At 61.4% G+C, this 55,674-nt stretch carries 46 protein-coding genes and 1 riboswitch (1 of these 47 running past the window's edge); of the genes, 23 read left to right on the top strand and 23 right to left on the bottom strand.

Features of this window, described 5'->3' with window-relative positions; genetic code table 11:
* Nucleotides 1–832: 832 nt before the first annotated feature.
* Nucleotides 833–2,827, top strand: a complete 1,995-nt coding sequence (rpoD, locus tag ACTJLB_RS15965; RefSeq protein WP_440783815.1) for an RNA polymerase sigma factor RpoD — start codon at nt 833–835, stop codon at nt 2,825–2,827.
* Nucleotides 2,828–2,918: 91 nt separating this feature from the next.
* Here rpoD and ACTJLB_RS15960 read toward each other — a convergent pair whose 3' ends face one another.
* The 8 genes from ACTJLB_RS15960 to ACTJLB_RS15925 all read right to left on the bottom strand — a co-directional run bounded on the left by ACTJLB_RS15960 (nt 2,919) and on the right by ACTJLB_RS15925 (nt 15,883).
* The gene (locus ACTJLB_RS15960; protein WP_087754785.1) at nt 2,919–3,311 is read right to left on the bottom strand and encodes a hypothetical protein; all 393 of its coding nucleotides are present in this window, start codon (nt 3,309–3,311) and stop codon (nt 2,919–2,921) included.
* A 281-nt stretch (nt 3,312–3,592) separates the two neighbouring features.
* Complete coding sequence (locus tag ACTJLB_RS15955) at nt 3,593–4,393, bottom strand: YfaP family protein (RefSeq protein ID WP_440783814.1); 801 nt, start codon at nt 4,391–4,393, stop codon at nt 3,593–3,595.
* A 22-nt stretch (nt 4,394–4,415) separates the two neighbouring features.
* Nucleotides 4,416–5,300 carry a DUF2135 domain-containing protein gene (locus ACTJLB_RS15950; protein ID WP_204523155.1) on the bottom strand — a complete coding sequence of 295 codons (885 nt, stop codon included), beginning with the start codon at nt 5,298–5,300 and terminating at the stop codon, nt 4,416–4,418.
* A complete protein-coding gene (locus ACTJLB_RS15945; RefSeq protein WP_440783813.1) occupies nt 5,297–7,081 on the bottom strand; it encodes a DUF2300 domain-containing protein in 1,785 nt (594 codons plus the stop codon). Before ACTJLB_RS15945 ends, ACTJLB_RS15950 begins: the two co-directional genes overlap by 4 nt.
* 12 nt (nt 7,082–7,093) lie before the next feature.
* Complete coding sequence (locus ACTJLB_RS15940) at nt 7,094–11,902, bottom strand: alpha-2-macroglobulin family protein (protein WP_440783812.1); 4,809 nt, start codon at nt 11,900–11,902, stop codon at nt 7,094–7,096.
* Complete coding sequence (locus ACTJLB_RS15935; protein WP_310360314.1) at nt 11,899–12,711, bottom strand: DUF1175 domain-containing protein; 813 nt, start codon at nt 12,709–12,711, stop codon at nt 11,899–11,901. Before ACTJLB_RS15935 ends, ACTJLB_RS15940 begins: the two co-directional genes overlap by 4 nt.
* Entirely contained in the window at nt 12,711–14,513 is a 1,803-nt protein-coding gene (locus ACTJLB_RS15930; protein ID WP_410802568.1) for a DUF2138 domain-containing protein, read from the bottom strand. The genes ACTJLB_RS15935 and ACTJLB_RS15930 overlap by 1 nt, the downstream gene beginning before the upstream one ends.
* 527 nt (nt 14,514–15,040) lie before the next feature.
* Nucleotides 15,041–15,883, bottom strand: coding sequence for an FAS1-like dehydratase domain-containing protein (locus ACTJLB_RS15925; protein ID WP_440783811.1), 843 nt, complete (start codon nt 15,881–15,883; stop codon nt 15,041–15,043).
* A gap of 245 nt (nt 15,884–16,128) precedes the next feature.
* On the opposite strand from ACTJLB_RS15925, the gene ACTJLB_RS15920 reads away from it, so the two are divergent.
* Complete coding sequence (locus tag ACTJLB_RS15920) at nt 16,129–16,956, top strand: 2OG-Fe(II) oxygenase (protein WP_440783810.1); 828 nt, start codon at nt 16,129–16,131, stop codon at nt 16,954–16,956.
* 151 nt (nt 16,957–17,107) lie between these two features.
* Here ACTJLB_RS15920 and ACTJLB_RS15915 read toward each other — a convergent pair whose 3' ends face one another.
* A complete protein-coding gene (locus ACTJLB_RS15915) occupies nt 17,108–17,902 on the bottom strand; it encodes a CbtA family protein (protein WP_440783809.1) in 795 nt (264 codons plus the stop codon).
* An 11-nt stretch (nt 17,903–17,913) separates the two neighbouring features.
* Nucleotides 17,914–18,135, bottom strand: a complete 222-nt coding sequence (locus ACTJLB_RS15910) for a CbtB domain-containing protein (RefSeq protein ID WP_020068943.1) — start codon at nt 18,133–18,135, stop codon at nt 17,914–17,916.
* 51 nt (nt 18,136–18,186) lie between these two features.
* A riboswitch (adenosylcobalamin (AdoCbl) riboswitch) is annotated at nt 18,187–18,273 on the bottom strand.
* A gap of 78 nt (nt 18,274–18,351) precedes the next feature.
* Here ACTJLB_RS15910 and ACTJLB_RS15905 point away from each other — a divergent pair.
* The 8 genes from ACTJLB_RS15905 to ACTJLB_RS15870 all read left to right on the top strand — a co-directional run bounded on the left by ACTJLB_RS15905 (nt 18,352) and on the right by ACTJLB_RS15870 (nt 27,848).
* Nucleotides 18,352–18,942 (top strand): histidine phosphatase family protein, encoded by a 591-nt coding sequence (locus ACTJLB_RS15905; RefSeq protein WP_087753130.1) that lies wholly within the window; start codon nt 18,352–18,354, stop codon nt 18,940–18,942.
* 194 nt (nt 18,943–19,136) lie between these two features.
* Entirely contained in the window at nt 19,137–20,654 is a 1,518-nt protein-coding gene (locus tag ACTJLB_RS15900; protein WP_087753129.1) for an ATPase domain-containing protein, read from the top strand.
* Between the two features lie 4 nt (nt 20,655–20,658).
* On the top strand, nt 20,659–22,317 hold the full coding sequence (locus ACTJLB_RS15895; RefSeq protein ID WP_020068940.1) for an ATP-binding protein: 1,659 nt from the start codon (nt 20,659–20,661) through the stop codon (nt 22,315–22,317).
* A gap of 80 nt (nt 22,318–22,397) precedes the next feature.
* Nucleotides 22,398–22,943: a MarR family winged helix-turn-helix transcriptional regulator gene (locus ACTJLB_RS15890; RefSeq protein WP_440783808.1), complete on the top strand. Its 546-nt coding sequence runs from the start codon at nt 22,398–22,400 to the stop codon at nt 22,941–22,943.
* 6 nt (nt 22,944–22,949) lie between these two features.
* Nucleotides 22,950–25,052, top strand: a complete 2,103-nt coding sequence (locus tag ACTJLB_RS15885) for an FUSC family protein (RefSeq protein WP_087753127.1) — start codon at nt 22,950–22,952, stop codon at nt 25,050–25,052.
* A gap of 33 nt (nt 25,053–25,085) precedes the next feature.
* The gene (locus tag ACTJLB_RS15880) at nt 25,086–25,295 is read left to right on the top strand and encodes a DUF1656 domain-containing protein (RefSeq protein WP_020068937.1); all 210 of its coding nucleotides are present in this window, start codon (nt 25,086–25,088) and stop codon (nt 25,293–25,295) included.
* Between the two features lie 7 nt (nt 25,296–25,302).
* Entirely contained in the window at nt 25,303–26,259 is a 957-nt protein-coding gene (locus tag ACTJLB_RS15875) for an HlyD family secretion protein (protein ID WP_310070605.1), read from the top strand.
* Nucleotides 26,256–27,848, top strand: a complete 1,593-nt coding sequence (locus ACTJLB_RS15870) for an efflux transporter outer membrane subunit (protein ID WP_256972098.1) — start codon at nt 26,256–26,258, stop codon at nt 27,846–27,848. The genes ACTJLB_RS15875 and ACTJLB_RS15870 overlap by 4 nt, the downstream gene beginning before the upstream one ends.
* A 222-nt stretch (nt 27,849–28,070) precedes the next feature.
* Here the strand turns inward: ACTJLB_RS15870 and ACTJLB_RS15865 are convergent, their stop codons facing one another.
* From ACTJLB_RS15865 to xylA, 6 genes are all read right to left on the bottom strand, one after another.
* The gene (locus ACTJLB_RS15865; protein ID WP_020068933.1) at nt 28,071–28,529 is read right to left on the bottom strand and encodes a (2Fe-2S)-binding protein; all 459 of its coding nucleotides are present in this window, start codon (nt 28,527–28,529) and stop codon (nt 28,071–28,073) included.
* 14 nt (nt 28,530–28,543) lie between these two features.
* A complete protein-coding gene (locus ACTJLB_RS15860) occupies nt 28,544–30,811 on the bottom strand; it encodes a molybdopterin cofactor-binding domain-containing protein (protein WP_440783807.1) in 2,268 nt (755 codons plus the stop codon).
* Nucleotides 30,812–31,055: 244 nt separating this feature from the next.
* Nucleotides 31,056–32,255: a sugar ABC transporter permease gene (locus ACTJLB_RS15855; protein WP_027778052.1), complete on the bottom strand. Its 1,200-nt coding sequence runs from the start codon at nt 32,253–32,255 to the stop codon at nt 31,056–31,058.
* Nucleotides 32,252–33,811, bottom strand: a complete 1,560-nt coding sequence (xylG, locus tag ACTJLB_RS15850) for a D-xylose ABC transporter ATP-binding protein (protein ID WP_408130317.1) — start codon at nt 33,809–33,811, stop codon at nt 32,252–32,254. The genes ACTJLB_RS15855 and xylG overlap by 4 nt, the downstream gene beginning before the upstream one ends.
* 80 nt (nt 33,812–33,891) lie before the next feature.
* Entirely contained in the window at nt 33,892–34,920 is a 1,029-nt protein-coding gene (xylF, locus tag ACTJLB_RS15845) for a D-xylose ABC transporter substrate-binding protein (RefSeq protein WP_020068929.1), read from the bottom strand.
* A gap of 142 nt (nt 34,921–35,062) precedes the next feature.
* Nucleotides 35,063–36,385 (bottom strand): xylose isomerase, encoded by a 1,323-nt coding sequence (gene xylA / locus ACTJLB_RS15840; RefSeq protein ID WP_020068928.1) that lies wholly within the window; start codon nt 36,383–36,385, stop codon nt 35,063–35,065.
* A 290-nt stretch (nt 36,386–36,675) separates the two neighbouring features.
* Between xylA and ACTJLB_RS15835 the strand changes: the two genes are divergently transcribed.
* From ACTJLB_RS15835 to ACTJLB_RS15820, 4 genes are all read left to right on the top strand, one after another.
* Entirely contained in the window at nt 36,676–37,899 is a 1,224-nt protein-coding gene (locus ACTJLB_RS15835) for a XylR family transcriptional regulator (protein ID WP_110404644.1), read from the top strand.
* Between the two features lie 34 nt (nt 37,900–37,933).
* The gene (locus tag ACTJLB_RS15830; protein WP_440783806.1) at nt 37,934–39,016 is read left to right on the top strand and encodes an aldose epimerase family protein; all 1,083 of its coding nucleotides are present in this window, start codon (nt 37,934–37,936) and stop codon (nt 39,014–39,016) included.
* A 173-nt stretch (nt 39,017–39,189) separates the two neighbouring features.
* Nucleotides 39,190–39,483 (top strand): DUF4148 domain-containing protein, encoded by a 294-nt coding sequence (locus ACTJLB_RS15825; protein WP_020068925.1) that lies wholly within the window; start codon nt 39,190–39,192, stop codon nt 39,481–39,483.
* A 127-nt stretch (nt 39,484–39,610) separates the two neighbouring features.
* On the top strand, nt 39,611–39,991 hold the full coding sequence (locus tag ACTJLB_RS15820) for a hypothetical protein (protein ID WP_440783805.1): 381 nt from the start codon (nt 39,611–39,613) through the stop codon (nt 39,989–39,991).
* A gap of 44 nt (nt 39,992–40,035) precedes the next feature.
* Here the strand turns inward: ACTJLB_RS15820 and ACTJLB_RS15815 are convergent, their stop codons facing one another.
* From ACTJLB_RS15815 to ACTJLB_RS15805, 3 genes are all read right to left on the bottom strand, one after another.
* Nucleotides 40,036–41,757 (bottom strand): pyrrolo-quinoline quinone, encoded by a 1,722-nt coding sequence (locus ACTJLB_RS15815; protein WP_440783804.1) that lies wholly within the window; start codon nt 41,755–41,757, stop codon nt 40,036–40,038.
* Nucleotides 41,758–42,153: 396 nt separating this feature from the next.
* The gene (locus ACTJLB_RS15810; RefSeq protein WP_440783803.1) at nt 42,154–42,387 is read right to left on the bottom strand and encodes a hypothetical protein; all 234 of its coding nucleotides are present in this window, start codon (nt 42,385–42,387) and stop codon (nt 42,154–42,156) included.
* Between the two features lie 379 nt (nt 42,388–42,766).
* Entirely contained in the window at nt 42,767–42,925 is a 159-nt protein-coding gene (locus ACTJLB_RS15805; RefSeq protein ID WP_440783802.1) for a hypothetical protein, read from the bottom strand.
* 436 nt (nt 42,926–43,361) lie between these two features.
* Here ACTJLB_RS15805 and ACTJLB_RS15800 point away from each other — a divergent pair, with 436 nt between their 5' ends.
* A complete protein-coding gene (locus ACTJLB_RS15800) occupies nt 43,362–44,006 on the top strand; it encodes a helix-turn-helix domain-containing protein (protein WP_020068920.1) in 645 nt (214 codons plus the stop codon).
* Between the two features lie 2 nt (nt 44,007–44,008).
* On the opposite strand, the gene ACTJLB_RS15795 is transcribed toward ACTJLB_RS15800, so the two are convergent.
* Both ACTJLB_RS15795 and pcaQ read right to left on the bottom strand, forming a co-directional pair.
* Nucleotides 44,009–45,142 (bottom strand): 4-hydroxyphenylpyruvate dioxygenase family protein, encoded by a 1,134-nt coding sequence (locus tag ACTJLB_RS15795; protein ID WP_440783801.1) that lies wholly within the window; start codon nt 45,140–45,142, stop codon nt 44,009–44,011.
* Between the two features lie 234 nt (nt 45,143–45,376).
* Nucleotides 45,377–46,375, bottom strand: a complete 999-nt coding sequence (gene pcaQ / locus ACTJLB_RS15790; RefSeq protein WP_440783800.1) for a pca operon transcription factor PcaQ — start codon at nt 46,373–46,375, stop codon at nt 45,377–45,379.
* A gap of 106 nt (nt 46,376–46,481) precedes the next feature.
* Between pcaQ and pcaH the strand changes: the two genes are divergently transcribed.
* Nucleotides 46,482–47,186, top strand: a complete 705-nt coding sequence (gene pcaH, locus ACTJLB_RS15785) for a protocatechuate 3,4-dioxygenase subunit beta (protein WP_020068917.1) — start codon at nt 46,482–46,484, stop codon at nt 47,184–47,186.
* 3 nt (nt 47,187–47,189) lie between these two features.
* The gene (gene pcaG, locus ACTJLB_RS15780; protein WP_440783799.1) at nt 47,190–47,777 is read left to right on the top strand and encodes a protocatechuate 3,4-dioxygenase subunit alpha; all 588 of its coding nucleotides are present in this window, start codon (nt 47,190–47,192) and stop codon (nt 47,775–47,777) included.
* 145 nt (nt 47,778–47,922) lie between these two features.
* On the opposite strand, the gene ACTJLB_RS15775 is transcribed toward pcaG, so the two are convergent.
* On the bottom strand, nt 47,923–49,116 hold the full coding sequence (locus ACTJLB_RS15775) for a serine hydrolase (protein WP_440783798.1): 1,194 nt from the start codon (nt 49,114–49,116) through the stop codon (nt 47,923–47,925).
* A gap of 337 nt (nt 49,117–49,453) precedes the next feature.
* Between ACTJLB_RS15775 and ACTJLB_RS15770 the strand changes: the two genes are divergently transcribed.
* The 4 genes from ACTJLB_RS15770 (at nt 49,454) to ACTJLB_RS15755 (ending at nt 52,553) form a co-directional block, all read left to right on the top strand.
* Nucleotides 49,454–50,089, top strand: a complete 636-nt coding sequence (locus ACTJLB_RS15770) for a LysE family translocator (protein WP_027804774.1) — start codon at nt 49,454–49,456, stop codon at nt 50,087–50,089.
* A 307-nt stretch (nt 50,090–50,396) separates the two neighbouring features.
* Nucleotides 50,397–50,600, top strand: coding sequence for a cold-shock protein (locus tag ACTJLB_RS15765; RefSeq protein WP_006047703.1), 204 nt, complete (start codon nt 50,397–50,399; stop codon nt 50,598–50,600).
* Nucleotides 50,601–50,887: 287 nt separating this feature from the next.
* Nucleotides 50,888–51,112 carry a hypothetical protein gene (locus ACTJLB_RS15760; RefSeq protein ID WP_020068912.1) on the top strand — a complete coding sequence of 75 codons (225 nt, stop codon included), beginning with the start codon at nt 50,888–50,890 and terminating at the stop codon, nt 51,110–51,112.
* 577 nt (nt 51,113–51,689) lie between these two features.
* The gene (locus ACTJLB_RS15755) at nt 51,690–52,553 is read left to right on the top strand and encodes a hypothetical protein (RefSeq protein WP_027804773.1); all 864 of its coding nucleotides are present in this window, start codon (nt 51,690–51,692) and stop codon (nt 52,551–52,553) included.
* A gap of 220 nt (nt 52,554–52,773) precedes the next feature.
* Here the strand turns inward: ACTJLB_RS15755 and ACTJLB_RS15750 are convergent, their stop codons facing one another.
* Nucleotides 52,774–53,688, bottom strand: coding sequence for a LysR family transcriptional regulator (locus ACTJLB_RS15750; protein ID WP_087753108.1), 915 nt, complete (start codon nt 53,686–53,688; stop codon nt 52,774–52,776).
* 216 nt (nt 53,689–53,904) lie between these two features.
* On the opposite strand from ACTJLB_RS15750, the gene ACTJLB_RS15745 reads away from it, so the two are divergent.
* The gene (locus ACTJLB_RS15745; protein WP_020068909.1) at nt 53,905–55,221 is read left to right on the top strand and encodes an MFS transporter; all 1,317 of its coding nucleotides are present in this window, start codon (nt 53,905–53,907) and stop codon (nt 55,219–55,221) included.
* Between the two features lie 32 nt (nt 55,222–55,253).
* Nucleotides 55,254–55,674 carry the 5' portion of an SDR family NAD(P)-dependent oxidoreductase gene (locus ACTJLB_RS15740; RefSeq protein ID WP_087753107.1) on the top strand. 320 nt of this gene lie beyond the right edge of the window, so only the first 421 of its 741 coding nucleotides appear in the window; the start codon lies at nt 55,254–55,256; its stop codon lies beyond the right edge, outside the window.

Genomic DNA, 55,674 nt, shown 5'->3' with positions numbered 1-55,674 from the left:
GTGTAAGGCATGCCGCCAGCGTTCAATCTGAGCCAGGATCAAACTCTTCAGTTCAAACCTGTTACTGTTTTCGGTTGTTTTACCAACCGGTCGCTCACTCAACGTACTGACGAAGTGTTCAACCATCTCTCGATGACCAAACCTTCCTTTCATTACTGTGTGAGACTTGATACTTTCGCTTTATGTGAATCCGGAGATCCACCCGCGTCGCGCATCAAGCGCCCACACTTATCGGCTGTTAGTTTTTAAAGATCGATCCGCCCACTCCGCGCTGCCTTCCTACCACCACCCGGCACCGCTTCGTTCTGCGTCGCTGCATCTGCAGCAGAGAAACGAGATTATGAAGAGCGAGTGACAGGTCGTCAACCCCCTTCGACGAATTTTCTTTCACAGAAGCGCCAATCGGCGCGCAAAGCGTTCGCCCTACATATAGTAGGTTTTCGATCCTCAGAGGAACGCGGTCGTGTGAACACGGACAAGTTGGTCTATAGTCGGGAGTCTGCCGTCCGTCGCGAGAGAACTGTCCGTTGTTGCAACAAACTTTTTTGCGCGCCGCTCCGCGCCGCCACGGGCGGACAGCGAACGGATCTACGGCAACAGCGTGCGACGAATTGCTGCGCACAATGCGCGCGAAGGCGCAAGCTCGTATATAATGCGAGCCGCGCGAATTTCGCACATTTCTATCGGCCCGCTCAAAGCGGGCTCATCTTTTTGCTCCCCAGAGCACACAGCCATATAACCGCGTTGAGTCACTCAGGTGATGTTGAGCCATGCTCGAAACGCCTGACGGTCGCGTCTTGCGTCTCATAGCGAAGCCTCTCGAGGAGAATACGTGAACCCTTTTGATCGCGAAGATTCGCAACACGAAACCGCAGCCTACACGAAAGCTCCGTCGGGCCGTACGCCCAAGGGCAAGGGCGCGGGCAAAGCGATCCCCGTGGCGGCCGAGCTGCCGCCGCAGCAAGCCGAAGAACGTCAGCGCCAGATGCGCGCGCTGATCCAGCTGGGCAAGGAGCAAGGCTACCTGACCCACGCGCAGATCAATGACCACCTGCCCGATAACTTCGCGCAAACCGCGGCAATCGACAGCATCGTCAGCGCGTTCAACGACATGGGCGTGCAGGTCTACGAACAGGCTCCCGACGCCGAAACGCTGCTGCTGAATTCGAACGCTCCCGCAGTCGTTTCCGACGATCAGGCGGATGAAGAAACCGAAGTCGCGTTGTCGACGGTGGATTCCGAGTTCGGCCGCACGACCGACCCCGTGCGCATGTACATGCGCGAAATGGGCGCGACCGAGTTGCTGACGCGCGCGGGCGAAATCGCGATTGCAAAGCGTATCGAAGACGGTCTGCACGAAATGGTGCAGGCCATTGCCGCATGCCCGCTCGCAATTTCCGCGATCCTGGCAAGCGCCCAGCAGGTTGCGGACGGCGAGCTGCGAATCGACGAACTGGTCGACGGCCTCAACGAAGACAACATCGCGGCGGAAGAAGAGACCGTGAGCGCCGAAGCGACAGCCGACGTGGACTCGGACACGGAAGAAGACGACGACAGCGATAGCGACGACGACGTCGGCCCGGCCGATTCGTCTGCAGCAGACGAAGCGCGTCTGAAGCAGCTCACGAGCGACTGCCTCGAAATCTTCGCGCAAGTCGGCATTCTGTACGACCAGATGAACGCGTCGCACACTCGCGGCGACGTCAGCTCCAAGGCATATCAGCGCGCGCGCGAGGAAATTCAGCAACATCTTGCGAAAATCCGCTTCACGGCGCGCACCATCGACCGTCTTTGCGGCGACGTGCAGCATCAGGTCGCGCAGGTTCGCGCGATCGAACGCAACATTCTGCAGATCGTCGTGACGAAGAGCGGCATGCCGCGCGAGAAGTTCATCGAATCGTTCGCGGGTCATGAAGCCGACCTCGGCTGGACCGAACGCGCAGCACGCGGCACGACCTCGTATGGCGCCGCGCTCGAGCGTCACATGCCGGCAATTCAGTCGGAACAGCAAAAGCTGATCGACATCGAAGCCACCGTCTCGCTGCCGCTCAAGCATCTGAAAGAGATCAACCGCCAGATGGTCGCGGCTGAATCGAAGATGCGCAAAGCCAAGAGCGAAATGATCGAGGCGAACTTGCGTCTCGTCATTTCCATCGCGAAGAAGTACGTGAATCGCGGCATGCTGTTCCTCGACCTGATTCAGGAAGGCAACATCGGCCTGATGAAAGCAGTGGACAAGTTCGAATACCGCCGCGGCTGGAAGTTTTCCACGTACGCAACGTGGTGGGTCCGCCAGGCCGTGACGCGCTCGCTCGCCGATCAGGCGCGCACGATCCGCGTGCCGGTGCACATGATCGAAACGATCAACAAGCTGAACCGCATCTCGCGTGAAATCCTGCAGCAGACCGGTCAGGAAGCGCATCCGTCGGTGCTGGCCGAGCGCATGGATCTGTCGGAAGAGAAAGTGCGCGGCATCCTCAAGATCGCCAAGCAGCCGGTGTCGATGGAAACGCCGGTTGGCGACGACGGCGACGCCACGCTCGGCGACATGATCGAAGACTCGGCGGCATCGTCGCCGGCAGACGCCGCGATGCAGGCCGACCTTCGCGCCGCGATCGACGATGCGCTCGACTCGCTGTCGCCGCGCGAAGCCAAGGTGCTGCGTATGCGCTACGGCATCAACACGAAGTCGGACCACACGCTGGAAGAAGTGGGCAAGCAGTTCGACGTCACCCGTGAGCGTATCCGCCAGATCGAAAGCAAGGCCATGCGCAAGCTGATGCATCCGAGCCGTGCCGATCGGCTCAAGTCGTTCCTCGACCGTTGATCCAGCCAGTCTGACTCTGCTTCACCGCGCTTGCCGTGCGCCATGCACGGCAAGCGCAATTCCCGCCTCAAGCTTCAGAATCCCACCGTTCTCAAATAAGCAGCGAGATGATCCCGCCAAGGGTGATGCCCGCCGCCAGCCAACGTCCGGCCGTGTAGAAAGCGTTGCGCTCTTCGTGCGGCTGATCTGGCCGTTCCAGCCCGAGCGTGCCATACGCAAACGACTTCACCGCTGACGAATCCGTCGCCGACGCGCCCTCGCCGTCCGCACCGGCCGCGCTCGTGCCATCGACTACATTTGTATCGCGAGCCGCAGCAGCAGCGCCTTCCGTGGAGATGCGCACAGCCTCGTCCTGCTTCGACGCATTCGAGGTAGCAGAGCGCGCGGTGGCGGCATTGTCGCCAGTGACGGCAGTTGACGACGCACTCCTTGTCGTGCGGTCAGTTGCCTGTCGTGTTGACGGCAACGCACTGTCGATTTGCATTGCAACCTCCGTTCGTTTCTTCAGGGCGTTCGGCGTAGCGCCGGATACAGGCTCTATCGACCGGGACCGGTTGAAACTTGACGCCCTGTAAGGCACGGTAAGCGCAGACGCGAATGCCAACAACGACGCATTCCGCCCCACATTATGTTGTCCACAGAAACTGTTCAGAAGGCTGTGGATATCCTGCGCAAGAGTAGTCCAAGTACCTGAGCGCGCACAGTTTTCATCCTCCGCACGCAGCAAGTCTGAAGTCAAATAAACAAACGGCAACGAGGCCGCACTCAAGGCATCACAAACGTCTTCACGAGCGTCAGTTCGCCGGCCTTGCGCATCGGCACGCGGATCGTCTCGCTCTTTTCGTTCGGCGTGTTTTCATTGGTGATGATCGTCACCTGGGCGACGGTCATGTCGCTTCGGTCGCTACCGCTGCCGTAGTAATTCACGAAGACGAGATAGGTGCCCTTCAGCGGCGCCGCCGATGAATAGATCTCCGGCCCATAACCAGTCGTGACGTCGACGTCGAGCGCGCCGCCGTTCGCCACGACGCGATCGCCGTACCATGCATGCGCGCCGTCCGGCGATACCACGTGCAGGTCGAGATCCGTGCCGTCCGTGTCCCACGCGAGCAATACACGCAGCTTCGGCTGCGTCTTGCCGCCATAGGCGTCATAGAACTGAACGCGCTTGCGGCTGCCGTCCGGCGCGCGCAATTCAACGCCATTGCTGCCCGCAGGAAACGCATAGGGCCGCGAGAACTTGCCGTCCTCCTCTACACGCTGCGGCAACGGCGTGCCGTCGACCACCAGCGTACCCACGGTCTTGCCCTTTCTTTTCGGTGCGTTACGAATCTGCCCTTCGATCAGCGCAAGTTTCGACTGCCCTTCCTGCGTCGTTACGGACACCGCCGGATAGTGCACATCTTGCGTATAGCGTTCGCTGTCGCCGCTCGTATTGCGCCAGCCGTTCAGCGGCGCGGCGAAGTCGATATCGCTTGCATGCGCGGCCGACGCGCCCTGCAAGCAGGCGAGAACCAGCAAGCTGTAGCCAGCAGCGTTCATCCATCCCGTCGTTTTGGGCTTCATCGTGACTGCTCCCGTCCCGCTTTCATAGTCGCTCGCTCTTCACGAGCATGAGGTCGCCGATCTTGCGCAACGGCACAACCATCGTTTCACGCCGCTCGTTCGGCGTATTTTCGTTGAAGACCAGCGTCAACGTCGCCGTGATGACGTCGCGGTCGTGCGCGGACGCGTCGAAGTTGTAGCCGGTCGTATCGAAGTTGCCCCAGTAATTGAGGAAGAACAGCCACGTACCACGCTCTGGCGCCGCCGATGAAAATATCCCCGGCCCCGCGCCGTCCACCGAGTCGACGTCGAAGCCGCTGCCGTCTTCGAGCGTCGGATTGGCGAAGAACGCATGCAACCCGCCCGGCGTGATCACATGCAAATCGACCTGAGCGTGCGGATCGTCCCACGTGACGATTGCGCGCAGCTTCGCCTGCGGCTTGCTGGTGTCCGCTTCATGGAACTGCATGCGCTGATGCTGCCTGCCGTCGGCAGAAATGAGTTCAATGCTGTTCGAGCCCGCACCGAACGCCCACGGCCGCGCGAATGCGCCTTCGTCGTCCGTGTAGAGCGGCGTCGGATTGCCGTTGACCACGAGTGTCGGCGGCTTGCGCGCGTGTTTGTCGATACGCCTCAGGCGTCCCTCGATCAATGTGCGGTAACGCTGCGCGCCACGATCGACCGGCGGTCGCGGATACGCCGCGACGAATTGCTCGCCCTCATTCGTCAGCCCGCTATGACGCCAGCCGCCGAACGAGCGGGTGAGATCGGCGACGCCGCCATCGGCACTAGCGGCGCGCGCCTGTGTCACAACGCCTGTGCCGGACACGCAGCATGCAGCGACAGCCACGAGCATCACGGCGCGCAGGCGAACCCGCCTCAGCACGGAAGACCGGCTCAACGAAAATAAGGAGTTGACGTGGTTCATTGGATCGGATTGTCGGTACGAATCAGCATGCGGGCGGTGCGCTCGACAAAATCTTCGTCGAGTCCACGCGGATGATGCTGAAACGCGAGGTGAACATATTCATGCGCCAACGCAATGCGATCCTCTTCCGTTTGCAAGCGATACACATAGACCCGATTGCGCTGCGCGTCCGCGTACGGACGTCCTTCGCGAACGGCACACACGGCCGGCAAGTCGGGCGTCTCGTATCCGGCCGCGCCATCCATGCGCCGCGCCCAGGAAGGCGCATTGCGCTCCAGCCACTCGCGCGCGCCGGTCACCGCGATGCAATCGCCGGACAAGGGGCTTTGAAATGAAGTCAGCGTGGCTTGCGGCCATGTGCGTGCAAGGATCGCATCGAACGTCAGGCCAGTTTGCGCGGATGCCTTCGCGGCAAGCCAGCTCATTTGCCCTGCCGCGGCCTTGTCGTGGTGATACTGGACAGGCACGCCGGTCAGCACGAGGGCGTCGGTCATATCGGCGGCACGGCGCGCCGCCGCAGTCGGCGCGCGAGGCAGAACGCGCTGCGTATTGCTGCTATCGTCGATACGCAAACAGCCGTGATCGTGTACGCCGTGCTGCACGACGTAAGTGCGCGCCGCCACGGCGAGCGCCTTGGCCGCTTCCGGCTGCGCCGTATCGCCTTCACGCTCGACTACGCGCGCCACATATTCGTTCATGCCAAAGCGGCCGACCACTTGCGGCGCTCCCGCAGCGTTACGATCGAGCCGCAACTCGCCGCGGCTCGTCAGTCGCGTCCAGTTGCCGTTCACAAAGCCAACGCGATACTCGCCGTTCAGCGGCCCGTCAGCCACCGTCGCGGGTCCTTTCTGGCCGAGCACTTCGCGAATCGGATAGCGGCTGAAGAAATCGACGACGACACATGCGCCGTCATCGGGCACGGTGACTCGCGTGAGAAGCGGCGCAATGCGCGGCGCGGCCAACGCGAGCACGCGTGCGCTGCCGCCGGGACCGGCGAGCCAGACCGGCGTGCCATCCGCTAGCCAGCCTGCGGCGCCGCCCACCGATGCGCCTGGCCGGGCCGCATCGGGCATCGTCCACGTTTTGGCGCGCAGCAGGCTGCCGTAGAGCGACACCGTTCCCTCGCCACGCCCGCTCGTCAGCACGGAGACCAGCGTGCTGGCCGCCGCTTCGCGCGGGCGTGCGGGCATCGCCTGCAATGCGGCAAGCAGTTGCACGACGGGCACACGATGCGTCGGCGTCATCGCGTGAAGGTCGCGCAACCAGGCAGGCGCGTGTACCGCTGTCCAATACTTGCGCCAGTCGGCGGAATCGAGTTGCAGACGCCCCGGTTCGAAAAAGAGCCCGCACGATTTCACGAGCGCATGCTCGCGATCGACATGACCGCCCGTCATGCAGCAATACACTTCTTCGGGATCGCCGCCGTTGCACGTGTAGTCTGGCGTTGCGATGTTTCGATCCACCAGATAGCCGTAGACAAACAGCTTCCACACGCTGCCAAGCGGTGTTTCCAGCGTGGCGGGCAACGGCAGCGCGGATTGCGGAGACAGGCCGCTAACGGAGCCGTCGACGTCGGCCTGCCAAAGCTGGCTTTGCCCATCGCGCAACCACGCGAAGCGCAATGTCTGTTTCGACGCCGGCTGCAGTGAAGCCGGCCCGGCCGCATACGCGCGATCGAGTGTGACGCCGCAGATCATGCACACCGCGCCCACGGCGAACGCGATCCGCAGCATCATCGCTGCAAGAAGATCGCGGACAAACCGAAAAAGCGCGCGGAACATGGTCTGTGTCGCTTACTGGATGCGCAACGAAGTCACGCGATCGCTCTTTCCGCCTTCGAACGCCTTCGCGTCCGGTTGATACATGCGGAAATAGCGCGCGGGTGGCAATGCGAATGTGCCCGGCAACGCGAAGCGCACCAGTTGCCGCAACGCCACTGGCCGGTCGAGCAACGGCACCGGCTGGTGATACGAGAGCTCACCCATTTCATACGATGCAGCACGCGCGAACGGTTGCGGGCCGCTCTCGCCTTCCTTCTCGCCAGGCAAGCCCTCGATCGACACGCCCCAGCTCGTCGCTTCGACGCTCGCGCCGGGCGGCAGCGGCACATCGAGCACACCGTAGTGATACGCGTTGCCCGAGCGCGGCGTGAGCGTGACTTCGTCGACGTACAGTGCATTGCTGTCGATCGCGTCGCCCGATTTCACGAGACGCGCTGTGAACGCAGATCGCCCCACATTGCTGTCGCCCGCGCCCTGCTTTTTCGGATCGGCTTTTACCTCGACCGGTTCGAGCTTGTAGAAGCGGCGGGCGACGCCGATGTTCAAGCGGCTGTCTTCGCTCGTATGACTGCGGAACGAGACGATTGCGCTGACGTCCGTGCGTGCGGCGCCTGCGTCGAGTGTGGTCGGCACGCCAGCAGCGGTCCATTTCCAGAGTGGCGTGCCGGTCGGCGTTGCGGCGCGCGTCCAGCCCGCGCCTTGCAGCGACGGCAACGAAGTAGCCGCCACATCGCCACCGAGCGCCTTGCGCAGCCAAAGCAGCGTCAGTGCGCGGTCGAGCGTCGGGTAATCGGCGCTGCTTCTTGCAAGCAATGCGGATGCATCGACGCTCGCGCCTTCGCCGGACATGGCAAGCAGGCTTTGCACGAGCGGCGCCGGATCGTTGCTCAACGAGACACGCGCGGCGCTCGATGCAGCTTCGAAACCGTCCGGCGTCTGCGCGCCCGTCGCTCGCGCCATGTTCGCGATCAGCAACATCGCCATCTGCTTGCCGCGCGGCGAATCGGCCTGTGCAAAGACGATACTGTCCGACGCGCCATACGTAGCATTCGCGGCGTTGCGAGCCGGTGCAGCAGCGGTGGCCGCCGCGTCGCTCATCAAGTCGGCAGCCACGCCCGAGACGGGCGTCGCGACCGGCAAGCCCATCTGCTGTATGAACCACAGCGCCAACGCGCGATGAAGCAGTGGCTCTTTAGCGCCGGCGTCGCGATAAACCTCCATTGCGTGTTGCCAGTTTGCGGCGGGCAGGCTTATGCCGAGGCTGCGGCTCGCGAGCCAGTCCGCGTAGTACGCGTAGGCCGTGATCACCGCGCTGCCGCCGGTCGTATCGCCCCACCAGCCGAACGTGCCGCCGACGCCCGCGAGCATAGCCAGACGTTGCCGTTGATTACGCAACAGCGCTTCGATTCCTTGCGTCGAACTCGCGTTGTCGCCGCGGCCGATCGCGTCGTGTGCAAGTGCGAGCGGAATCAAGCGGCTCGATGTCTGTTCGGCGCAGCCATACGGATAGTTGATCAGATCGTCGGCCACGCGCATGAACTGGCTCGCTGCGCTGCCGACGAAACGCACGCTCACGTCCTGCGCGTCTTGCGGCAGATTGAGCGGCTTGCCTGCGCCGTCAAGCGCGACAGTGTTCTGATGAAGATCGAGCCAACCGCTCGCGTCGAGACGAATCGTGGTCTGCAAGCGGTCCACATCCTTGTCACCCTTGCGCAAGGTCGCGTTGACCACGCCGGCCTTCAGCGCGCCGCTCGGCAGACGAAGATAATTCGCGCCGCGCTTAAGCGTGACCTTCTGATTCAGCGACAGACCGCCCCCCTCCACCAACCACTGCGCGTCCATGTCCGCGTCGGTCTGGTTGAAGGCGATCATGTCGATAGCCGGCTGGTCGTTGATGCGGAAATGCGACGGCCCGCTCCACTTCAGATACAGCGCCTTGTCGGAGCGCACGTATGCGGTGCGCTGGCCGACCATGCCATCGGGCGCGGCCGCGCGCACGGTGACGCGCCAGCGCGCTAGCGAGTCGGGCATTTTGAACGTCATGGTGGCGTGACCATTGGCGTCGGTCTTCAGGCTGCCTTCCCACGCAGCCGTATCCTGATCGTCGCGGCGCGGGCGTTCGAGCACTTTCACGCCGCGCTCGTTGTAATTCGCCCGTTGCGGCCCGCCCGGCGCACCCTTGAGCGGCGAACGCGCGAGGTCGTAAGTGATGAACGACAGACTTGACGATGTCCGCACGTTATTGCGCCGCGGATGATAGAAAAAGTCGACGATGTTCGGCGCAATCTCCGGCTGCAGCACATAGACCATTTCATCGACCACGCTCACCGTCAGATTCGCCGCTTCCGGTTTGCCGTTCAACGCGCTGTCGAAATTCAGGGTGACGGTATCGCCTGGACCGTACACCGGCTTGTCGCTCTTCACGTTCAATTCGATTTGCGGCTGCGCCACGACGATGCCCGCGTTCTGGAACGCGTATTCGCCCGCATGCACGTACAGCACCGAGAAGGTCATGTTGGGCGCGAAGTCTTCGCCGACCTTGATACGCGCCTTCCATTGCGACGGCGTCACGCGCTGCAGTTGCAACCAGTCGCCGCCCGCGCTCAACAGCGCGCGTCGTTCGACGTTGTCGCGTTCGAGCGTCAGCAACGCATCGTCGACGGGCAGCGGGAATGTGATCAGCGCTTCCGCCGTGTCGCCAATCTTGTACCGGTCGCGATCGAACACGATCTCGACGCTGCCTGGGATCGCCTTCAGGCCGTCGCCCGCGACCCAATGGCTGACGGCGGCGAGCAGGTTGCCCGCGTCGTCCTTGACCGACAACATGTACGAACCCGGCTGATCGAATAGCACCGCGAACGACAGCTTGCCGCCAACGCCGTTCGGCGCACTTTTCAACGCACCTTCGGCGTGCGTCTGCGATTCGAGGCGCGTCCATTCCCATTTCGCCGGCGCATGCGCGGCCGGGTCGACCGCGGCCAGCGCCTGCAAGTCGAAGCTCACCGATTCCTTCGGCTGCGAGAACGACTTCGACGTAGTCAGCCGGTACGGCGTCGCGCCGCGCGCGATCAACACTTCGCGCGTCACGCGGACCTTGTATGCTGCGCCGTCCTGCGCGAACAGTGTCAGCGCATACCGGCTCGGTTCGGTCGCTGCGGGCAGCGTCAGGCTGGCGTTGCCGTCGCTATCCGTCTTGAGTTCCTGTTGTTCGAGCTTGACCGGGAAGAGCCCCGCATAGTGCAGTTCGCCGTCGACAATCGTCACTTTCTGCGCGCGCAGCGTGACCGAAATCTTGCTGTCGCGCACCGGCTTGCCGTCCGGATAGCGCAGCTGGATTTTGCCCTTCAACGGCTCGCCGGTCGCATAGTCGGCTTTGTCCATTGAAAGATTGACGTCGAAGTGCGGCTTCACATATTCAGCAACGCGAAACGCGCTGCCATACACATCGCCGTTATAGTCGAACCGCAGCGTGTAGCCGCCAGCGCTTGCGTCTGCGGGCAGCGAAAACGACGTGTCAGCGCCAGTATCCGAAGCGAAATGCGTCTTCGCCGTTGCAACCGGCGAGCCGTTCGGGTCGAGCACTTCGAGCTTGATGTCGGCCTCGGCAGGCGCCGACGATTGAGTCGCGTTCTGAAACGTACGGCCAATAAACTTTACGTGGACCTGATCGCCCGGCCGGTACATCGGCCGATCGGTGACGGCGTAGATTTTCGTGTTGTAGATCTCGCTGTCGTAATAGAAATTCTCCGACACGAACACGCCGCCCTGCGGATCGACACCAAGCACATAGCTGCGCTCGGGGCTCACGTGTTGCAGCACGAGCGCGCCGTCGTTGCCCGTCGTGCCGCTTTGCAACACACCTACGCCGTCGGTCCAGTTCACTTCCGTGTTAGCGACCGGCTTGCCGCTATCGCGCCGCGTAGTCCACACCAGCATTCCGCTCGATGCCGCTTTCACGACCGCCACCGTATCCGACACGAACAACAGCGTATGCGCGCGATAGTTGCCGATCACCGCCTCGACGATATAGAGACCCGGCGGCAGCTTGCCGACAGGGATCATCACGTTGCCGGAACTCGCCTCGATAAAGTTACTGCTGCTGCCCGCGAGGTTCACGCCCTTGGGCGGCTCGATCACTTTCGCGTCCCAGATCGGATAGCGAAAACGCGCGACCATGTCATAGCCTTTCAGCGGGGCGAACGGCGAGTTCGGCTCGAACTGCGTCTGCTTGCCGGTCTGTTCGCCGAGCTTGAATTGCGGCGCGGCCTCGGTTGCCTTGCTGCGGGTGGCGAAAGAAAGCACGCGCTGCCATGCGCGGCGCGCCTCGGTGAACCAGCGGTCCCAGAGATAAGCCAGCGTGTTCGCGAGGCCTTCGCCCTGATAATTCGGCGCGACATTCAGCCGATGCAGATTCTTCTGTGCCTTCAGAAACTCGAGCGGCTTCGGCACCCGATACACGACGATGTCCGCGCCGCCGTATGCCTGCAACGCGTCCTTGAAATCGCGGCCGGGCGCCTCAAGCCGGACCTCCGCGAGTTGATTACTGCCGAAGCTCGCATCCGAGAGGAGGAAGAAGGGTTGACCGTCCACTTTCTGAGAAGCGAAGTTACTCGACGGCGCCGGATTGAGCGTCGGATTCGCGGCGATGCTGGCGTCTGCCGATGCCGCCGACGCTGCCGACGCGTCGTCGCCCGCCTGCGCGGTGCCGCTTACGGTGATCAGCGCAATCCACACAAACAGCGCGGCCATGGCAACGGTCGCGCGATCGCGCATAGGGTTCAACCATTTGCAAGTCGCGATCACAGAGCTCATTCGGGTCATGGTGTCAAAAAGTCCAAACGAAACACGCCGACAAAGTTCGGATTGCCGTCGAGCGGCTGCCAGCGGGAATCTTTCCATTGCATCAGGTCGGAAACGGCGACCGCGCGCAGACCGGTATCGATCGGCGTGACGGTGCCTGTGTGATAAGCGATGTAGCGATCGAGCCAGATCATCAGATGCTGGTCGTCGCCCTGGTCGAAGAACAGCAGGTCGCCGGGCAGCGCCTGGTTGACGTCTTTCGAAACGAAGCGGCTATTGCGTTGAATCAGTGCGATGGCGGAAGCGTATGCGCCAGTGGAACCGTCGAGTTGCGTCCAGCGATTCGCGATCATTCGCTGCGCCGTGGACAACTGCAGTTCGGGCGGCAGACTGCTCGTGTCGGCAAGGCCGGTCATGCCGTTGGCGTGCAGCCATTTGCTGTCGTGTGGTCGCAGCGTCTCGCCGACGGCAAAGCGCACTAGTCCCGCGCAATCGCGTTGCGTCCAGCGCGGCGTCGGGCCGCGGCGCATCTGCTGATCGACGATGCGGGTGAACCACGCGCGAAACACAGCCGATTGCTGCGCGGTGAGCGTGTCGGGCTCGGGACCGGAAGCACCAGGACTCAGCGCGTGGGCATAAGGCGCGACGCTCGCCGCTGCAAACGTCGCGGTGATGCGCAACAGCCATGCGCGGCGTGAAACCGCCACGACGCGTGAAGTCGCGACTTCACGGGTGGGATGCGCGACAAACTCCGCACGGAGTTGAGGCGTCGCGCGCGAGGGCGCCTGGCGAGGCGCGCGCAACGCGCCGGCTAAGCGAAGGCGACGCATTAATCGCCCTCTGTGCCGGGCTGATCTGCGGATGCTTGCGGCGAGCCGTTAGCCGAACCCGCATCGCCTTTCGCGCGATCGAACCACCACTCTACCGGCACCCAGCCGGTCGAGCCTGGCAAGGTTTGCGGCAGCGTCAACGAAACCGGTGGATAGTGTGCGAGCGCGCGCAGCTTTGGTGTGAGATGCGTACGCGAGGCGTTGCGGAACACGGCTTCCTGATCGGCGGGCAGTGCGGCGCCAGCTTCGCGTTCGATCAGTGCTGCAGCGGACGAAGGCGTCAGCGTCAGAATGGTGCGCGGCAAACGCTCAGGAGCGAGCGTGTCTGCCAGCGCGGGGTAACGCTTGTCGAGCACTGCCAGCGTGTCGTCGACGAGACGTGAGTCGGGCGAGAAAATCAGATAGCCGTGCGCGAGCGCGAGCGTCACCGGGAAATAGCGCTCCGCCGATAGCTGCGACGCGAACGACGCCCTACTGCTCGACGCCGTGCCCGAGCGCGCGCTGACCGGCCTCTGCCAGACGGTGACGTCCGCACCCAGGTCGCGCCTCGTGACCGGCAAACGGCGATAGTTAGTGTAGTCAGCGTCGTTGGCGTCCGTCTTCGCGGCCTTTGCCTCATATGCGCCAATCACGTCACCGAATGTTTTGTCGAGCGCGGTCTTCAGCGCAACGAGCGAGGCCGCGTCCTGTGTCTTGTCCTGCGTTTTAACTTGAGCGATGAAAACCGGCGCAACCAGCGTGGATTTCGCATACCAGCACACCGCCGCGGGGCCCGTCAGACGATCGCCGATTGCCCCAGCGGCGTCCGCCCCATTGGCCACCTTGCCAAGCAGTGCCGATGCCTCCTTCCAGTCCGCGGGCAGGCTCGCGCACGCTGCGGCGTTCGCCGGCAATGCGTGCCACAAGGCCGCGCTGTTCCACTGCTGCGGCAGTTTGCCCGGCTCGATCAAGGCCGAGGTCCGCCAGGTCGCCGACGCGCTGCCGTTCGGCGAGAAGTCGAACCGCAGCGCGTCGATGCCCGAAAAGAACGCCTGATAACCGAACGACAGGTAATTCGCCGACACCACCAGACGATGCCCCTTCGGCGCGTCTCCCGAAGCGTCCAGTTGATATGCGCGAGCGGCGGCGTCGCGACCGGACGACAGCATGTCGGACACAGCATCGGCGCGTTCGCCCAACAGACCGCCCTTTTCGTCGAGCAGAACGCCGGGCGCGGACAGCACGACGAGCCGATCGTCTTTCGTCGCGAATAGCAGCGTTCGGCCAACTGCGAGCTTCAGCGCGTAGACCGGAACATCGCCGGAGAGCCTGGCGACCTGACTCAGTTGTGTGTCGCTTGCGGCGACGTTGCCCAAGCCCTGCAACAGCTTCGCAAGACCGTTGCGGCGCACGGACATGATCCAATAGCCGAGGCGGCCATCCGGCGAACGCCAGAGCAACACGTGCGCGGGTTCGTCGAACACGCGGCGGATCAGTTCGTCGCGCCAGTCAAGTTGATGTTCGAACGCGAGACGCCGCAATGCACCTTCAGCGGAAAGGCGCGTATTCGCCGATTCGTAATAGTCGACGAAGTCTTGCGTGAGCACGTCGTGAAGCAGCGGCACGCGCAACATGTCGCGCGGTAATCGCGCCAGTGCTTCGCTGTCGATCACCGCGTCGGGATGATGAATGTCCAGAACGACTTCGCCCGCGTTGGTCGCCTTGCGATGTGCGAACGGACGCCACACGGCCTGAATGACGATGCCGGCCACGATCAGAAGCGCGGCCACGAGGATTGCAATCTTTTTACGCGACATCTTCATCTGAGTTTTTCTGGTTCGATGCGACGATATTAACGTTGATGCCGGCCGGATTAAGCCGCCGTGACCTACCGCTGAAGGCAGCGATGATAACCGATATTTTTAACAGCAAACCACCCGGCATTGCATTTAACAATCAGAGAGGTTTCAGGCGCTTGTTGACCACAAGTTGCGCTTGATTAATGCGTCGAAAGAGGTTAATGATTTTTTCTGTCACCGCGATTAAAGAACGTTCGTTCAGGCGCTATACCGCTGAGCGTCAGTATGCGCGGGCCTCCGCCTAGTCACATGCGACTCGCAAGCCGATTCGAGCGGCGTCCGATACACTCACGCAGGCAAGCGGCGATGCATTATGCGCATAAACAACCGAGGTCCGGCGAGATCACTTGTTAATGTGGAACTTGCTCCTACAGATTCAGAGAAACATTACTTCGATTTGCGCGACGCAACTGTAAGACGACCGGATTTTTCACCGCTTGAGCGTTATGCATTTACCCGGACATAATCGTCGACGCCTCGCGTTCGCGGAATTATTCAATCGCTGCGGTCGCTCGCATCGTCAGATAGCCATCGTGATCTTTTGCCCATAGGTCGATCGATTTTCCATCCGCCGCGGGCGCGCCGCACACCGTGAAAGCCTGGCCCGAAAACGTCGGGCGAAGCGCCTTGAACGCAAAGCTCTGCAGCGTTGCATCGGGTCGCTCGCGGCGAACGAGATCGACCAGCAGCGTGGCAATCAACGGCCCGTGGACCACGAGGCCAGGATAAGCCTCGACTTGCGTCGCGTAGGGATAGTCGTAGTGAATGCGATGGCTGTTGAAGGTGAGCGCCGAATAGCGAAACAGCATGACGGGATCGGCTTCGATAATGCGGTTCCAACGTTCGCCCTGCGGCGCGAGTTGCGGCTGCTGAGGCCGCGCGTCTGCTAGCGGTGCGTCGCGGTAGACGATGTCGTGCTCTTCTTCAAGCCTCAGTTCGCCGCCGACTTCAATCGAGTGCTGCACCGTGACGAACACGAGTCGCCCCGAGCGACCGGTCTTGTCTTCAATGTTCGCAATGGTCGACGTACGCGTGGCGCGCTCACCCACTTTCAGCGGCGCATGAAAAGTGATGCGCCCGCCGGCCCACATGCGGCGCGGCAGCGGCACCGGCGGCAGAAAATCGCCGCGCTTAGGATGACCGTCCGGCCCAGTTTCGGACATTGGCGCAATCGGTAAGAAGTAAAGCCAGTGCCAAAGCGGCGGAACGGTATCGCCGCTTTGTTCGCGATCCAGCGTCGCGGCGAGAGCCGCGAGCGGAAACGCGGTAATGAGATCTTTGGCGACTCGCTCGGTGCCGAGCCAATCATCGAGTTTCTGGTGGTAATCCGACATGGACAAGCCTCCGGTGGAGCGACCAATTGACAGCACCTACTATGAACGACACGACGCGCTTCGCAAAGGTTATCGTTGGGCGGCGTCACTTTTTCCTGCTCGCAACTCACCGTTTTGCCGGACACATCGCCGGTTGATCCGTGCGCCTTCAACCTAGGGGAATTGCAGCGCAAGAGTCGGAGTGCGCGGCCTGAAAGACGCGCTTACACTCAATCATCGTTCGAAAATCGCTGAGGGAGACTCTGATGAATACGGTGGCGAAAAATGTCCGCGCCCAATCGCCGGAACAGGATCGAAAAACTGAATCGAAGCCGTTGCAGAGCCGCAATCATGCAAGTTCACTGACGGCGCGCATCGAGACGACTGATTGGTTTCACGTCGAAGAAGAACTGAACGGCTATGGCTGCGCGATGCTGCACGGGCTGCTTGACGCGCGCGAATGCGATGCCCTCACTGCGCTGTATCCCCGAGAGGACTTGTACCGCAGTCGCGTAGTGATGGCGCGGCATGGCTTCGGCCGTGGCGAATACAAGTATTTCTCGTATCCGTTGCCGCCGCTGATCGCACAGTTGCGCCGCGAGTTGTATCCGCATCTCGTGCCGGTGGCGAATCGTTGGAACGAGGTGATGGACATCGGCATCCGCTATCCGGGCGCACACACCGAGTTTATCGAACGCTGCCACGCTGCGGGCCAGACGCGCCCGACACCCCTAATGCTGCAGTACATGACCGACGACTATAACTGTCTGCATCAGGATCTTTACGGCGAGCACGTGTTTCCGCTACAGGTTGCAATTCTGCTGTCGGAACCCGGCGAGGATTTCACCGGCGGCGAATTCGTGATGACCGAGCAGCGTCCGCGAATGCAGTCACGCGCGGAAGTCGTGCCGCTGCGCAAGGGAGATGCCGTGGTGTTCGCGGTTCATCATCGGCCGGTGCAAGGCACGCGTGGTGTATATCGCGTGAATTTGCGGCACGGAGTGAGCCGTTTGAGATCGGGACAGAGGCATACGTTGGGAGTTATTTTTCATGATGCGATGGCGTCGTCGTCCGATGGCGTGGTCAATATGTAGTTGTTGAGCGTGCTCGCGATTGGCGGCGGTGACAGGGCCAAAAAATCACACCCGACAATTCCCAGCCCGTGTCATACCACCGCGCGCGCTCAACACCCACAGCCTTAACCACTCACGCAGCCAGCCGCTCAGCGCAAGCCGCCAGAAGACCTCAAGCCGACCGGGTCGCTGTGCGATTCCCGACACGCATGAACGCACTCCGCTCGACGATCGCGCCGAACAGCAGCCCGATCGTCGCCCACATGATCGCCTGCATGCCGAGTGCAGCCACACGGAATTTCCACAGCAGCGCCGCGGGAAAACCGGCCGGCGTTTCGTCGATCACGGGCATCGACATCTGCACCGCGGCAATGATGGCGATGAACACAAGTCCGGCCACGATCGAGCCGTTCCATGCGCCAAGTTTCATTGCCGCGCGGCGCCGGACCTTCAGCGAAAAAACCATCGCGGTCAGCGAGATGGCGATCATCAGAAAAAACAGGCCTGTGCGCGTTCCGATTGTCTCCGGGTCGCCGACCGCTGGCGGGTTCGCCGGATACTTGATGTTGGGAACGATCACCAGTGCGACGAAAGCGCCGAGGGCAAGCCACGCCGACAACGCACGCGCGCTCATCGCCCCCACTCGTCCGTACGCATAGGCAAACACCAGAGAGAACAGTCCGCCGAATGCCGCGCCGTAGGTCACTACGCCGGTCAGCAATCCCAATCCGGCTTGCGTATCGCGACTGACCAACTCCTGCTCATGCGCTTGCTCGTGCGCGTCCGCACCCGCAGCCGCACCGGCGTGCTCATGCTCATGCATTGCGCCGGCTCCGTCCCCGGCATTCTCTTCGAAGGCTATCGCCTGATTGACCTGCGGCTCGCCCGCCACTCGCGCAAACGCGAACGTGAGCAGCCCCGCGGCGATGCCTGCAAGCATCCCGCGCAACAACAACTTACCGACCATGTTCTGCTCCGTTAGTGGCAGGGAAAGCCGAGCAGATGGCGGCCGTCGTGCACGAACTCATGCACGTACATGCCAGGCACTAAAGACGTGGCGCCCTGTTCCGCACCGACGAAATACAGCGCGAGCAGCAGCAGCAATCCTCCGAACACGGCCCAAGGCAGCAGTTCACGCAACGGAATCGGCGTGGGCTGAATGGCGGGCTGGCCGGCGGAATCGAAAACAGCTTCAGTCATGATGGACATCTCCTGGGGTAGCGCGCCCCGTAGTCGATTGCAGAGGAATGATGCGAAGCTCAGGTCTGGCTTTCGGCTTGTGATGCCGATTACAGTGGCGCGACCGCGCCGGGCTTTCACCGGCTTCCGCGCTTCGCAGTGCGGCTATTCTACGCGCTAAACTTCCGCGCCAGCTATCACACAGCGACACGAGCGCATATTGACGGGAACTCAAAAATGAACCTGCGGCTGTTACTGGTCAGCCATGCGCCAACCGCGGCCATGCGCGCGGGCCGCTTTCCCGCCGACGATCCGCTCGACGCTCGCGGCCTCGGCGAGGCGCAAGCAGCGCGAGTGCGCCTGTCGTTTGCCGACAATGCAAGCGCATTCGTCAGCCCCGCCGCCTGCGCGCGCGAAACGGCCTTGGCGCTCGGCCTCGCTGCGAAGGTGGACACCGCGCTTTCGGATGTCGACTACGGCACGTGGCGCGGCCAACGCCTCAACGATCTTGCCGCGCACGCGCCAGACGCACTGGCAGCCTGGACGCACGACCCCGACGCCGCCCCTCACGGCGGCGAATCGTTCAGCCAGGTGGTGAAGCGGATCGGCGAATGGCTCGACGCAATAGACGTCGCGCCGGATGGCGCGTCGCACGCCGTCCACGATGTGGTCGCCGTGACGCATGCGCCGCTGGTCCGCGCGGCGATCGTCCATGTGTTGGGCACATCGCCAGCGGTGTTTTCGTGCATTGAAATCCCACCGCTCGCGGTCGTCGAACTGCAGCGCTCGCAACGACGGGGCTGGACATGGCGGCCGACGTCGTCGTGACCTTGCCGGAACAACCAAGGCTTATTCGTCCGATACCGACAGCCGCGCCGCCCACACGAACTGACACGGCGCTGATCACGCTTTCCGCCGCCGCACACGCGCCAACCACGGTCTTTTCGCAATAGGCATGCAACTTGCATTCTGGCGATACCGGCTGACGGACCAGGCCAATTATTCGATGCTATAACCACGCTATGTCAAAAGACGCTGCCACTCACAAGCCTACCCGCCTTTGCTCAGGAATCGAGGGAATCGATAACATCCTGGGAGGCGGCCTCACCCCACACCGCATGTACCTGGTGGAGGGCGCGCCGGGAACGGGTAAAACCACCCTGGCGTTGCAATTTTTACTTCAGGGCGCTGAGGAAGGCCAGGCAGGTCTGTACATTACGCTCTCCGAGACTCGTTCGGAGCTCATCTCGGTAGCTGACAGCCACGGCTGGGATTTGAGCCAGTTCCATATCCTGGAACTGGTCTCCGACGAAGGTCTGGATCCGCAATTCGAGCAGACGGTGCTGCATCCGGCTGAGGTCGAACTCGGCGAAACGGTGCGAAACGTCATCCAGCAGGTCGACGAGATCAAGCCTGTGCGGATCGTGCTCGACAGTCTGTCCGAGTTGCGCCTGCTTTCGCAGAACGCACTGCGCTACCGGCGGCAAATCCTCGCGTTGAAACGCTATTTCGCCACGCGCGCATGCACGGTCTTGCTGCTCGACGACAATACGTCCGACCCGGGCGACGTGCAATTGCACAGCATCGCTCACGGCGTGATCGCGCTCGACAACGTCGTGCACGACTACGGCGGCAATCGCCGGCGCTTGCGCATTGCCAAGATGCGCGGCATCAAGTTCCGCGAGGGATACCACGACTTCACGCTCGACACCGGCGGCATCCATGTCTATCCGCGCCTCGTCGCGGCCGAACATCACGCCAAATTCGATACACATGTGGTGAGCACGGGCACTGGAGGCCTCGACGCGCTGCTGGGCGGCGGACTGATACCCGGCACCAACGCGCTCCTGATCGGCCCTTCGGGTGTCGGCAAGACCACCACCGTGGTTTCGTGCCTGATTGCGGCTCTCGAACGTGGCGAACGCTGTGTCTACTATGTCTTCGACGAAACGCTGGTCACCCTTGTCGCGCGTTGCGCGACGGTCGGCATGAATCTGCAGCCCTATGTGGACAACGGACTATTGACGCTGCGTCAGATCGATCCCGCCGAGATCTCGCCCGGCGAGTTCGCGAGCGACGTTCGCACCTCCGTCGAGAAAAGAGGCGTGAAATATGTGGCGATCGACAGTCTCAACGCTTACCTGCAAGCAATGCCCGGTGAGCGCTATCTGCTGTTGCAGATGCACGAACTGCTCGGGTATCTGAACCAGCAAGGCGTCATGACGATGCTCGTGCTGGGACAGCACGGGATTATCGGCGAGGTTCAGAGCGATATCGATATCAGCTACCTGAGCGACGTCGTCATTCTGTTCCGCTATTTCGAACACCACGGCGAAGTGCTGACCGCTGTGACGGCGGTAAAGAGCCGCGCTAACGCCCATGAACGCTCGATCCGCCAGTTCCGGCTCACGAGCCGCGGCGTCGAAGTGGGTGAAGCGCTGCGCGACTTCGAAGGCGTGCTTTCGGGCTTGCCGTCTTATCGCGGCACCACGGCGCTACTTGGCTCGACGGAGCGTGTCATCGACACGTCGCGGCAGTAACGTCATGGAGCAACGGGTCCTGATTCTCGCGCCTTTTGGCCGCGACGCCGATGTTATTGCCGAGGTCCTGCACAAGGATCAACGTCTATGCGTGCCGTGCCGCGACGCGGACGCCCTCACCGAGGCGCTCGACGCCGGCGCGGGTAGCGCGCTCATCGCTGAAGAAGCGCTCGCCGGCGAGCATGCAACGCGTCTATTCCGTTGGCTGGAGCAGCAGCCGGCGTGGTCCGACTTTCCGTTCATTCTGCTTGCGGCCACGCGCGTGGGGCATCGCTCTGCGCGCGGGATCGAAGTGCTGGAGCGCCTGGGCAACGTGGTCGTGCTGGAACGTCCGCTGAACTCCGAGACGCTGCGCCGCGCGGTGGCCTCGGCGCTGCGCGCCCGTGCGCGGCAATATGAATCGCGCCGCCATCTGGCTGAGCGGATCGAAGCGCAGGAAGCGCTGGTGCAACTGAACGACTCGCTCGAAGGCCGCATCGCCGAACGTACGCATGAGCTCGCTTCAGCCAACAACCGGCTGATGATGGAAATTCACGAGCGCGCGAAAGTGCAGGCCGTGCTCGTTCAATCGCAGAAGATGGAAGCGCTCGGGCAACTCACCGGCGGCATCGCACACGACTTCAACAATCTGCTGAACGTCATCATGGTCAACTCGGAACTGATCTCCCGGGTGAGCAGTGACGAGCGCATTCGCGGCATGGCGGCCACGGTCAAGCGCGCAACCGAACGCGGCGCGAAACTGACCGGCCAGTTGCTGACGTTCTCGCGCAATAGCAACCTCGATCTGAAGGCCGTCGACGTCGTCGCGTTGCTGCAAGGCATGCGCGACATCATCACCGTGTCGCTGGGATCGGGTATCAGCTACAGCAACGACTTCGAAAGCGACGAGATGTGGACGCAGGCCGACGCCAATCAGCTGGAACTGGCCGTGCTCAACCTCGCGATCAACGCGCGCGACGCAATGCCCGGCGGCGGCCAGCTCAGTGTCCGCGTGAAGCAGCGCACAGCGCCCGATCAGACGCTTGCCGAAGGCCGCTATGTCGTGATCGAAGTCACCGATACCGGCTCGGGCATACCGCCCGACATCGTGTCGCGCGTGTTCGATCCATTCTTCACGACGAAGCCGATCGGCAAAGGGACGGGACTGGGCCTCAGCCAGGTGTACGGCATCGCGCGGCAAGCCGGCGGCACCGCGAGACTCTTCAGCGAAGAAGGCGCCGGTACGACGGTCGAGGTGTGGTTGCCGCTACGCGACCCCGTCGCGCCGCAGGCTGCGGAGGCGTCCAATATCGAAGCGAACGCCGTGGGCGAAAAGCGCGTGCTGGTGATCGAAGACGACAGCGAAGTACGCGCCATGCTCGTCGAGTCGCTGAAAATGCTCGGCTACCACGTGACGGAAGCCGCTGACGGGCGAGCCGGACTCAACCGACTGCGGGACGACAACCCCGACCTGCTGATGGTCGACTTCGCGATGCCGGGCATGAACGGCATCGACGTGATCGCCGAGGCGCGCAAGATGCGCAGCGATTTGCCGGTGATTCTCGCAACCGGTTATGCCGACATCGACATCTCCGGTCTTGCGGTAGAACGCTGCACGGTACTGCGCAAACCTTTTCAGCTCGACGATCTCGCGAGGACGATCAGACTCGGACTGGTCGCGTGAAGCTCGTGCGTCGCCATGCGCCGCTAAAAATTCCAATTCGATAGTTTGCTAACGATTGTTTTGGAAATACAATACCGGCCATGACGAATCTCGACGCCTTACGCCGCAAAGTGAGCAGCACACTCGTGATCGCTGCCAGAAAGTGGCGGCGCACGAGTCATGGCGTGCTGTCCGCGTTCAACGTCTCCGAGGCCTGCGCCACGCCGCTGTTCACCGCGAGCCGGCTCGGCGAGGCGGTTCGTCAGGTCACGCTGGCCGATTACATCGGCATCGAAGGACCATCGCTCGTGCGCCTTCTGGACCAACTGTGTGCCGCGGGCCTGATGCGTCGCGACGAAGATCCCGAAGACCGCCGCGCTAAAACGGTGGTGCTGACAAAAGCGGGCCGCGCGGTGACCGAGAAAATGGAAGAAGAACTGGTCACACTGCGCGCGCAGGCGCTCAAAGGCGTTTCACGCAGCGACCTCGAAGCAACCTTGCGCGTGCTTGCCGCGTTCACAGCCGATTCCGCGGAAGAGTCCGAAAGCGCCAGTGCCACGAAGTCGACGCGGTCCACGAGCCCGGCCAAAAATACAGGCCGCCCCAGCCGCACAACTGCGCCACGCAACGTCAACAGATCGGCGTAACGCGTCATGATCTACCCCTCCGTTCGCGACTGGCTGTTCTCGGTCAAGACGTTTGCCGCCGCGATGATCGCGCTGTACATCGGCCTGGCGCTCCAGTTGCCGCGGCCCTACTGGGCAATGGCGACCGTCTATATCGTGTCGAATCCGTTCGTCGGCGCAACGCGTTCCAAGGCAATCTATCGCGCGCTCGGCACCGCGCTCGGCGCGTCGGCGGCTGTACTGCTCGTGCCGCCCTTCGTCGAATCTCCGTATCTGTTCAGCGTGATTCTCGCGCTATGGGTCGGCACGCTGCTCTATCTCGCCGTATCGGACCGGACTGCGCGCAGCTACGTGTTCCTGCTCGCGAGCTATACGATGCCGATCATCGCGCTGCCCGCGGTCACGAATCCGGCCGGCGTGTTCGATCTTGCCGTTAGCCGCACAGAAGAGATCACTCTCGGCATCGTGTGCGCAAGCATCGTGGGCAGCGTGCTGTTTCCGAGCCGGCTCGCGCCGACCATCATCGAACGGACCGACGCCTGGTTTCGCGACGCCGCGTTCTACGCGACCGAAACGCTGTCGGGCCGCATCGCGGGCACGGCGATTTCCGCCGCGCGGCAGCGGCTCGCGACCACCATCAATGGCCTGGAATTGCTGTTGAGCCAACTGGCCTACGACCACACACGCCCCGACATTCTCACGCGCGCGCAGGAACTCCGCGGACGCATGCAATTGCTGCTACCTATCATGTCGTCGCTCGCCGATCCGCTCCTCGCGCTGTATAACAGTGGCAGTCACAAGTGGCCGGACGGTCTCGAGGCGCTGCTCGCCGACGTGATCAAGTGGTTCAACGCGCCTCTGCCGGCAGCCAGCGCGGGCTATCATCCGGACGCCGCGGCAGATGCGCTGCGTGAGCGCATCGCGGCGATGCAGCCACCGCCCGCCGCGCTCGCGACATGGGACGGCGCATTGCTGTCGAATGCGTTATGGCGCATGAGGCAGGTCATCGACGTATGGCAGGACTGCCGCTCGCTGCGCATCATCATCACGCGTGAAGAGGGCTCATGGCGGCCTCGTTTTCGTCACTGGCGGCTCGGCGGCACCGAGCGCTTCTACGATCGCGGCATGATGTTGTTCTCCACCGGCTCGGCAGCCGCGGCTGTCATTCTCGCGTGCAGTCTGTGGATCGAATCGGGTTGGGCAGACGGCGCCAGCGCCGTGACACTTGCCGCGGTAGCCTGCTGCTTTTTTGCCGCGCTCGACGAACCCGCGCCAATGGTCTTCCGCTTTTTCGTCGCTACGGCTATCGCCGTGGTGGCGGCAGGCGTCTATCTGTTCGCGGTACTGCCGCACGTGCATGACTTTCCGATGCTGGTGGTTCTCTTCGCCGCGCCGTTCATTCTCGTGGGCACGCTGATTCCGCGCCCGCAGTTCAACCTGGCCACGGTGCTCGTCGCCGTGAACACCGCCACGTTCATCAGCATTCAGGACGCGTACGACGCCAACTTTCTGACCTTCCTGAACAGCAATTTCGCGGGCCTCGCGGGGCTGCTGTATGCGTATCTGTGGACACGGGTCACGCGCCCGTTCGGCGCGGAACTTGCGGCAGCGCGCCTGTTGCGTTCGAGCTGGACCGACGTTGCGTTAACCGCGTCCACGCGGACAATTGAAGACCCGCGCAATCACGCGGCCCGCATGCTCGACCGTTTGATGCAATTGATCCCGCGGCTTGCGGCGACCGATGACCATCGCCATCCGTCCATCGAAAGCTTTCGCGACCTGCGCATTGCGTTCAATGCACTCGATCTGCGACGTCTCACGCGTAAGCTCGGCGGCGAAGCGCCCGCTGCGATCGACCGCGCGCTCGACGGCGTGCGCGCCTATTATGAAAACTGCGTGAACCGTCGCTCGCGTGAACCGGTGCCGGACAGCCTGATGTCGTCGATCGATTCGGCTGTAGCGCGCGTCATTGCACAAGGGCTCGCCAATGCCGGCGCGCCGGGCGCGAACTCGCAGGCTTCGGCACGTCATTTGCGCGAAGCGCTTCATGCGCTTGTCGGCTTGCGTCTTTCGCTATTTCCAGCCACGCTGCAAACACCCACGCCGCCCGCAACTGAGGCGAACGCGTAATGCCGCCGCTCAACACTCTGCTCCCTTCCCGCGATGATCGGTGAAATAGATATCTTCGGCGTGTTCGTGCCGGCCGTGCTCGTGCTGATGCTGGTCGCCTATCTGATCAACCTCGCCATTCGCACGGCGCTCGCGCGCGTCGGCTTTTACCGCTTCGTGTGGCATCGCTCCATTTTCGACCTCGGCATCTATGTGCTGGTGCTGGGCCTTGTCGTCGTCGTTTCGCACAGACTCGTTTCGTGAAATCAACGTGAAAAAAACCTGGTTCTCCGTCGGTCAGATCGTGCTGACCCTGATCGTCGTCGTGGCCGCGGCACTCGTGCTGTGGAAGCTGGTCGACTACTACATGTTCGCGCCGTGGACCCGCGACGGGCACGTGCGCGCCGACGTGATCCAGGTCGCGCCGGACGTGTCGGGGCTGATCTCATCGGTTCAAGTGGTGGACAACCAGCAGGTCAGGCAAGGGCAGGTGCTGTTCGTCATCGACCAGGCGCGTTACACGCTCGCGCTGCGTCAGGCCCAGGCCACCGCGCAGCAACGTCGCGCCACGCTCGATCAGGCGCGCCGCGAGGACGTACGCAATCGCAAACTCGGCAATCTGGTCGCCGCCGAAGTCGCGGAAGAAAGCCGCTCGCGCGTGGACCAGGCGGAAGCGGCGCTCGCGGACGCGAACGTCGCGATCGACACCGCAAAACTGAACCTGCAACGCGCGACGATCATGAGCCCGGTGGACGGTTACCTGAACGACCGCGCGCCGCGTGCAGGCGAATTCGTTGCCGCCGGGCGGGCGGTGGTTTCGGTTGTCGATATGCATTCGTTTCGTGTCGACGGCTACTTCGAGGAAACGAAGTTGGGCGGTATCGACATCGGCCAGCCGGTTGACATCAACGTGATGGGCGAGCCGCATTTGCTGCGCGGCCACGTGCAAAGCATCGTCGCGGGCATTGAAGATCGCGACCGCACGCAAGGCTCCAATCTGCTGCCGAACGTGAATCCCGCCTTCAGTTGGGTACGTCTCGCGCAGCGCATTCCGGTGCGCGTCGCGCTCGATGAAGTGCCCGCAGACTTCCGCATGATCGCCGGGCGTACTGCTACCGTGTCGGTGCGCGACCTGGCGAATGCGCGCGCTTCGCATGTCACGGGAGCGTCGAGCGCATCCGCCGCAATGCCTGCGAGTGCCGCGGCCACTTCGGGCGCCTCGCAATGAAACTGCCGCGCACCGTGCCGTTTCTGCGTTCGCTCGGGCTGCCGCGACCGCAATTGCAACGACAACTGCGGCTGTTGCCGCTGTTGCCGCTGTTGCCATTACTGCCGCTGCTGCCTTTGACGGCGGCGCTCAACGGCTGCATGAACGTCGGCCCCAACTACTCGCTGCCGAAAGACGCACTCGTCAACGCGCCGCTCGCGAATGCGCAGATCGAGGGCGCGGACGCAACGCTCACCTCACGCGGCAACGTGCCGGCTGTGTGGTGGAAACTGTACGACGATCCCGTGCTGAACGGTCTCGTCGACCAAGCGCTTCAATCGAACACCGACTTGCGCGTGGCCGCCGCCAATCTCGCGCGCTCGCGCGAGGCGCTAGGCGTCGCGCAGGCGCAGGGCGGGTTTTCCGGCAACGCCTCGGCGGTGATCGAACGCGCGCAGGAATCGGCCGAAAAATACTTGCTGACTGAAAAACTGCCGGTCGTGAATGAAGGCGACATCGGAATCAGCGTTGCGTACGAAATCGATCTGTTCGGCAAGCTTCGGCGCGGCGTGGAAGCGGCGCAAGCCGACACCGAGGCCGTGCAGGCCGCGGCCGATCTCGCGCGAATCACGGTGGTCGCCGACGTGGTGCGCGCCTACGTCGAACAATGCTCGGCGGCCGAGGAACTGGAAATCGCGCAGCAGTCGCTCGCATTGCAGAGACAACGCGTGGATGTATCGCGCCGTCTGCGCGATGCCGGCCGTGGCAATCAAACAGAAGTGACGCGCGGCCAGACGCAGGTCGATACGTTGTTCGCGGATATTCCGCGCTACACCGCGCGCCGCAAGATTGCCCAGTACCGGCTCGCGGCTTTGCTCGCGCGTGCGCCGTCGGACCTGCCGCCCGCGGTTCTCGCTTGCGAAAAGCTGCCGCAGATCCGTCAGCCGATTCCGGTGGGCGACGGCGCAGCGCTGCTCAAGCGTCGACCCGATGTGCGCGAGGCCGAGCGTCAGCTAGCGGCATCCACGGCGCGCATTGGCGTCGCTACCGGCGCGCTGTACCCGACGGTGAGCATCGGCGCATCGGCGGGTGTGACGGGCGTTCTGGAAGACCTCGGCACTTCGCCGACCGCGCGCTGGGGTTTCGGTCCTCTGATCAGCTGGACGTTCCCGGCGAACGGTGCGCGTGGCCGCGTACGCGAAGCGCAGGCGTCGAGTCAGGTCGCGCTCGCGCGCTTCGACGGCGTCGTGCTGACCGCATTGCGCGAAACCGAAACGAGCCTCGCCACCTATGCCTCCGACTACGCTCGCGCTGACGCATTGCGCGCCGCGCTGCAGTCGGCGACGCAATCCGCTGACGAAACGCATCGGCTCTATCGCGCGGGCCGCGAGTCGTTCATCTCGGATCTGGACGCCACCCGCACGCTAACGTCGACGAAATCTCAGGTGGCGGTCGCGGAAGGTCAGGTGGCCATTGACCAGGTCAATCTGTTCCTTGCTCTCGGCGGCGGCTGGGAGGAGACACAGGCAGCGGCACCCCGTGTGCCGCCATCATCGGGGGCGACGCCCGTCAGATCACAGCAGGCAACCCCGGTGACCCAAGCTCCGTAATACCGACGCTCAAGCTTACGATTTATTTTTGGCGACATTTCTTTTGCCTTTCAATTGCGGTTAAATACGTGCCACCAACCACAACACGTTACGAGGCCAAGCTATGTCGTCGTTCATGAAAAGCGCAGCAGCACTGGGCGGATGCATTGGCATCTTCACGGCCGTCGTGGCCGTGGTCGAGTTGCTGGCAGGCTAACTCCATCGCCCACGAAGCGCCGGCTATTACACAGGCCGGCGCTTCGCCGCTTCGTGAATCGCGGCGCGCACGCGGGGATACGTGCCACAGCGACATACGATGTTGCTCATTGCCGCGTCGATGTCGGCGTCAGTCGGGCGCGGCTTCTGTTTCAGCAGCGCGCAGGCGGCCATCAGCTGCGCGCTCTGGCAATAGCCGCATTGCACCACATCGAGATCGATCCAGGCGGCCCTCAACGCTTGCGCCTCGGCGCCTTGCATCCCTTCAATGGTCGTTATCTTCTGTGTATTCAGGGTCGACATGGGCGTCTGACACGACAGGCACGGCTTGTCGTTCAGGTGCACCGTGCACGCCCCGCAAATGCCGACACCGCAGCCGAACTTGGTGCCGGTCATGCCGAGTTCGCAACGCAGCACCCACAATAGCGGCATATCGGGCTCCGCTTGCACTGCCACCGCGCGGCCGTTGATGTTCAGCGATCGCATGCGTGTCTCCCGCGTTACGTGAGCTTCAAGGGCAATGTGCGCAGCCGCTTGCCGGTCAGCGCGAACACCGCGTTTGCTACGGCGGGCGCGACCGGCGGCACACCCGGTTCGCCGACACCCTGCGGATGCAGGCGACTCGGCATGATGTCGGTTTCGATTACCGGGCAATCGTTGATCCGCACCACCGGAAAGTCGACGAAGTTCTTCTGTTCCACTTGCCCATTCACAATCGTGATCTCGTCCTGCAATGCAGCGGACAGACCGAATACGATTCCGCTCTCCATCTGCTGACGAATCAGACCAGGGTTCACAGGCAAGCCGCAATCGATCACACACACCACGCGATGCACGCGGATTCGCCCGCGCGGCCCGATCGACACTTCCGCGACTTGCGCCACCACACTGCCGAACGCCTCGTGAAGCGCGACGCCGCGCGCACGCGGCGCGCCATCGGCGGCATGGGTCAACGGCTCGTGCCAGTCCGACAACGCGGCCACACGCTGCAGCACCGCCAGATGCCTCGGGTGCTGCGCCAGTAGCGCCGCGCGAAACGCCACGGGATCCTGACCTGCGGCGGCAGCGAGTTCGTCGGTGAAGCTCTCGGTGAAGAAGGCTTGATGCGAGTGCCCGACCGAGCGCCAGAAACCGACAGGCACCGGCAATTCCACGATCTTGTGCGCCACTCGCACGACGGGCCACTCGTATGGCTGATCGAATGCGCCTTCAGAAGTGGTTTTGTCGATCGGAATGCGCGGCACGCCGTAATAGCGCGAGAGCGCTTCGGGCACGATCGCCTGACTCGCGGATGCGCTGTGCCACGCAATCAGTTTGCCGTTGTTGTCGAGGCCGGCCCTCAACCGGGCAACGCATGCCGGCCTGTAGAAATCATGCGTGAAGTCTTGCGCGCGCGACCACAACGTTTGAACGGGATGGCCGTCCGCCTCGCGTGCAATCACCGCGGCCTGTGCAATGTAATCGAGTTCGAGACGCCGCCCGAACGCGCCGCCCAGCAACTGCGCATGCACGGTGACCTTGTCGTCGTCGATATGCAAAACCTTGGCTACGTGATGCCGCGCGAGCGCCGGCACTTGCGTCGACACCCATACGGTCGCCGCGCCGTCCGCGACCTGCACCGTGCAATTGAGCGGTTCGACTGCGCCGTGCGCGAGATACGGCGCGTGATATTCGGCGCTGACGGTGTGGGCCGCGCGGCTCAATGCGTCGTTAATGTCGCCGCGATGGTAGTACGCGTGGCCGTCGCCGTCGTCGAGTGCAAGCGCAAGGCGGTGCTCCACTTCCGCGCTCGACAGCGATGCCGCGGCGCCGTGCTTCCACGTTACGTTGATGGCGTCGACCGCGTTCATCGCGCGAAACGGGTTGTTTGCAATCACCGCAACGCCGCCCGTGCCGCCGTTATACGGCGGGAAGGCGAGAGCCTTGATGCAGCCCGGCATTTTCGCCGCCGACGCCGCGTCAAAGCTCGCGACCGTGCCGCCGAGCGTGGGACACATGACGACGCTCGCGTAGAGCAGGCCGTCGGGCAACGCGTCAATGCCGAAACGCGCGGTGCCGTTCAGCTTCGAAGCGGCCTCGATACGAGGCAGCGGCTTGCCGATCAGCTTGAAACCAGCGGGGTCTTTCAACGTGACCTTGTGGGGCAAAGCTTGCTGAGCCGCCATCGACGACAACTCGCCAAAGCTCGCCTTACGACCCGACGGATGACTCACGTATCCGCCCTGCGCGACGCACTCGCCGGCCGGCACGTGCCATTGCGCCGCCGCAGCCGCGATCAGCATCGCGCGCGCCGAGGCGCCCGCTTCACGCATCGGCGTCCACAGGTCGTTAATGCTCGATGATCCGCCCGTCATCATCGTGCCGGTCTCGCGCATCAGTTTGCGCGTGTACCAGACGATCGTGCGCTTCGTGATGCTGTCGTGATCGGGACGAAACGGCAGATCGTCAATGACGCTCTGCACGCTGTTGTAGATGTTGTCGATCGGCGCGTCTTCGACTCGCACGCGCGACCAGTCGGCGTCCAGTTCTTCCGCGAGGACCATCGCGAGGCCGGTATGGATGCCCTGGCCCATTTCCGCTTTGCACATCATGATCGTGACGGTATTGTCCGACGCGATCTTGACCCAGCCGTTGAGCGCCGCTTGCGTGCCCTCGACGGGCAGCGGCGCGGCGGTGGTGAGACGTTGCCGCGCGGGCAGCACAGACCAGCCGACCAGCAACGCGCCGAATGCACCCGCGCCGCCAACAAGGAAGGTTCTGCGCTTCATGACGATTGCCTATCCGCTTGCCGCCGGTAACAAGCTGTGAAGGCGCCACTTCGCGCCCTGCGTTCCCCGCAATAGTAGTAAGACGGGGAAGCGGGCGCGAACTTAAATTCGTCGGATGAAGCGATGGAGGCGCCGACTCGCGGCTTTCGTCATGGCAAGGGATTGGCCGGGAGTCGTGGGGTGCTTCATTAATTGTGGGTGACCGGTGGCGACTTGGGGCGGGGCCGCCCCATAGCCAACCACCTCACCGCCTGTTCGAACCTGACACCACATCGATCCAGACGGCCAGCACGAGAATGCTGCCTTTCACGATCATCTGCCAATAGGCGTCGACGTCGAGCATCGACATGCCGTTGTCGAGGCTTGCCATCACGAGCGCGCCGATCAACGCGCCGTACACTGTGCCGGAACCGCCGCGCATCGACGTGCCGCCGATAAAGCACGCCGCAATCGCGTCGAGTTCGCCCATCGAGCCCGCCGATGGCGAACCTGCCGCCAGCCGCGCCGTATTCACGATCCCCGCGAACGCGCACATCAGGCCCATCAACGCGAAAATAGCCAGCTTTACGCGATTCGTGTTGACGCCGGAAAGACGCGTCGCCTCGAGGTTCGATCCGACCGCGTAGATGCGTCGTCCGAACACGGTCTGCGTGGCAATCCACGTAAAAATGCCGAGTAGCGCAAGCAGCAACAGAACGGGCACCGGAATGCCGCCGTAACGATCGAGCGTCGCAACGAAGCCCGCCAGGATCACACCTGCGCCGATCACCTTTGCGACGTCCTGCCAGACCGGCACCACGCTCAACTGGTATCGCTCGCGATTGCGGCGCTGACGCAGGGTCAGAAACGCGAGCAGTACGAACAACACCACGGCGAGCGTGTCGCCTGCAAGCGTCGGCAAATACCCTTGCCCGACGAACACAAACCCGTCGGACACCGGCGCGATGGTCGAGCCGCCCGTCACGCCGAGGAGAATGCCGCGATAGGCGAGCATGCCGCCCAGGCCGACAATGAACGAAGGTACGCGCCGGTATGTGGACCACCATCCGTTGAAAACGCCGACGAGCACGCCGAGCAGCATCACCACCGGCAACGTGACGCCTATCGGCCAATGGCGGTTCACGTCGAGTATTGCTGCCACGCCGCCGAGCAAACCGAGCAACGAACCCACCGACAGATCGATCTCGCCCGCAATGATCACGAAGACCATGCCGCATGCAAGCATGCCGGTAATCGACATTTGCCGCAGCAGGTTCGACAGATTGCGCGGCGTCACGAAGGCGCCATGCGTTAGAACCGAAAAGAAAATCCAGATCGCGGCCACGGCGATCAGCAACGCGAGAATCTTGTAACGCGCGAACAGTTGCTGGATACGCTGTGAGCCGCCGAATGCGCCTCGCGGCGCGGTATCGTCGGCGCGTTGTGAAGTAACGTCGGGCGTCATGCGGCACTCGCTGCGGTTGGGTTCGGGACTCGCTGCACGGGACGGATAGCGGCGCTGAGAATGTCTTCCTGCGTGAGGCCGTCGTTGACGAAGTCGCCACGCAACTCGCCCTCGCCGATCACCAGCACACGATCGCTGATGCCGAGTACTTCCGGCAATTCGGACGACACCATCACGATCGACATGCCGCGCTGCGCCAGTTGAAAGATGAGTTTGTAGATTTCGAATTTAGCGCCGACATCCACTCCGCGCGTGGGTTCGTCGAGGATCAGTACTTTTGGGTCGGTCAGCAGCATTCGTGTGAGTACCGCCTTTTGCTGATTGCCGCCCGAAAGACTCGCGATCGACAACATCGGATGCGCGGCGCGCACGGAGAGCCGCTTCATTTCCGTGTGAATCGTGTCGAGTTCGGCGGCTGAATCGATACGTCCTCCAGAAGAAAAGCGCTGCAGAACCGCGAGCGTAATGTTGTGGCCGACACTTAAACCAGGCACGATGCCATGCCGCTTCCGGTCTTCAGGCACCATGCCGATGCCCGCGCGAATCGCGTCGATCGGCGCGCGGATCTTCACGGTCTTGCCTTCCATTACAACCGTCGCCTCGCTCACGCCAGGATAAGCGCCGAAGATCGCCTGCATCAATTCCGTGCGACCAGCGCCGACCAGACCTGCCACGCCGAGAATCTCGCCGCGCCGCAGTTCGAACGACACATCGCTTACGCGCTTGCGGCGCGGATTCGTTACGTCGAAACAGGTTACGTTGCGTGCTTCGAAAATGACCTCGCCTATCGGATGCGGCTCGCGGGGAAACAGGTTCTTGATCTCCCGGCCGACCATCAACGAAATAATGCGGTCCGTGGTGAGCGCGTGCATTGGTTCGGTGGCGACATGCCGTCCGTCGCGAATCACGCTGATCGTGTCGCAAACCGCGGCGACCTCGTCGAGCTTGTGCGAGATGTAGACGCAGGCCACGCCGCGCCGCTTCAGATCGCGCACGATGTCGAGCAAAATCGCAATCTCGGACGAAGTTAGCGAAGAGGACGGTTCATCGAGAATGAGCAGCTTCGCCTGCTTGTTCAGCGCCTTGGCAATCTCGATCAACTGCTGATGGCCGCCGCCATAATTCATGACGGGCTGCGCCGCGTTGATTCCGCTAATGCCGAGTTCGCGCAGCAATTCGTCAGCGCGCTGGTACATCGCCGCATAGTTCATGCGGCCTCCCGGCAACGTCATTTCATTGCCGAGAAAGATGTTCTCCGCTACCGACAACTCGGGCACCAGCATCAACTCCTGGTGAATGATGATGATGCCCGCGCGTTCGGTGTCGCGTATGCTCGTTGCCTTGAGCGGCTTGCCTTCCCAGGTTATTTCGCCATCCCAGGTACCGTGCGGATACACGCCGGACAGTACTTTCATCAGCGTGGATTTGCCTGCGCCGTTCTCGCCGCACAAGCCGACGCACTCGCCCGGCGAGACCGTCAGGTCGATGCCGTCGAGTGCTTTCACACCTGAAAACGCTTTGACGATGCCGCGCATCGTCAGTAACGGTTGCGTCATTCGCTATGCCTCGCTGCAGGGCGCGCGTTCATGCCGATACGCTGCTGCATGTATCGACGTGAACCGCGCGCACGTTACGCTCATTGGCTCGCGAGCTGGGCCTGGGTGTAGAAGCCGTCCTTGATGACTACATCCACGTTGCTCTTGGTGAGCAACGTAGGCTGCAGCAGCACCGTGTCGACCTTCTTCTTTCCGTTATCGTATTGCGCATTGAAGGCAGGCTTCTCACCCTTCGCCAGCGCGACCGAGAGCTTTGCCGCTTCGCCAGCAATCAGCTTCAGCGGTTTGTAGACGGTCATGGTCTGCGTGCCCGCAATCAGCCGCTTGACTGCTGCGAGGTCGGCGTCCTGACCCGATACGGGCACCTTCCCCGCCATGTGCTGAGCGGCCAGTGCCTGGATCGCGCCGCCGGCGGTTCCGTCGTTCGACGCAACGATTGCGTCGATCTTGTTGTTGTTGGCAGTCAGTGCATCTTCCACGATGCGCAGCGCCGTGGACGCGCTCCACTCCGGCACCCATTGCTGCCCGACCAGCTTGATATCGCCCTTGTCGATGGCGGGCTTCAGCACTTTGAGCTGTCCTTCGCGCAGCATCTTCGCGTTGTTGTCGGTCGGCGCGCCGCCAAGCAGGAAGTAGTTGCCCTTCGGTTGCGCTTTATAAACGCCTTCCGCCTGCAGTTCTCCCACCTTCTCGTTGTCGAACGAGATGTAGGCGTCAACGTCGGCATCGAGAATCAGGCGGTCATATGAAACGACCTTGATGCCCGCCTTTCTGGCTTCGGCGACCACATTGCCGAGCGTCTTGGAATTGAACGGCACGATCACGATGACATCGACGCCGCGCGAGATCAGGTTTTCAATCTGCGAGATTTGCCGCGCCTCGCTGGCATCGGCAGATTGAACGGATACTTTCGCGCCGAGTTTTTCCGCAGCCGCGACGAAATAGTCACGGTCGCGCGACCAGCGTTCGACGCGCAGGTCGTCGATACAGAAGCCGATCTCCGGATGATCCTTGCTGGCATGCGCAAGCGGCGCCGCCAGTGACAGGCTGGCCAGCACCGCTCCACATACGAGCGAACCCAGTACAGTACGACGTGTTGCGAATTTCATTTCTGTCTCCTTCTTTTGATAGCCGGAATTCCGGATTGGACGGCCTGCGCTGCGAGCCGCAGGTCCGGACAAGCGACAACCCAAAGCTTTTTTATTCGCGCGGTATATGTCCGCGCGTTTTATTCACGTGCAACAGTGCTCGTCAGCGTCCGCTATAAATCGCCTGATTGACGATGTTTTCCATGCGCTCCTGCTGGCCGCTCGCGTGGCGCGGGTTCAGATCGCGCGACAGCGCTTCGGTGGCGAGCGCCGACAGCGAGAAGTCGCCCGACAGGATCTTGCGTCCAAGCTCGGCGTCCCAGCCTGCATAACGCTGGCGTTTGAACTGGTCGAGACGGTCGTTTTCGATCAGCACAGCCGCGCGTTCCACGGCGAGCGCGAGGTTGTCGATCGCGCCAATGTGACCGTAAAACAGATCTTCCGGATCGACACTTTGCCGACGTACTTTCGAGTCGAAGTTCATGCCGCCCGTGGTGAACCCGCCGTGCTTGAGGATTTCATAAAACGCGAGCGTCAGTTCTTCCACACTATTTGGGAATTGATCGGTATCCCAGCCGTTTTGCGGGTCGCCGCGGTTCGCATCCACGCTACCGAAGATATCGAGTGCAAAAGCCGTTGCGATCTCGTGATGAAACGAGTGGCCGGCAAGCGTTGCATGATTCGCCTCGATGTTCACGCGAATGTCTTTCGCAAGCCCATATTGCAGCAGGAATCCGTGCACGGTCGCGACATCGTAATCGTATTGATGCTTGGTCGGCTCCTGCGGTTTTGGCTCGATCAGCAGCGAGCCTTTGAAGCCGATCTTATGCGCGTGGTCCACGACCATATGCAGGAAGCGCGCGAGTTGATCGCGTTCGCGCACGAGATCGGTATTGAGCAGCGTGTCGTAGCCTTCGCGTCCGCCCCACAACACGTAGTTCTCGCCGCCTAGCCGTTGTGTGGCGTCGAGTGCATGACGTACCTGTGTCGCGGCAAACGCGAATACTTCTGGATCGGGGCTCGTGGCCGCGCCCGCAGCATAACGCGGATGCGAGAACAGGTTGGCCGTGCCCCACAGCAGCTTGATACCGGTGTCCTGCTGTTTGCGCGCGAGGTAGTCCACTATGCGGGAAAAGTTCTCGCTGTACTCTTTCAGGTTACTGCCTTCGGGCGCCACGTCGGTATCGTGAAACGTGTAATACGGCGTGCTCAGCTTCGAGAAAAATTCGAACGCGGCATCCGCTTTCAGGTGCGCCATTTCCATTGCGTCGCCGGACTGCTGCCATGGGCGCTTGAATGTGCCCTGACCGAAAATATCGACACCCGGCCAGACGAACGTATGCCAGTAGCACACCGCAATGCGCAGATGTTCTTCGAGCGTTTTACCGAGTACTTTCCTGTTCTTGTCGTAGTGACGGTACGCAAGCGGGTTGTCCGACTGCGGGCCTTCATAACGGATCTCGGGAATGTGTTCGAAGTAGGACATCAGCGTCTCCAGTATTTGTTGCACTGCAACCCGTGCGGACGTGGCCGCGCCGGTCAATAAGGTGACGCCATGCTGCCGCTTGCCGCAAGCATCGGCAATTGCGAAATTGCGCAGCGTGCTTGATGTTTCTCACCGCCCGCCATTTTGTTTTGCACTGGTGCGCGATTCGCGGCCTAGAATAACCGGACGCTTAAAAACATCGAACCGGAGATAGACGCTGCAGCGCCTACTCTGTCGACATAGGAGACGAAGGCTTTGCGGGTTTGACTATCCGCATGCCGAGCACCGCCATGACCCGTCCGCAAACTCCACAGACGACCCATCGGATCGCACTGCTGTTCAACGCGAACAAGGTCTACGATCGCGAGATCATTACCGGCATTGGTAACTATCTGCTGTCCACACGCGTGGCGTGGGATCTCTTTCTGGAAGAAGACTTTCGCTGTCGCTTAACGGGTATCGAGCGCTTTGACGGCGACGGAATCATTGCGGATTTCGACGATCCTGCCGTGAGTGAAGCATTGCGCGATTGCCCATTGCCCGTCGTCGCCGTGGGCTCGTCGTTCGAAGACCCGTCACAGTATCCCCCGGATTTACCCTATATCGCGACCGACAACAGCAAACTCGTTTCACTGGCTTATACGCATCTGATTGGCGCCGGCCTCGAACACTTTGCGCTGTACAGCTTGCCGCAAGCGCAAGAGAACCGCTGGGCGCAGCAGCGCGAACTTGCATTCGCTCATCTGCGCAGCACGGACGGACACAGCGCCGAGCAGATTCAGGGCGAGATTTATCGCGGACTGTCGACGAGCGCGCCTTCATGGAACCAGGCGACCGAACAGCTGACTGCGTGGCTGCGCGAGTTACCTAAGCCCGTCGGCATTATCGCTGTGACCGATGCGCGCGCGCGCCATTTACTGCAAGCGTGCTTGATTGCGGGCATTCCGGTACCGGAAGAAGTCGCGATTATCGGCATCGACAACGACCCGCTAACGCGGACGCTCACGCGCATTCCGCTTTCCTCCGTGATACAGGGCACCGAAGAAATGGGGCGCACCGCCGCTCACCTTTTGCATCAGATGCTGCGCGGTGCGCGCTTTCCTGGTCGGCGCATTCTCGTGCCGCCCGTCGGGATCAATGTGCTCGAGTCGACACGACATGAACCGCTTGCGAGTCCGTATGTGATGCGCGCGCGGCATTTCATCCGTCAGTACGCGTGCCAGGGCATTCGCACCGAACAGGTGGCCGATTACGTGGGCGTGTCGCGCTCGTCGCTGGAAGAGTACTTTCGACGCGAACGCAAATGCACCGTGCATCAGGAAATCTTGCGCCATAAACTGGATGTCGCGAAGGCGCTGCTTGCGAAGCGCGATGCATCGAGTGCGGAAGTGGCGATACGTTGCGGCTTCACGTCGCTGCAATACATGTATGCGGTTTTCCGGCGCGAACTCGGTTGCACGCCGCGCGAGTACCAGGATCGCGTGAACTCGACTCAGGCTTCCACGCCAGGCTGAGCATGCCTTTACTTCTCAAATTTTTATCGACGACATGATCAGCATCGCACAACTTTCATCCGAGCCTTGGGGCGCGCTCAATGGCGGCGACCCGGTACGGCTCTTCACGCTGCGCAACGCGCACGGCATGAAGGTCGCGATCAGCGACCTGGGCGCGACGCTCGTTTCGTGGCATGCGCCGGATCGCACCGGACGTCTCGGCGATATTCTGCTCGGGCATGACACGCCCGCCGATTACGTCGCGGCCACGACCTATATGGGCGGGCTGATCGGCCGCTGGGCGAATCGCATTGCCGACGCCCGTTTTACGCTCGATGGCATCGAGTACACGCTCGACCGCAACGAGGGCGCGAACCTGCTGCATGGGGGAAGCGTGGGTTTCCACCGTGCGATGTGGGATGTCAGCGAGGACAACGGATCGCTGCTCATGCGGCTCGAGTCGCCGGAAGGCGACGCGGGCTTTCCAGGCAACGTGACCACGCAAGTGCGCTATACGCTCGACGATGACGGCACGTTGACCATCGAATACGAAGCCGTTACCGACGCCGCCACGCCGCTGAATCTGACGAGCCATGCGTACTTCAATCTGACTGGCCGCGCAGGCGCGGATATTCGCGGACACATGCTGTCGATCGATGCCGATCAGTTCTTCGAAGTCGATGCAGCAATGATTCCATGCAGGCTTGCGGATGTAGCGGGCAATGCATTCGACTTCCGGCAGAGCGCGCCGATTGGCGCCCGCCTCGACTGGCCGCACGGACAACTCGTGCAAGCGGGCGGTTTCGATCATTGCTACGTGCTGCGCGACGCGGCTGCTGGCGCCAATCAAGCCGGCCATATGCGCGAAGTCGCGTGTCTTTACGATCCGGGGAGCGGACGGGAATTGACCGTGTCAACCGACCAGCGTGGCTTGCAGTTTTACAGCGGCAACTGGTTGAAAGGAGACGCGGGACGCGGCGGTGTGGTTTATCAGGCACATGCAGGGCTCTGCCTCGAAGCTGGCGGTTTTCCGAACCAGGTGAACATGCCGGCAGAACAGAGCGATGTAATCGTTCGGGCAGGAGACACCTACCGGCAAGTCACCGCGTACAAGGTCGACGTGCGCCACGGCGTTTGACGAAGTGCCTTCATTGTTTACGCCGTCCATTACAGCACGCCGACTTGTCATTTGCTGCAAGAGTGAATTACAGCATTGGGGGTTTTCCCTGGAATAAGGGCTTCCTAAAATCCGCGAATGGTGCCGACGATCCGCTGCGGCATCGGAGTACATCATTCCCGGAGGGAAGCATCATGAAATCGCTTATCAAAACAGTCGCGCTGGTTGTTGTTCTGGCCGCGCCAGTTGTCTCGTTTGCACAGTCGGAGCAGCCGCTCACGCGCGCGGAAGTGAAGGCTCAGCTGAAGCAGATCGAGCAGGCGGGATACAACCCGGCCGTTGCTGTGGATGCGACTTATCCCGCGGACATTCAAGCAGCCGAAGCTCGCATTGCTGCGCAAAATGCGATGGCTCAGAGCGATACCACCGGCTACGGTTCTACGGCGACGGGTTCGTCGCAAGCGGGGGCCGCCGCGCCTGCCAAGTGAGCGTTGCACTTTTGCGCTATGGCCGGTTGCAGGCCTGAGTTGCTATCGCGCGAGGTGCTTTGAGACTGTGCGTTTCCTCTCTGCAGTCTCTTCGCCTTAAGATGATCGCTCGCAGACAGGAGCGGTCATGGGTTCATCCGTTAAGAATTCTTTGCTGTGGATCTTCGAGCCTTTCGAGGACGATCCCGGCTTTCTGAGGAAGCGCTTATTCGGCTTCGAAGCGGCTTATGTAGATGGCTTGCTCTGTCTTGCGGTCGGCGACGGCGAGGAGCCCTGGAATGGACTGCTGGTGTGCACGTCGCGTGATCGGCACACAGATCTCACTGCCGAGTTTGTGCAGCTCGCACCGCATCCCGTACTCGGCAAATGGCTTTATTTGTCGCAGCGAGAGGAGGAATTCGAGCAGGTCGCTCGCGCCGTTGTCGAGGCGGTTAAGCGGCGTGATCTGCGTGTGGGAGTCGAGCCCGGAGTCAGGAAAAAAAGGGCGAAGAGGGTGATCGGCAGTTGAAGCTCGCCGCGCTTGGCCGGGCGCCGCGAGCTTCAGCTTCTTTTCTATTTCAACAAACCGAATACCGCCACGCCGTTGGTCGTGCCCACGTATACGTGCCCGTGCGCGATCATTGGCGTAATGAACTTGTTTCCCGCGCCGAATGTGTCTCGCGTCCCGGACTGGTTACTGTTGTAGAGTTCCTGGCTCAGATCGCCGGCGTTAAAGGCATGCAGCGCGCCAACGGCGCCGTTCTCGGCGGCCCAGACAATCCCATTCGATGCGCCATTCGCCGAAACGCTGGGCGTGGCGCCTGGGTAAGGGAAAGTGCCGGGACTGCGCGATGCGGGGCTCGTTGCCAGGAGTGCAGCGGTCACCGGAAACGCCTTGAGATTGTCGCCCACGGAGCCGAAATACACGACATGGTTGTAATAGGCGGGCATGCCGAAAACGCCTCCCGGCAGTTGCCCGTCGATCTCCTGCCAGATCTGGTTAGCGCTCGTGTTGAACTTGCCCATCGAATCGCGATTGACCACGTAGATCTTCGAATCCTTGCCCGCTCCCAAGGCGAGATGCCGGGTCGTGCCGCTTGCGTCTGCCTGGTCCGGCAGTACCAATGCACCGCCCGATCCGAGATCCGCGTCCCTTGCTGATTGCACGACAGTGTCGAAAGTCGCGAAATAGTCGGCCACACCGAGCCTCGGCGAAGTCGACAGCTTAAGGAAGGCGTTCCCATAGTCGCCTGCAATAGGGAAACCCTGCGCATTCAGCGTTGCGTCGAAAGTGCCGTTCGCGTCGAGGAGGTACAGGAATGCGCCGTCGGATGCCATACCCGCACCGCTCATCCAGACCGAGCCCTCACTTCCGTTTGGAGTGAGGTTCAGCGCGCTTGTCTGCGAAAGCGTATCCGCGCTGTAGGCCATGACCCAACCGCCGTAAGTGCCCTGGTCGCAGTGCGACGTCCATGCAAGATAGACATTGCCGTTGACGAGGGTTAGCGCCTGGCGCTCCGCGTATTGCTGAGGATCGAAAGCGGTGACACCGTTGCTGCTGTTCGCGCCCGTTCCCGGATAGGTGGCCGTGATCTCGGTGGGACCACCAAGCGCCTCCGATCCTGTCACGAGATCTATTGCGTGCAGGCGTTGATGAATGCCTCCGCTCGCATCTTTACTCATTGCGACCGCGTACAGGACGCCCGCCGTGCCGCGCGTGCGGTCGATAACCGGTGTCGACGTGATGCCGATTTCCGGTGTGATCTGACCGCAGTGTCGATCGTCGCTCGTCGTCTCGCCGGAGCCAAGCAGGGAGCGCTGCCACAGTTGTGTGTTGGTGTCGGCGTCGAATGCGTAGACGCTGGCGTGCTCGGTCACGACGTAGACGACGTTGTGCGCCGTGCCGCCAATGGGGAGATTGCTGACGTAGAGCGGTTGAGCGTCGACCTTGCCGTCTGCCGCGAGGAACGCAACCTTGCCAAATCCGGTCGGGTTAACGTTGGCGGGCGTCAGCGTCGTCTCCGCAAGGTACTGTCCGGTACGGGCGAGGTCGTTGTGATACGTCAGAACGTCGCTCGCAGAAGACGTTGCACCAGAGCCCGAACCACCCGATCCACCCGAGCCGGTCCCGCCGGTGCCCGTTCCGCCGGATCCGCTTCCGCCGTTCGTACTGCTTGTGCTGGAGCCGCCGCCCGAGCCGCCGCTACAGGCGATACAGAAAATGGCAAGCAGGCCGGTCGACACTACCCGGCGCCAGGACAGCGCACATTTGTGCAGATACATGTTGCGGTTCATAGACGTCTCCCAGGCGATCGGGAAGACTGCCAGTCCCAATGACCGTCGACTTTCTAGTGCGGATCTACCCTTCGTTGCTTCGCAAAGAGCGAAGCGTTGCGTCGGGCCACTTGTCAGCGTGCCAACTCGTGTTGGCCAGAATCGTTCAGGGTCGTCGTCGGGAATTGAATCGTGTCCGTGCTTCTGTCATTGTTGACCCCGTTGGAGATTTCCAGCACCCATTACGTCCGAACACCGCCGTCCCGAACCGCGCGTTGTACCGCGGCAATCGCTATCGCTCGACGTCTAACCGTACGGCCGGGCGCTGTCGCCTATCCGGGAGTTGCCCTGCTGCGCGGCAATGCCGCCGACCGTGTTGCTATGCATATCGCCGTCAACGCTCTGCGTGTGCTTGGCTTATGCCTTATCTTGCCCGTTGTCCTGCCCCTCGGTTGCTTCGTGGGCGCGATTGCCTCGCGGATTGGTATCTGGCGCAGGATGCACCTCGCCTTCGCCTCTCTGTCCGTTCTCCGGCGCGCCACCAGTGACTGGTGCGCCGCGCTGATTACCGAACGAGCCGCCTCCTGAAGCTCCGGTAGCCTTCGAAGCGTTGCCCTGGTCGTCCATTTCGTCTGAATCGTTGTTCGGCATTTTCGCGCTCCATGCATTTGGGTCTGCACTGTATGAGCAAGCAGCGCGCCTGGCTACGGCTGGTCCTCTGCCGCTTCGGGCAGTTAGGAGCGCTTCGAGCAGATGGATTGTCGCGATGAACCATGCAATTTACAGGACTGCATCACCACGGCGCCCTTTTCTCGCTTTTTCCAAAACGCACTACGCATGATTCCGCCTCGGCGACAGCGAACACAGGCGCACAAAGCAATTGCCGTTCATGTAGATCGAGAATCTGGATAATAGGCGGACAATCCGCGCTTTCGATAACCCAAACACCCCGGCTTGCACACGAAGCTGCGGTATCGAGAATACGTTCAGCATCGAGATAAACCTCGCGCTCCACCGCACCAAAACCTGCCTACTGAAGGTACCAGGCGAGATAAAGCGCCTTGACGATTTTGGCAAGCAAATCCCCATTACCGTTTCCGGTTTTGAAAGCGGCCAACGCCAGATGCCAGCAGAGCGACTGTTCACGCATGTAGGCGGCCGTGTGCGGTAATAACTGCGCTTTTCCCAAGGGCCTCCTGCGTGCCTTATTCCCCGATTGGCGTTTCTTCCGATTCTGCGACATGAGGGTTTATCTTCTTGATGCTATTTTTAGTTTGATCATCGTAATACATTGCAGCAATAAATCAATCCACTCACGCGTTTTTTAACCTAAGTTAATGCACACGACGACGGGCATATCAAAATGCGTTGAGTCAGTTTTATGTCATCGAAAGGTTTTAAACAGCCTTTTGGCAACAAACGGCGGCGGAAATGCCGCAGTGCGGAGCCTATTAAACGCTGAGTGCACGCATACTCCCTGTTTCCAATCAGAAAGTCCAACCATCATCTGCAATTGCACCGGCAGCCAAATCGGCAGCCGAGGCGCCAACTTCACGATCCGCGCTAAATGTTATTATCGGAAACAGCAAACTACCGCTCAGATAGCAACGAAAGCAGCAGACCTCATGGACACCCAGATCACCAAGCCCGCTGAACCCTCGACGACCGATCTTGGCCGTCGCGTCCGCGCTGCCCGCCAGTCGCAGGATTTGACGCTCGAAACGGCGAGCCGCCTTTGCGGCGTTTCTCGCTCGACCCTATCGAAAGTGGAAAACGGCCTCATGTCCCCCACTTTCGACGTCCTGCAAAAGATCGTCCTCGGGTTGAAGATCGAAATCGGCGAGTTGTTCGGATCGATGCCCAAAGTGAGCGCAAGCGGACGTCGCGCGCTAACGCGCAAAGGCGAAGGGCAACGTCACGCGTATCGCGGCTATCAGATGGAGTTGCTTGCGACCGACCTCGCGCACAAAGCAATGCTGCCGTTCCGAATCCGCATCTCGGCGCACACGCTGGACGCGTTCGACGACTGGGGCCGTCATGAAGGCGAAGAGTTTTTGTACGTGATCAGCGGCAGCGTGTGCCTTCACTCGGAGTTGTACGCCCCGACACATCTGAACGCCGGCGACAGCCTGTACTTCGACAGCCGCACCGGCCACGCCGCGGTCTCGACAAGTGAAGAGGATGCCGAAGTATTATGGATGGCGACCAGCGCCGACATTCCGCAAGCACCGGCCGTCAATGAGTCGCCGAAAAAGCAGCGCGAAATCTGACCTCAGGCGCCGGCTTGCTCGCGCGCCCGCGCGAGCGCGCTGAGGTTACCTTCACCGAATCCATGATGTCCCTGGCGTTGCACGATCTCGAAGAAAATCTCGCCCGCACCGCGACGCACGAAGGTCTGAAAAAACAGCAGCGGCACACCGTCCGTGCCGATCTCGCCATCCACCAGAACGTGCGTGCGCTTTAGCCGCTCGACGTCGAGACCGTGTCCTGGCAAGCGCGCGTCCAGCTGCTCGTAATAGCGCGGAGGCGGCTCGACGAATTCCACGCCGTTTGCAAGCAACTGCTCGACGCACGCGAAAATATCGTCCGTAGCAAGCGCCAGGTGCTGCACGCCCTCGCCCGGATGATCCGGCAAATACTCGTGCATCAGGTCGGTCCGGCGCGTGCCCTCTTCGTACAGCGGGATGCGGATCGCACCGCACGGCGACACCATCACGCGCGATTCGGCCGACACATGCCAGTTCGCGTGCAGCTCATGGATCTCGCGGAAGTTGAGCAGGTCGCGGTAAAAGTCGAACCATTCCTGCATGCGACCCTCGCCGACCGTTTGCGTCAGATGATCCACGGCCACGAGACCCGTGCCTGCATGGCTGAGGTCGGCATGCGCAGTGTCGATCTGGATCGGACGGAAGTCGATGTCGAAGATCGAGATATCGCCAAGGCCTCCGCGTTGCCCGCCGCGTCCGCGCCAACGGTCGACAAAGTAGATATGCGAATCGCCAATGCCTTGAATCGCCGGGATCAGCAACTCGCCGGCGCCAATTCTCTCGCCTTCGAAAGCCCACGCGCCGAGTTCGATCGCGCGGTCGAAAGCGCGTTGCGCGTCGGCCACGCGAATGCCGATCGCGCAAATGCCCGCGCCGTACTCTTCGGCATAGCGCGCAGCAAACGAATCGGGCTCCGCGTTGATCAGAAAATTCATTTCGCCCTGCCGGAACAGGGTGACGTCCTTGCTGATGTGGCGTGCGATTGCCTTGAAGCCGAGCTTGGTGAAAGTCTCGCCCAGCGCCTGCGGATCGCGCGAGGCAAACTCCACGAATTCCAGCCCGGCCGTGCCGAGCGGATTGTGCTCAGGCGCCGACACGGCGCGAAGCGCGGCGTCTGGAGTGGGCAAGTCGCTAGGCATGGCAATCTCCTTGTACTGTCTTACGACGCTGTTTCCGTGTTTCCAATGTCTTTGCAACCCGTCTCGACTCGCAGCGCGGCGCTGCATCGCGCGGTCGGCGACGGCTTTTGCAACGTGTTTGTACACCGGCTAGCGTGGCGTTCGCAACTTCATTTTGTACTGACTGGTTCACAGAGCCGCAGCCGGTCCGCGCGCGCAACTCACCGCGTAGCACCGTTCGCTGCGCTTTGTACATCAAGTTGTCGACGTTGTGCGGCGCGCACGCTTGCGGTTAGCGTTGCCCGCAGGCCTGCTTGCGCTCGCCGCCATTCGCAACTGAGCAACTTCTCGCACAGCGTCGATAAAAGCCCTTCCCACTGCTGACGGCTGCGTGTCCGAGCGCCGGATCAAGCCAACCGGCTCGCCGGTGCCCGCGAACGGCAACGGAAGACGCACAAGCATGCCGTGCGCCAGTTCGTACTCCACGGCGCTGAGCGGCACAAACCACACGGCGTCGTTCTCGAGCGTCAGCGCACGGCCGGTCGAGACCGACAGCACTTCCACGAACGCCGACAGCGGCGGCACACCCCAGGCGCTCAACAAACTTTCCGCCGACTGCCGGATCAGCGTTCCGAACGGCGGCAACACGACTGTGAAATCCTGCAATGCGGCCGAGGGTAAACCGGGCGCTGCATCGAGCGGATGCCTCGCGCGCACGACTGCAATCAGCGGTTCGGTGAACAACTGCTCGAAGCTCAGCCCCACCATTCGTTCGGGATCGGCTAGTCGCCCGATGGCAAATTCGATCGTGCCCGCTTTCAGGCGCTCGAGCAATTCGGGATTTGCGCCGGTTGCAAGGCGCACGATCACACGCGGCCAGAGAGACGCGAAACGCTTGAGCACGGGCGGTATCAACGCCGCCGCGACAGTCGGCAGAATCCCGACTTCGAGCGTGGCCGCGGCCGCGCCTTCCGCGCGCGCGAGCAGATCGACGCCCTGCCGCAACGCACTGACGCACGCGCTTGCATGGGGCATGAAGAGTTGCCCCTCCCGCGTGGGCACCGCCCCGTGACGGCCACGCTCAAAGAGTTTTACGCCCAGAATGGTTTCGAGCTCCGCGACCGTCTTGGAGACGGCCGGCTGCGTAATCGAAAGGCTGTCAGCGGCCCGCTGGACGCTGCCGAATTGGGCTACGGCCAGAAAGCACTGTAGATGACGGAATTTGACGCGGCTGTCCGCGAGACTGCGTTGCATAACGGAAGGTTATACGAAAAGCGCCAAAACGTCATTTTTCATAACCGTCCAGTTTGGATAAAGTCCGTTGATAAGCGCTATCCCACAAATCCCGAAGGAGACACTGATGGACGATTCCTTTCTCAGCGCGCGCGATTTCGCGTCGCATCCCGAATACATCTATCCCGGCTACGGTTCCTCGGTTAAACGCGGCCCGACACGCCCGCTGATTCCGCTGAAGGAAAAGCTGCGCGATCAGCGCGTGCCCGTCTACGGCACCGAAGACCTCGGCGCGCTCGACAGCGATCTCACGCGCAACGCGGTCCGTAACGGCGAACCGCTTGGCGAACGCATCATCGTGACGGGGCGTGTGCTGGACGAGGGCGGACGCCCGGTGCGCAACACGCTCGTGGAAATCTGGCAGGCGAATGCGGCTGGCCGCTACGTGCATAAAATGGATCAGCACGACGCGCCGCTCGATCCGAACTTCCTGGGCGCAGGCCGCTGCATCACGGACAACGAAGGCCGCTATCGCTTTCTGACGATCAAGCCGGGCGCATATCCGTGGGGCAATCATCCGAACGCGTGGCGCCCGAATCACATTCACTTCTCGCTGTTCGGCGAGCATTTCGGCTCGCGCCTCGTCACGCAGATGTATTTTCCCGGTGACCCGTTGCTGGCGTTCGATCCGATTTTCCAGGGCACGCCTGAGCAGGCCCGTGATCGACTGATTGCGAAATTTTCGCTCGATACCACGCAAGAGGCCTACGCGCTCGGCTACGACTTCGACATCGTGCTGCGCGGCCGTAACGAAACTCCGATGGAGCGCTAAGCCATGACCACTCTCAAGCAAACGCCCTCGCAGACGGTTGGACCGTATTTCGCGTACGGCCTGTGCCCGCAGCAATACGATTTCGACTTCAAGAGCCTGTTCACGCCAGTGGTGGCCGACCGCGAAGCGGTGGGCGAGCACATCACGATCGTGGGACAGGTGTTCGACGGTGACGGCAAAGTGATCGGCGACGCCATGCTCGAAGTGTCCCAGGTCGACGCCGATGGCCACTACCCCGAATTGCGCGAGGAAATTCTCAAGACGGGCTTTCGCGGCTTTGCACGCGTCGGCACGGGCACGGACCCGCAAAAGCGCTTTGTCGTCGAGACGGTGAAACCGGGCCGCGTGAGCCCTGACGAGGCGCCCCATTTAAACGTCATCGTGACGATGCGCGGCATGCTGCTTCACACGTTCACGCGCATTTATTTCGAGGACGAAGCGCAAGCCAACGAGCGCGACCCCGTGCTGACGGCAGTTCCGGCCGACCGGCGTGAAACCCTGATCGCGCGCCGCGAGCCGAACACCGCCAACGTGTATCGCTTCGACATCTATATGCAAGGCGACAAGGAAACGGTTTTTTTCGACCTGTAACGCGATTCCCCTACACTTTCGTAAAGCTTTCACCTAGACTGAAAGTGATCCGTCTAGCGACTGGATCGCGAAACTCCGAGTAGTTGAGCCCGCCTTGCGCGGGCTTTTTTTGCGCCTGCAGAAAAGCGCGGGCATGAGTCATTAGTCAGTGCAATGAGCAACGCAGCCAGCGGCGAATCGTGATCACGTCCGCGATATGATCGCGCGGGCCTGGCGCACCCAGCACGACAATGTCGATCGGCCTGCCATGCACGATCATTCGCACGACGACGCAGTGCCCCGCTTCGTTAATGAACCCTGTTTTCTGCAATACGATCGACCGGTCGCCGCCCCGCACGAGCGCATTCGAGTTGTGATAACTCAGCCGCGTGCGCGGTCCGCCGGGAAACACTAACTGGTCCAGGTCGGTCGAATAAGCGCGGATCAGCGGATAGCGGCTAGCGGCAGCCACGAGGCGAGCAAGATCTCGCGCCGTCGATACGTTTTGCGGTGACAGCCCCGTGCCATTCACAAACCGCGTGTGCCGCATGCCGAGTGCGCGCGCCTTTGCATTCATCGCGGCGACAAAGCTCGGCCGGCCACCGGCGTAATCGCGGCTCAACGCGGCGGCAGCGCGATTCTCCGACGACATCAGCGCGATATGCAGCATGTCACCCCGCGGCAGCACCGAACCGACAGTAAGCCGTGAGCCGGTGAACTTGTCGAAGTCCTGATCCTGAACAGTAACGTTGAGCGGCTCATTCAGTGAGCGCCTTGTATCGAGCGACACGACGGCCGTCATTAGTTTGGATATCGAAGCAATTGGCATGACGCGATCGGCCTGCTTTTCTGCGAGCATCGTGTGCGTTCTTTCATCGACAACGAAGACTGAACGCGACCGTAGCAACGCGCGCGACCTGGGCGTATATCCGCAGCGAGGCGAAAGACGAAGGCCCGCATGCTTCGTACGAGCCGAAAGCGTTGCATTAGCGATTACGCTTTCGGCCGACGCAGGCCGCCGGTTGCGATGCGCCGCCAGTTTGGCAGGGTGTCTGGAAGCGCGCGGCTCGCGTGCGGTGCGCGATGCCTGACGGCGCGACTTGGGCGTGAGCTTGCTCGCGTGCTGTGAACGCTCGTCGTCGGTGACATGCTTGCGCCTGCGTGTGACGCGCCGCCGCGTCTCGCCAGTCGTGACTTTTTTCACGTCACGCGCATAGCCAAGCGAAGAGTGCCGTGGAGACTCGTGAGTCGCGCCGAATGTCCAGCCGATGCTCAGCCACAAGAGGCCAAATATCGCGATATAACAGAGCCAGGCAGAAGAACCAAAAGCAAATGTGGGAGTTTGTGGGCGGTATGGCATGCAACTTCAGGTTCTGTGCCGCGTGCGCCGGTTATTCGGAGAACGGAATTGGCGCACAGTCAACAACAACTCGTAGATATCATGGAAGATCGCTTGCACGATCAAAGGCGCCTGTATGAAGCGGAATTCGTCGCGATAGCAGGAATTGCGTCCGCCTGCCTCAGTGTTCTAAGGCAGCTTTAACATATCGAAGCCGATTCTAGCATTCGCATAATGTTGCTTGCAGCGAATGCGTATGTCTTTACACTGCTTGTACTGCTTGTTAGATGAGAGCCGCGCTCTCATGCTATGTTTGGACAACACGCGCTATTCATATGCAACCGACGGAGACACTGCCATGCCAGCATCGACCGCTATTCTCACCATTCTCGCCGCGCTGTTATTAGGCGCAATGAGTCCGGGACCGAGCTTTGTCATCGTCGCGCGCAATGCGATCGGTCTGTCTCGCGGCGACGGTCTTGCGACGGCACTCGGCATGGGCATTGGCGGGGTCTTCTTTAGCGGCATTGCGCTGCTCGGCTTATATACGTTGCTCGCTACCGTCGAATGGCTTTACATCGGGCTCAAAGTAGCCGGCGGGCTTTATCTGATCTATCTGGCCTCGAAGATCTGGCGCGGCGCCGCTAAACCGCTCGCGTTCGACGCCACGCAAACCGTTACCACGAATCCGCGCAAATCTTTCTGGATCGGCCTTAGTACCCAACTGAGCAATCCGAAGACGGCAGTCTATTACGGCAGTATCTTCGCGGCGCTGTTGCCGCAACATCCGCCGCTATGGTGCTACTTCGCATTACCGCCCGCGATCTTCGCCATCGAAGCAGGCTGGTACACAGTCGTCGCGCTGTGCTTTTCGAGCAGGCGTCCGCGCGAGATCTATCTGCAATGGAAGGCGTGGATCGATCGTGTCGCCGCAAGCGCAGTGGCCGCGCTTGGCTTGCGTCTGATTGTGACCGCGCACAAGGTCGGCATCTAAATTATCCTCGCGTCAGCCGCGTACCGATGGTCGCGGCGACAGGATGAAGACAAGGGCAAGCCGCTAGCGGGGCCGCATTGCGGCGCCTTCGCCGCGCTTAATGGAGCCGCCCAACAGAACAGTTACAAGTTAACTGTTGACGCTGCTGTGCCGGAGCGGTTACTGTGGCACCCGAAGTTCAAGAAGTTCGATTGCTGTTCATCAATGTCTCGCTCTCTCAGCGGTATTCGTTGTCCTCTCCCTCCTTGACGCTTCTAACGCTCCTTCACAGGGCACATTTTCAATTTTATTTCCTCAAGGATTCTTCATGGATACCGGTACCGTTAAGTGGTTCAACGACAGCAAAGGCTTTGGCTTCATCACCCCGGACAAGGGCGGCGACGACCTGTTCGCGCACTTCTCCGAAATCAGCGGCAACGGCTTCAAGACGCTCGCTGAAAATCAGAAGGTGAGCTTCGAAACGAAGCAAGGCCCGAAGGGTCTGCAAGCGGCCAACATCACGCCGCTGTAAGCTAGTTTGAAGGGCCCGGTGTCCGGCAACGGACATCGGGCTGCAGCGACATCCTCGCGGAGCTTTGTCTCCCACAGTTGGCGCGAATCGCTTTGAGTTGCATGTATCAGGCAGCTCGCTCAAGCGCCAATCGCCTCGTTGCTCCTCATTCTCCCCTCGGCTTGAACGCCCTCTTCAGCTTCCCGACTGCGTTCTGATTCGGCTCGCAATGGCTTTGAATCGACTCGTCCGCGCGACTCAATAGAAGTTCGCACGGCAGGCGCACTCGCACATTATTAAAATATAAAATGCAAAACCAACAAATTCACCTTTACAACGGCTATGCCATCAAACCATCGGCGCATCGCTTGCCCGACGGTACATTCTCGTCCAACCTTTTGCTCGAGCGCGCCGACAGCGCACGCGCTGAAGGGCTTTACCAGTTCTATTCGCTCGACTACTTCACCGACGAAGAGCAGGCATTGCAGCACTCCGCGCGTTGGGCGCACGAGTGGGTCGATACACGCGGTTGACGCACATTTAGCGCGGCGACACTGGCCGCGAATGCCTGCGTCTCGCAAATAGAGTTCAGACGAACTCTTTAGCCGTTAGCATGACGGCTGCATCTAATATTCGTTTCAGCGCAAGCAACTCTTCCTTCAAGCGGTCGATCAGATCGCTACCCCGCCTGCACTGGCACTCCGACGTCAAGAAACTGGCGGCTCCGGGAGCATCGCATTAGCGATATGCGTCCCGGCGCCCAATAGCTTTGCGAAGCTTGCGCGGACTATTGTGCCCCCTGAATGACGAATGAATGCCTGAAGTCGAGGTATTCATCTCCGTCGGAAAACAAACTCAATTGGCGCACGGCACGAGTCGCTTCTCTTCCGAACAGCGAGACGTCTGGCGTTCGTTTTATGCGCATTGCATTCAAAGCGCGCACATACAGACCACTGCAAATAAAGCATTCGAAGTTGAAAGACGCTTCTTCAAAAAATACTAAAGATTTCCCTTTTGCTGCCGTTTAAATCGGTGCGCGATTCTGCGCGGGCATATCGAGAGTTCAACAATCATTTTGCGGAAACTACGGTCCGCACGCTAAATATCATAATGAAAATGAAAGAAAAACTACCTTTAGTCATTGCCGCGTTCGGTTCATTTACGCTCGCTGCATGCGGCGGTGGCGGAGGCGACAGTTCGCCGCCTGCTCAAACCGCTGCGCCGGCCACGAGTGCCAGCGCACCGGCGCCCTCGTCGGCGCCCGTCGTCGCGGGCGAGTCCCTGCCCAGCCTGACGTCCCCGCAGGCCGGCTCGACTGCCGCCACGGGCAATGGCTTCGAGGGCATCTGGACGACTTCCTCGTCCTCGCGGACGACCGCCATGGTGGACCCGGCGAACAACATCTCCTACCTGAGCGGCATCTTCACGGTCGTCACATCGACCTTCTTCGGCATCGCGGCACCCGCGGAGCCGAACTGGACATTGACGAGCGGTTTCGAGAGCACAGGTGGCTTCCGCTATACGGCCTCGTCGGGAAGCGGAACGTACAGCGCGAAGCAAACCTTGAACGGCAGCTATGTCGCCAACGGCCAAACGGTGAACCTGGCATTGAACTACGATCCGGCGAACGCGCTTGCCGTCACGCAATCGAGCGTAACGGGAACGTGGGCGCAAAGTGGGACGACGCTGACCATCGACGCCGCCGGCGGCTTCACCGGCAACCTCTCCGGCTGCGCCGTCACTGGGACGCTGACATTGACGACGCCGGGTTCGAACAAGAACCTCTACACGATGACGGTGAGCGGCACCACGAGTACCTGCTTGCTGGCTTCCGGAACGACTTACTCCGGTAACGCCGCTATCACGTTCCTGCCCGTTACCGGCAGCACAACGCTGTATCAACGTTCGATCGTCTATCTGATCAAGGCAGCCGATAACTCGGTGATCGCCTACGGCCAGGTGACGAAGCAGTAAGCCGTTTATGGGCCGCAGCAGCCCGGCAAGTTCTCCGGCTGCTGATTGGCTCGTTTCAAAAGAACTGAGGTTCGCTTCGCGCGGACTTCAGTTCTCCGCGTCTCTTTCTAGTGACGTTGCCGAAAGACCGGAGCTCCATCTGAACTACCGTTTCGTCAATCGCGCGTGTGAGCGCACCCCAGCGAATGCGAGATCTCCCCAGCCAAAGCCGAACATTTGACTACGCCGGCAGCGGCACACCGGCAATATGACGGCTAAGGCGTTGCGCCTGCTTATAGACCGCGTGCATTAGCAGCGTCGTGTTGCGTGACGGAGGGGAGAACTTCGAATAGACAAAGGTTGCAACGAGCTCCAGCTCCTCGATCAACGGACGTATGACGAGGCCGTGATCGTCTGCGGCAAACTCGTCGACAATGGCTAATCCCAGACCGCCCTTCACCAGCGCCAGCGCCTGGTCTGCGCGCGTCACATCTACGACGGATTGCAGTTCTACATTGGCCTGCTGGCATGCGCGCGCGATCATCGTGCCGAACGGAATATCGCGCCTGAAGAGAATCATCGGCTCACCAACGAGATCGGCGAGCGCAATGGGCTCCGCTTCGGCCAGACGATGACGAGGCGGCACGACGCAGACCATCCTGCCACGCATGAACGGCACGACGTCGAGGTGTTCATGTTCGATCGGCATCGATGTCACCGCCACATCCACGGCCTTACTCAGCACCTCGAGCGGCATGTCCGCCATGAGCGTGGTATGCCAGTCCACGCTCAAGCCTGGCAATTGCCGTTTCAATTCGACGATCGCGGGCGCAACGATCGACGTCGCCAACGACGGGCTGCAGGACACCCGCAACAAACTAGCGGGCCCGAGCGACAGCGCCCGCGCGAATTCGTCGACTGACAGTGCCGCCTGATAGACCTGCTCGACTTCCCTGAATAGCGCCTGCGCCTCCGCAGTGGGTATCAGCCGGCCTTTCGCCCGCTCGAAAAGCCGCAGGCCGAGGTTCGTCTCCGTGTGAGAGATGAGCTTACTCACAGCAGGCTGCGACACGTAGAGCATTTTTGCTGCGGCGTTGATCGACCCCGTCAGCATGACCGCACGAAATACCTCCATCTGCCTGAGCTTGAACCGCATGCGTTCTCCGTGCCGCGTAGCCGGCCTATTAACAAAAAGTTATAGGGTAGCTGAAACTCGGCATACGACAGGCCTGCGGTAAATCCCTAGTATCTGTTCAACGGGAGCCTGACTCCCGGCATTGCGCGACACGCGTAACGCCCGCAGTCTGCAAGCCGCACGCAGCGGAAACGGGCGCCGCGAGGAGCGCACCAAAGAGAACAGGATGGAGACACGATGAATCACGCAACCCAGTCCGCAGACGCGACGATCAACGTTGCCACCGCGACGCGGAGAACCCGAGCCCGCTTCCAGATACTTGCGCTGCTCGCGATCGGCACAATGATCAACTATCTGGACCGTAGCGTCGCCGGAATTGCCGCGCCGAGCATGAGTCACGAACTCGGCCTTAATCCGGCGCTAATGGGCGTGATCTTTTCGGCGTTCTCCTGGACATACACGGCATCACAGATTCCCGGCGGCGTGATGCTGGACCGCGTCGGCACACGGTGGACCTATTTTTTCGCGCTCACGCTCTGGTCTCTCTTCACGGGATTGCAGGGGTTGGCGACCGGCTTCATTTCGCTGCTGATCATGCGTCTACTGATCGGCGTTGCTGAAGCGCCGTGCTTTCCGACTAACAGCCGGGTAGTCGCTATCTGGTTCCCGCAAAGCGAGCGGGCCCGCGCAACCGGCATTTATACATTCGCGGAATACGTCGGGCTGGCCTTCCTGAGTCCTTTGCTGTTCTGGCTCGAACAGCAATATGGATGGCGTGCGCTCTTCGGCATTGTCGGAACGGTCGGAGTGCTGTTCGGCGGCATCTGGCTGATGCGTTTTCACGAGCCGCATCAATCGAAAAGCGCAAATCGGGCCGAGCTGGACTACATCGCGAACGGAGGCGGCGTCGTAGACGGTAGCCAGAAAGCTACTCATTTCCGCTGGGCCGACATTGGTGCGCTCCTCAAACGGCGAAGCATGCTCGGCATCTGTGTGGGCCAGTTCGCTTGCAACTCGACCAACGTGTTCTTTCTCACATGGTTCCCGACTTACCTGGTGACAGAGCGCCATATGCCGTGGTTGAAGGTCGGGCTGATTGCTGTGCTTCCGTTCATCGCCGCATCGGTGGGCACACTTGCAGGCGGCTGGATCTCCGACTCCATGTTGCGGCGGGGTATTTCCCTCAACTGGTCGCGCAAGCTGCCCGTTATCGCCGGTCTGCTCGCCGCATCGAGCATAGTCCTCGCGAACTACGTGGAATCGACGGCAACGGTTATTGCGATTCTTTGCGTCGCCTACTTTGCACAGGGCATGTCCGCACTCGCCTGGATGATCGTCTCCGACATTGCGCCAAAGGGATTGCTTGGTTTGAGCGGCGGCATTTTCAATCTCTTCGCGAATGCGGCGGGCATCGTCACGCCGCTCGTAATCGGACTGATTGTCAACGCAACAGGTTCGTTCGTTTATGCGTTGGGCTTCATCTCAGCCGTCACGCTAGCCGGGGCGCTTTCGTACATCTTCGTGGTTGGCGATATCAAACGTATCGAGTTGTGAACAACATTTTTCAGCAAAGGAAAGAACCCCATATGACTCGCTCTCTCGACGGGAAAGTCGCCATCGTCACAGGCGCCGCGCGCGGCATCGGGCTCGGCATCGCGCAAAAACTGAAAGCGGACGGCGCACGCGTGGCGGTGTGGGACCTCGATGTGAGCGACTGCGGCGCGCAACGGCTGCAGTTTGAGCCTGATCACATTCAACAAGTGGACGTCGCCTCCATCAGTTCGGTCGAACAGGCTTTCGCGGTCACGCTCGGTACGCTTGGGCAGGTGGATATCCTCGTCAATAACGCAGGGATCAATGGGCCGGTAGCGCCGTGTTGGGAGTATCCAGTGGACGCCTGGCAGCGCGTGATAGCAGTGGACCTGAACAGCGTGTTCTATTGCTGCCGGGTCGCGATTCCGCACATGCGCGCGCGCGGCGGCGGCCGCATTGTCAATGTGGCATCGA

The sequence above is a fragment of the Paraburkholderia sp. 22098 genome (assembly GCF_052045935.1).
Taxonomy (GTDB): domain Bacteria; phylum Pseudomonadota; class Gammaproteobacteria; order Burkholderiales; family Burkholderiaceae; genus Paraburkholderia; species Paraburkholderia caledonica.
This window is presented reverse-complemented; position numbering and strand designations above follow the sequence as displayed.

What these genes read in the sequence shown, in the direction of transcription:
- ACTJLB_RS15960 (WP_087754785.1), bottom strand. Translation starts at nt 3,311, where the DNA reads ATGCAAATCGACAGTGCGTTGCCGTCAACACGACAGGCAACTGACCGC.
- ACTJLB_RS15835 (WP_110404644.1), top strand. Translation starts at nt 36,676, where the DNA reads ATGACCCGTCCGCAAACTCCACAGACGACCCATCGGATCGCACTGCTG.
- ACTJLB_RS15810 (WP_440783803.1), bottom strand. Translation starts at nt 42,387, where the DNA reads ATGCCGAACAACGATTCAGACGAAATGGACGACCAGGGCAACGCTTCG.
- ACTJLB_RS15860 (WP_440783807.1), bottom strand. Translation starts at nt 30,811, where the DNA reads ATGAAGCGCAGAACCTTCCTTGTTGGCGGCGCGGGTGCATTCGGCGCG.
- ACTJLB_RS15800 (WP_020068920.1), top strand. Translation starts at nt 43,362, where the DNA reads ATGGACACCCAGATCACCAAGCCCGCTGAACCCTCGACGACCGATCTT.
- ACTJLB_RS15770 (WP_027804774.1), top strand. Translation starts at nt 49,454, where the DNA reads ATGCCAGCATCGACCGCTATTCTCACCATTCTCGCCGCGCTGTTATTA.
- ACTJLB_RS15880 (WP_020068937.1), top strand. Translation starts at nt 25,086, where the DNA reads ATGATCGGTGAAATAGATATCTTCGGCGTGTTCGTGCCGGCCGTGCTC.
- xylF (WP_020068929.1), bottom strand. Translation starts at nt 34,920, where the DNA reads ATGAAATTCGCAACACGTCGTACTGTACTGGGTTCGCTCGTATGTGGA.
- ACTJLB_RS15935 (WP_310360314.1), bottom strand. Translation starts at nt 12,711, where the DNA reads ATGCGTCGCCTTCGCTTAGCCGGCGCGTTGCGCGCGCCTCGCCAGGCG.
- xylG (WP_408130317.1), bottom strand. Translation starts at nt 33,811, where the DNA reads ATGACGCAACCGTTACTGACGATGCGCGGCATCGTCAAAGCGTTTTCA.
- ACTJLB_RS15745 (WP_020068909.1), top strand. Translation starts at nt 53,905, where the DNA reads ATGAATCACGCAACCCAGTCCGCAGACGCGACGATCAACGTTGCCACC.
- ACTJLB_RS15750 (WP_087753108.1), bottom strand. Translation starts at nt 53,688, where the DNA reads ATGCGGTTCAAGCTCAGGCAGATGGAGGTATTTCGTGCGGTCATGCTG.
- pcaG (WP_440783799.1), top strand. Translation starts at nt 47,190, where the DNA reads ATGACCACTCTCAAGCAAACGCCCTCGCAGACGGTTGGACCGTATTTC.
- ACTJLB_RS15890 (WP_440783808.1), top strand. Translation starts at nt 22,398, where the DNA reads ATGACGAATCTCGACGCCTTACGCCGCAAAGTGAGCAGCACACTCGTG.
- ACTJLB_RS15950 (WP_204523155.1), bottom strand. Translation starts at nt 5,300, where the DNA reads ATGAACCACGTCAACTCCTTATTTTCGTTGAGCCGGTCTTCCGTGCTG.
- ACTJLB_RS15795 (WP_440783801.1), bottom strand. Translation starts at nt 45,142, where the DNA reads ATGCCTAGCGACTTGCCCACTCCAGACGCCGCGCTTCGCGCCGTGTCG.
- ACTJLB_RS15945 (WP_440783813.1), bottom strand. Translation starts at nt 7,081, where the DNA reads ATGTTCCGCGCGCTTTTTCGGTTTGTCCGCGATCTTCTTGCAGCGATG.
- ACTJLB_RS15885 (WP_087753127.1), top strand. Translation starts at nt 22,950, where the DNA reads ATGATCTACCCCTCCGTTCGCGACTGGCTGTTCTCGGTCAAGACGTTT.
- ACTJLB_RS15895 (WP_020068940.1), top strand. Translation starts at nt 20,659, where the DNA reads ATGGAGCAACGGGTCCTGATTCTCGCGCCTTTTGGCCGCGACGCCGAT.
- ACTJLB_RS15930 (WP_410802568.1), bottom strand. Translation starts at nt 14,513, where the DNA reads ATGAAGATGTCGCGTAAAAAGATTGCAATCCTCGTGGCCGCGCTTCTG.
- ACTJLB_RS15755 (WP_027804773.1), top strand. Translation starts at nt 51,690, where the DNA reads ATGAAAATGAAAGAAAAACTACCTTTAGTCATTGCCGCGTTCGGTTCA.
- ACTJLB_RS15915 (WP_440783809.1), bottom strand. Translation starts at nt 17,902, where the DNA reads ATGGTCGGTAAGTTGTTGTTGCGCGGGATGCTTGCAGGCATCGCCGCG.
- ACTJLB_RS15905 (WP_087753130.1), top strand. Translation starts at nt 18,352, where the DNA reads ATGAACCTGCGGCTGTTACTGGTCAGCCATGCGCCAACCGCGGCCATG.
- ACTJLB_RS15940 (WP_440783812.1), bottom strand. Translation starts at nt 11,902, where the DNA reads ATGACCCGAATGAGCTCTGTGATCGCGACTTGCAAATGGTTGAACCCT.
- ACTJLB_RS15920 (WP_440783810.1), top strand. Translation starts at nt 16,129, where the DNA reads ATGAATACGGTGGCGAAAAATGTCCGCGCCCAATCGCCGGAACAGGAT.
- ACTJLB_RS15870 (WP_256972098.1), top strand. Translation starts at nt 26,256, where the DNA reads ATGAAACTGCCGCGCACCGTGCCGTTTCTGCGTTCGCTCGGGCTGCCG.
- ACTJLB_RS15925 (WP_440783811.1), bottom strand. Translation starts at nt 15,883, where the DNA reads ATGTCGGATTACCACCAGAAACTCGATGATTGGCTCGGCACCGAGCGA.
- ACTJLB_RS15900 (WP_087753129.1), top strand. Translation starts at nt 19,137, where the DNA reads ATGTCAAAAGACGCTGCCACTCACAAGCCTACCCGCCTTTGCTCAGGA.
- ACTJLB_RS15955 (WP_440783814.1), bottom strand. Translation starts at nt 4,393, where the DNA reads ATGAAGCCCAAAACGACGGGATGGATGAACGCTGCTGGCTACAGCTTG.
- ACTJLB_RS15815 (WP_440783804.1), bottom strand. Translation starts at nt 41,757, where the DNA reads ATGAACCGCAACATGTATCTGCACAAATGTGCGCTGTCCTGGCGCCGG.
- ACTJLB_RS15830 (WP_440783806.1), top strand. Translation starts at nt 37,934, where the DNA reads ATGATCAGCATCGCACAACTTTCATCCGAGCCTTGGGGCGCGCTCAAT.
- ACTJLB_RS15865 (WP_020068933.1), bottom strand. Translation starts at nt 28,529, where the DNA reads ATGCGATCGCTGAACATCAACGGCCGCGCGGTGGCAGTGCAAGCGGAG.
- xylA (WP_020068928.1), bottom strand. Translation starts at nt 36,385, where the DNA reads ATGTCCTACTTCGAACACATTCCCGAGATCCGTTATGAAGGCCCGCAG.
- ACTJLB_RS15825 (WP_020068925.1), top strand. Translation starts at nt 39,190, where the DNA reads ATGAAATCGCTTATCAAAACAGTCGCGCTGGTTGTTGTTCTGGCCGCG.
- pcaQ (WP_440783800.1), bottom strand. Translation starts at nt 46,375, where the DNA reads ATGCAACGCAGTCTCGCGGACAGCCGCGTCAAATTCCGTCATCTACAG.
- ACTJLB_RS15855 (WP_027778052.1), bottom strand. Translation starts at nt 32,255, where the DNA reads ATGACGCCCGACGTTACTTCACAACGCGCCGACGATACCGCGCCGCGA.
- ACTJLB_RS15910 (WP_020068943.1), bottom strand. Translation starts at nt 18,135, where the DNA reads ATGACTGAAGCTGTTTTCGATTCCGCCGGCCAGCCCGCCATTCAGCCC.
- ACTJLB_RS15775 (WP_440783798.1), bottom strand. Translation starts at nt 49,116, where the DNA reads ATGCCATACCGCCCACAAACTCCCACATTTGCTTTTGGTTCTTCTGCC.
- ACTJLB_RS15760 (WP_020068912.1), top strand. Translation starts at nt 50,888, where the DNA reads ATGCAAAACCAACAAATTCACCTTTACAACGGCTATGCCATCAAACCA.
- ACTJLB_RS15820 (WP_440783805.1), top strand. Translation starts at nt 39,611, where the DNA reads ATGGGTTCATCCGTTAAGAATTCTTTGCTGTGGATCTTCGAGCCTTTC.
- pcaH (WP_020068917.1), top strand. Translation starts at nt 46,482, where the DNA reads ATGGACGATTCCTTTCTCAGCGCGCGCGATTTCGCGTCGCATCCCGAA.
- ACTJLB_RS15765 (WP_006047703.1), top strand. Translation starts at nt 50,397, where the DNA reads ATGGATACCGGTACCGTTAAGTGGTTCAACGACAGCAAAGGCTTTGGC.